Source organism: Streptomyces sp. CB02980 (genome assembly GCF_014451325.2).
Classification (GTDB): Bacteria; Actinomycetota; Actinomycetes; order Streptomycetales; family Streptomycetaceae; genus Streptomyces.
Genome location: NZ_JACSCH020000003.1, coordinates 452,168 through 509,170, shown reverse-complemented (window position 1 = coordinate 509,170; position 57,003 = coordinate 452,168). Strand labels below are relative to the sequence as shown.

Genomic DNA, 57,003 nt, shown 5'->3' with positions numbered 1-57,003 from the left:
GGCCTACGGAGCATCGGGGGATGCACATGAACGTGGCTCCGCACCTGCTGACCGAGGACCGCGCCGAGTACGAGCGGGTCCTCGACGACGCACTGAGCACCGCCCACGCACGTCCGGATCTCGCCGGAGCGGGAACCCGGCTCACGCTCGCCCAGCTGCGCTCCCTGACCCTGAACGCGACAACTCTGGTCACCAGCGCCGCGGCGAGCGAGTACGACCACTTCGTGAAGGTCCGCGAGCAGCACCGCGCGGCCCTCGGGACCAGGACACCGGCGTCCCCGGACCGCCCGGGCCCGGGCCCCGGCGTCGTCGCGATCCTCACCGTCATGGTGCCCGTCCTCGCGGGCGCGGCCGCCGTCATCTTCCTGCTGGTCGGCGCGGTCCTGCACGCCGTCGCCCCCACCGTGGCGTTCGGGGCGACACTGCTCACGGCCGGCCTGGTCTTCGGTGCGGTGGCGGCAGCCGGACTGCTCGGCGCGGCCGCCGGGCTCCTCGTGACGGCCCTGCGCAACAGCCCGGCCGAGGTGAGCAGGGGCGGTCCGCCCGCGGCCGCACCGGACGACGAACTGTCCCGCGCCCGCGAGGCCTGGCGTCGCGCCCTCCTGGAGCGGGGCATCCTGCCCTTCCTCCGCGACGTCCTCGCCGCCACCACCCCACCCACCGGCCCACCCGGCACCTGACACACCACCGGCCCGCGACTCCCCCGGGGTCGCGGGCCGGCACGGTCTCCGGGCGGGGGGTCAGTCCGCCAGCGGCAGGTACACGCGGTTGCCGGTCGCCGCGAACTCGGCCGACTTCGCGGCCATGCCGGCCTCGATCTCGTCCGCCTTCAGGTCGCCGCCGTGCTCGCGCCGGATGTCCTGCGAGATCTTCATCGAGCAGAACTTCGGACCGCACATCGAGCAGAAGTGCGCGGTCTTCGCGGGCTCCGCCGGCAGCGTCTCGTCGTGGAACTCGCGCGCGGTGTCCGGGTCGAGCGCCAGGTTGAACTGGTCCTCCCAGCGGAACTCGAACCGCGCGTCCGAGAGCGCGTCGTCCCATTCCTGCGCGCCCGGGTGCCCCTTGGCGAGGTCCGCCGCGTGGGCCGCGATCTTGTACGTGATGACACCGGTCTTCACGTCGTCGCGGTTGGGCAGGCCCAGGTGCTCCTTGGGCGTGACGTAGCAGAGCATCGCCGTGCCCCACCAGGCGATCATCGCAGCGCCGATGCCGGAGGTGATGTGGTCGTACGCGGGCGCGACGTCCGTGGTCAGCGGGCCGAGCGTGTAGAACGGCGCCTCCTCGCAGATCTCCTGCTGGAGGTCGATGTTCTCCTTGATCTTGTGCATCGGGACGTGCCCGGGGCCCTCGATCATCGTCTGCACGTTGTGCCGCTTGGCGATCGTGTTCAGCTCACCGAGCGTGCGCAGCTCCGCGAACTGGGCCGCGTCGTTGGCGTCCGCGATCGAGCCCGGGCGCAGCCCGTCGCCGAGCGAGTACGTGACGTCGTACGTCGCGAGGATCTCGCAGAGCTCCTCGAAGTGCGTGTAGAGGAAGTTCTCCTTGTGGTGCGCGAGACACCAGGCGGCCATGATCGAGCCGCCGCGCGAGACGATGCCGGTCTTGCGGCGCGCGGTGAGGGGCACGTACGGCAGGAGTACGCCGGCGTGCACCGTCATGTAGTCCACGCCCTGCTCGGCCTGCTCGATGACCGTGTCCTTGTAGATCTCCCAGGTCAGGTCCTCGGCGCGGCCGTCGACCTTCTCCAGCGCCTGGTAGAGCGGCACGGTGCCGATGGGCACGGGGGAGTTGCGCAGGACCCACTCGCGGGTGGTGTGGATGTTGCGGCCGGTGGACAGGTCCATGACCGTGTCGGCGCCCCACTTGGTCGCCCAGGTCATCTTCTCCACCTCCTCCTCGATGGAGGAGGTGACGGCGGAGTTGCCGATGTTGGCGTTGACCTTCACCAGGAACCGCTTGCCGATGATCATCGGCTCGATCTCGGGGTGGTTGACGTTCGCCGGGAGCACCGCGCGGCCCGCCGCGATCTCCTCCCGTACGACCTCGGGGGAGACGTTCTCCCGGATCGCCACGTACTCCATCTCCGGGGTGATCTCCCCCCGGCGGGCGTATGCGAGCTGGGTCACGGCCTGGCCGTCGCGGCCGCGGCGCGGCACACGCGGCCGGCCGGGGAAGACCGCGTCGAGGTTCTTCAGGCCCCCGCCGCGCGGCGAGGTGTGCTTGATGCCGTCGTCCTCGGGGCGGGCCGGGCGGCCCGCGTACTCCTCGGTGTCGCCGCGCGTGATGATCCAGTTCTCGCGCAGCGGCGGAAGGCCCCGCCGTACGTCGGTGTCGACGGTGGGGTCGGTGTACGGGCCGGACGTGTCGTACAGCGTGACGTCCTTGCCGTTGGTGAGGTGCACCTGACGGACCGGCACCCTGAGGTCGGGGCGCGAGCCCTGGACGTACCCCTTGTGCCAGCCCGGCGTGCGGGCGCCGTCGGCAGAGGTGTCGTCCTGCTCGGAGGCAGGCGTGCGTGCATCCTGAATGGTCATGAGACCGATCTCCCTACGCCGGCATTACCCGGTAACAGGTTCGGCGGTCGGCGCAGCCTCCTCCCGTACGTACATCAGTACGCGCGTACGGTGATCAGCGCCCTCTCAGCCCGGTGCTCCGAGCTCCCGCGTGTGCAAAGGTGCCACCACGCTAGCGTCATCCCTGGCGTGCTGAACAGTGGGCCCCCGCCGTTCTTGCGATGATCGGTCGGTGACTTCCCCCCGACAGACTCCCGAGCCGCACGGCCACGACCAGGATCAGAGCCCCCACGAGCATGCTCAGCCACACGGCTCTCACGGGCACGGTTCCGCGCACGGATCACATGGATCGCACGGATCCCATGGATCGCACGGGCAGGTTCCGGCGCACGGATCCCACGGGCACAGCCACAGCCACGGGCCCGCCACCCCGGTGTCCCGGCATCTGCGCAGGGTCATCGCCGCGATCCTGATCCCCTTCGCCACGGCGGTCGTGGTCGGGCTCGTGGTCCTGTGGCCCGGTGGCACCCCGCCGCACGAGCGCACCGGCGTCGGCTTCGACCGGCAGACCGAGCAGGGCAAGGTCGTCGCCGTCCAGCAGGTGGACTGCGCCTCCGTGAACGCGGGGCAGGTCCCGCCGACCGGTGACACCTCGACCCCGGCGGGACGCGAGGCGGTCAACGCGCAGCAGGGGGAGTGCGAGAAGGCGACGATCGAGGTCACCAGCGGCCCGGAGAAGGGGCGTACGTTCATCGAGATCGTGCAGCCGGACGCACCGCGCCAACTCCACGAGGGTCAGGGCGTGGTGGTGGCGTACGCCCCCGACGCCCCGCGCGATCTGCAGTACTCGGTCACCGATGTGAACCGGAAGCTCCCGCTGGCGGTGCTCGCCGGGATCTTCGCCGTCGCGGTCGTGGCCGTCGGCCGGATGAAGGGCGTGATGGCCCTCGTCGCGCTGGTCGTGAGCTTCCTGATCCTGACGTTCTTCATCCTGCCGGCGATCCTGGAGGGGTCGAATCCGCTGGTCGTGGCGGTGGTCGGATCGAGCGCGATCATGCTGATCGCGCTCTACATGTGCCACGGACTCTCGGCCCGCACCTCGGTCGCGGTGCTCGGGACGCTGATCTCCCTGCTGCTGACCGGTCTGCTCGGCTCGGTGTTCATCGGCTGGGCCTCGCTGAGCGGCAACACCGACGACAACACCGGTCTGATCCACGGCCTGTACCCGGAGATCGACATGTCCGGCCTGCTCCTGGCCGGGGTGATCATCGGTTCGCTCGGTGTGCTCGACGACGTCACGGTCACCCAGACGTCGGCGGTCTGGGAGCTGAACCAGGCCGACCCGGGCATGGGGCCGCGCGCGCTGTACCGGGCCGGGATCCGGATCGGCCGCGACCACATCGCCTCGGTCGTGAACACTCTGATGCTCGCCTACGCGGGTGCCGCCCTCCCGCTGCTGCTGCTCTTCTCCATCGCGCAGAGCAGCATGGGGACGGTGGCCAACAGCGAGCTGGTCGCCGAGGAGATCGTCCGGACGCTCGTCGGGTCGATCGGTCTGGTCGCCGCCGTGCCGCTCACCACCGTGCTCGCGGCCCTGGTGGTCTCCGCCGACCGCAAGGACGCCGGGGGCCGGCCGGGCACCGACATCCGGAAGCCCGCGGCGGTACGAGGCGGACGGCGCCGCCGCGCGAAGTGAGGTACACCGGTCGACGGGCGTCGAGACGGTACGTCGTGGGGGCGCGCGCAGAGCCGGTACGCGCTGACGCTCGGCCGGGCCGGTACGCGGACGGGCGCCGGGCCGGTACGCGGACGGGCGCCGGGCCGGTACGCGGACGGGCGCCGACTCAGGCGGCCGGGCCCGCGCTCTCCTCGGCCAGAATCCGGCCCAGTGCGGCTTCCAGGTTGTCCTCGAAGTCGCCGAGTGTCCGTTCCTGACCGAGTGGAACCAGTTTGTCCGTGCGGTCGAGGAAGGCGACCAACGGCGGCGCGCTCGCCCGGAACAGGGCGCGATCGCCGCCTACCTGGAGCCGGATGGAGACGTCCGAGAGGCCTTCGGGCTCCGTCGGGGCGATGTGCACATCACCGTCCCCGCTCGGCCGGTTGATCCCGTCGAGCAGCAGCTCCCTGCCGAACGCCCAGGTCACCGGCGCGTCCCCGGGGAGGTGGAAGGTCATCCGCACCGCATAGGGATCGCGGGTCTCGTATCGGAGTTCCACCGGGATCTTGAAGGAGAGCTCCTCCGAGACGAGGAAGCTCATCAGGACCTCGGCCTGAACCGACTCTCGCATCATGTACCCCGCAGTAGATGAAGCAGTTGTGTAAACACAGCTGCTGAAAGCTGTGACCGAAACGGCCAGGAATGATCCCCCGTGGCCCTCTTGACGCAATCGTGCTGTAAGCACTAGCAGATCACAAGGAGTGATTTTTCAGATACTGATAGAGAAAGCGAGCGAACTGAAGAGCCTCCCGATCTCCGTGCGTAGCCGCTCGACTGCTGGGAGCAACCGTTCTTCCTGGTGAAGGGGGAGGGAAATGGCCATTGCGGCCGCCGTGGAGCCCGCAGTGATGGGGATTGCGGCGCAGACAGTGCCGAGCGCATATTCCTGACGCTCTACCAGAGGCTCCATTCGCCCCAAACCGCCCAAACGCTCCAAAAGCGCACGGTGGTTACGCACCGTGTACGGAGTGATCGCTTCCACCGGGTGGCGGTCAAGGTGGTCTTGACGAGATTTCAGATCGAGTTGACTCAACAGGCACTGCCCGATCGCATGGGCGTGCCCGGTCTCGCGAAAGTCGGCCCATTCCTCCACCGCGGGAGCGGAGGGGGTGTCGGCCACAGCGACGAGCTCGATCTCCCCCTCGCGGTAGAGGGCGAAGTAGACCGGCACACCGATCGCGTCCCGCCAGCGGGCAAGGGAGTCTTCGATCTTGATGCGACGATTCTGCACATCTCCGCCGCCGGCCAGTCGGACCGCGGCGTCGCCCAGGACGAACACACCCTTCTCGCGGACCAGATAGCCCTCGTGCGTCAGGGTGCGGAGCAGGTGGTACGTGGTGGGCAGCGGAAGGCCCGTCTCACGGGCGAGTTGCTTGGCCGGGGCGCCTTCCGCATGGGAGGACACGGCCTCCAGAAGTCTCAGTGCGCGCTGCACCGAGCCGATCAGGGTAGGCGCAGCCGTCTGCGTAGCCATGGCCAAAGGTCACCCCCAGGCGTGACGACGGATGCATTGCACCCGCCCGCGGGGGCCGCCCCCGCGCGCCCGCCGGGCCTGGGAAACCGCTGGTCAGTACGGAGGTCTACGCCTGTAGTCCCCAACGCGGCGGAGGGATTCCACTCTAGTGGCAGCTCCTGGGCCCGCGCCCTGATTCGACCAGCGCGTTCCCCCGGCCGGGCTAATACCCTCCGTCGCCTTCATACCGATCGGTAGCTTGTGCTACCACTCCTCGCGCGACCGGTCGGAGGAGCTGAACTTCCGTACGACGTAGATCAGTCCGGCGACGAGGGCCACGAAGAGCAGCACCTTGAAGAGCAGTCCGACCACGAAGGCCAGGACGCTGGTGATCAGTCCGCCGAAGACGAGCAGTGCGAGCACGGGTATGGCGACCCACTTGACCCACCACGGCATCCCCGCGAGAACCTCCTGTACGGCCATCGTCCTCTCCCTCGCTCTCGAAGATCTGTTCCGCACACTCCGCGCCGAACACCCTCAAGGCTAGGGTCCGGATGAGGCGCACGGGGGCCCCGCGGCCCCCGCTCTCCCCTGATCCGCCCCCTAGGGGCTCCGCCCGCTCGACCCTCAGGCCTCCGGCGGGGAGAAGACCACCATCACCCGCAGGTCCTCGCTGATGTGGTGGAACTTGTGCTCCACCCCGGCCGGCACATAGACCACGCTGCCGCGCGCCACCTGGGTCGTCTCCGTCCCCACCGTGATCGCCGCCCGGCCGCTCACCACGAAGTACACCTCGTCCTGGCGGTGCGGCTGCTGCGGGTCGAGCTCCCCGGCGTCCAGCGCGTACAGGCCCACCGACATGTTCCGCTCCCGCAGGAACTGGAGGTACGCGCCCTTGTTCGCGGCACGCTCCGCCTCCAGTTCATCCAGTCGGAATGCCTTCATCGCCTGTCAGCCCCTGCCCTTGGCCCGATCGTGTCTGCCACGATCAGACACATGATGAATTTTGTAGTCAAGACGCTCGCCAACGCGGGCGCCCTGGGAGTGGCCATCTGGCTGCTCCAGGACATCACCCTGACCGGTGAGAGCACCGGCAAGAAGGCCCTGACCCTCATTCTCGTCGCCCTGGTCTTCGGGCTCGTGAACTTCTTGGTCAAGCCGATCGTCAAACTGCTGACGCTCCCGCTCTTCATTCTGACCCTCGGCCTGATCACCCTCGTGGTCAACGCCCTGATGCTGCTCCTTACCTCCTGGCTGGCCGAGCAGTTCGACCTCAGCTTCCACGTGGAGGGCTTCTGGACCGCCGTCCTCGGCGGCCTGATCATCTCCGTCGTCTCGTGGGCGCTGAACATCGTGCTCCCCGACGGCGACTGAGGGGAGACCATGACCTACCGCGTCTGCTTCGTCTGCACCGGCAACATCTGCCGCTCGCCGATGGCCGAGCACGTCTTCCGCAGACATGTGGAGGACGCCGGCCTCGGCATACTGGTGGAGGTCGACAGCGCCGGAACCGGAGGCTGGCACGAGGGCGACGGCGCCGACCCGCGCACGGTCGCCGTTCTCGAGGAGAACGGCTACACCTCGGCGCACACGGCCCGCCAGTTCCGCGCCTCCTGGTTCCCCGCCCTCGACCTGGTGATCGCGCTGGACGAAGGGCATCTACGAGAGCTCCGCGAACTCGCCCGGACGCCCGAAGAGGCGGCGCGGATACGACTGCTGCGCTCCTACGACCCGGCCGCCGGCGACGGACTCGACGTCCCCGACCCGTACTACGGGGGCCACGAGGGCTTCGAGGGGTGCCTGGAGATGGTGGAGGCCGCGAGCGAGGGACTGCTCGCGGCCGTACGCCGTGAACTGGAGGAACGGACACCGTGACCGACAAGCACTACGGCGACGGCACACGCGCCGTCCGGGCAGGGCTGCCCGAACCCGTGAAGTACGAGCCGACCCTGCCGGGGCCGGTCTTCGCCGCGCACTTCCATCTGCCGGGCGAGCCGACCGGCGGATACGGGTACGGCCGCGACGAGAACCCGACGTGGACCCATCTGGAGCGGGCGATCGGCGAGCTGGAGGCGCCGGGGGAGCAGGGCGTCGAGACGCTGGTCTTCGCGTCGGGCATGGCCGCGATCTCCGCCGTCCTCCTCTCGCAGCTGAAGACGGGCGACATCGTGGTGGTGCCGAGCGACGGCTACCAGGCGCTGCCCCTGCTGCACGAGCAGCTGAGGGCGTACGGCATCGAGGTCCGCACCGCGCCCACCGGCGGCGACGGCCAGCTCGCCGTCCTCGAAGGGGCCCGGCTGCTGTGGATCGAGACGCCGTCCAACCCCGGGCTCGACGTCTGCGACATCCGGCGACTGGTGCGCGAGGCGCATGCCGCGGGGGCGCTCGTGGCCGTCGACAACACGCTCGCCACCCCCCTCGGCCAGCGCCCGCTCGAACTGGGCGCGGACTTCTCCGTCGCCAGCGACACCAAGGGCATGACCGGACACGGCGACATCCTGCTCGGCCATGTCAGCTGCCGTGATCCCGAGCGGGCGGCGGAGGTACGGCGCTGGCGCAAGGTCGTCGGCGCCATCCCCGGCCCCATGGAGGCCTGGCTCGCCCACCGTTCGCTCGCCACGCTGCAGCTGCGGATCGACCGCCAGTGCTCCACCGCGCTCGCGCTCGCGCAGACGCTCGCGGGGCGCGCGGACGTGACCGGGCTGCGCTACCCGGGGCTGCCCGACGATCCCTCGCACGCGGTGGCCGCCCGGCAGATGCGGCGCTTCGGGTCCGTGGTCTCCTTCGAACTGGCGGACCGGAAGCGGGCCGATCGGTTCCTCGAGGGGCTGCGGATCGTGGACGACGCGACCAGCTTCGGCGGCGTGCGCTCCACGGCGGAGCGGCGCGGGCGCTGGGGCGGGGACGCGGTCGCGGAGGGCTTCATCCGGTTCTCGGTCGGCGCCGAGGACCCGGAGGACCTGATCGCCGACGTGCTGCGGGCTCTCGACGAGGCCGCGGCCTAGACCCTCGTCCGGCACACGGCCGAAGCCGGTCCTGGACACGGTTCTCACGGGCCTGGACACGGTCCCCGGGCGGCCTTGGGCACGGCCCGCGTGGCACGGTCCCCGGGGGCCCGGACACGGCCCGCGCCGGTCCCGGGCGCACGGAACGAGACGCTCCGAGCCTCCCCCCTCGTGGCTCGGAACGCCTCGGTTCCACGCGCGGAGACCGCCTGAACAAGGCTAGTTGACTGTGCGTCAGTGTCCAATCACGGTAGCGACAGAGACCTATCGACTTATTTATAGTTGGACGGTCCTGAGGCGCAGTCAGCCGACCGCCTGAGTCGAACGGCCGCACGGCCGGGAGGGGGCGGACATGGATCTGGCCCTGCTGCGCACATTCGTCACGGTGCACCGGGCCGGCTCCTTCACCCGCGCCGCCGCGCTCCTCGGACTCTCCCAGCCGGCCGTCACCAGCCAGATCCGGACGCTCGAACGACAGCTCGGGCGCCCCCTCTTCCTCAGACAGGCCCGCGGCGTCACGCCGACCACCATCGGCGACGAGCTCGCCCACCGCGCCGCTCCCCATCTGGACGCCCTCGTCGAGATCGCCGAGACCGGCCTCGACGAGGAGAGCGGCGTCCGTACCCTCCATGTCGCCGGTCCCCCGGAGTTCACCGCGCTGCGTGTCCTGCCGGCCCTCACCCCGCTGGTCGGCCAGGGTCTCGCCATACGGGCGTCGTTCCTCGGCAACACCGAGGAGATCCTCGACGGGCTCGCCGCGGGCCACCACGATCTGGCCGTCGCCACCGCGCGGCCCCGGGGCGGCCTGATCGTCTCCACCCCGCTCTGCGACGAGGAGTACGTGCTGGTCGCGGCCCCGCGCTGGGCGGCCCGACTCTCCCCCGACGTCCTCCTCCGCAGGGGTGCGGTGGTCCTGGAGCAGCTGCCGGTGGTCGAGGTGCACGAGTCGCTGCCGTTCGTGGCCCGCTACTGGGCGAGCGTCTTCGAGACCAAGCCGGCGGTCGCCGCCACCGTGATCGCCCCCGATCTCCGTGCCGTCCGGGAGTCCGCGGCCTCCGGCGCCGGGCTCGCCGTCCTGCCCCGCTACCTGTGCGAGGAGGCCCTGGAGCAGGGCCGGCTCGTGGCGCTGCTCGATCCTCCGGTCCCTCCGCTGCGGACCTACTTCCTGGTCGTACGGACGGGGACGCTCGCGCTGTCGCCCATCGCCCGCGCGCACGAGGAACTGCTGCGGGCCGCGGGGGACTGGTGAGTCTCCGTGGGGGAGCCTCGACCTTTCGAGGGGACTGATGAGTTTCCGCCGGGGACGGCGAGTTTCAGGACACCCCGGACGGGCCATTTTCTTCCCATGAACGAACGGCCCATGAACGAACGGCCCGTGATCAAGCGCACCGCACGCGCCATCCTGCTCGACGGGGACGACCTCATCCTCATCAAGCGCACCAAGCCGGGGATGGATCCCTACTGGGTCACGCCCGGTGGCGGCGTGGAACCCACCGACGCCACCGTCGTCGAGGCCCTCCACCGCGAGGTCCACGAGGAACTCGGCGCCAAGATCGTCGATGTGGTGCCCTGCTTCGTCGACACCATCGAGCACATCGTCGACGGCGGGGTCTCCGGGGTGAAGGTCCAGCACTTCTTCGTGTGCCGCCTCGACTCCATGGACACCGCGCTGCGGCACGGCCCCGAGATGGACGAACCCGTCGGCGAGTACGAGATCGTCCGGGTGCCCTTCAGCCGGGTCGGCATCGCCGTCGTGCACCTCGTCCCGCTCTCGCTGCGTCACTACCTCGACGGCAACATCGAGGGCGTCCGCGCGATGCACGCCCCCGACCTGGGCTGATCGTCGGCGGCCGGGGCCAGTTCGGCGAGGAAGTCGTGCCGGATGCGCTCCGCGGGGACCCCCGCTCCCCGCAACGCGTCCACCCCGCGACGGACCATGCCGAGCGGCCCGGAGAGATAGGCGTCGCGTTCGCTCCAGGAGCCGTAGCGGCAGACGGCCTCCGGGAGCCGTCCCTGCTCCTCGGTGACCGCATGGACGGAGAGCCAGGGGAAGGTCTTCTGGAGCCGCAGCATCGTGTCGATGTCGTAGAGGTCGTGACCGTTGCGGGCCCCGTAGAAGACATCGACCGGACGCCGGTCCCCGTGCTCGGCGACGTCCTCCACCAGGGCCTTGATGGGAGCTATCCCGGTGCCGCCGCCCACACAGAGCAGGCCCGTGTCCGTGTCGTGGTCGACGGTCATGGAACCGGCCGGCGGGCCGAGGCGCAGGACGTCCCCGGGGCGCGCCCTGTGGACCAGCGCGTTGGACACCCAGCCCGCCGGAACCGCCTTCACGTGCAGGGAGAGCAGTCCGTCGGGCCAGGGCGCCGAGGCGAAGGAGTAGTGACGCCATATCCGCGGCCACCACGGGGTCTCCAGCGTCGTGTACTGCCCCGCGAGGAAGGGGTACGGCTGGTCGGGCCGGAGCGTGACGACGGCGATGTCCGGGGTCCGCAGATCGTGGGAGACCACCTCGGCCTGCCACCAGGCGGGCGCCGAGCGCTCGTCCTCCGCCGCCGCGTCGATCATGATCTGGGAGATCGCCGTGTACGTACGGACCCAGGCCGCCTGGGTCTCCTCGTCCCAGGTCGTCGTCGCGTACCGCGTGAGCGCGCCGATGAGGGCCTCGCCGACGGCCGGGTAGTGGGCGGAGTGGGTGCCGTACTTACGGTGGCCCCTGCCGAGGTTCTGCAGATACGCGGTGAGCACCGGGGTGTTGTCCATATGCTCCGCCGCGGTGAGCAGGGCCTTCAGGAGCCGGTCCCGCTGGGTGTCCATGGCCGCGGGGAACATCTCGCGCAGCCCCGGGTTCCCGATGAAGAGCAGGGCGTAGAAGTACGAGGTCACCCGGTCGGCGACCGGCGCGATCTCCGCGAGGGTGCGGCGGACGAGTACCGCGTCGGCGGAGGCTCCCGCGGGTATTCGGGGCTCGTTCCCGTCATCCGCCGGGCGGTGGGGCTCGTTGCCGCCCCCCGCCGGGCGCTCCGGCCCGTCCCCGTCCTCCGCTGCCCTCGTGGTGGTCGGAGCATCCATCATGTGCCTCGCCTATCGCTGGCCGGCTTCCGTGGACGCAGCATGACCCCTCCGAACACCGCTTCGGAGGGAAAGCGGCGTTCTCGGGCCAAAGGGCAGGGTTTCTGACTAAGCTGCGCTGTTTCGGACGAGGGCGTAGGCCTCGCGCAGATCCCCTCCGGTGTAACTGTGGCGGGCCAGCCCGGCGAGATGGTGGTCCGCGTTCACCGCCACGGTGTCCGGCACGATCGTGAAGAGCTCCGCGTCGGACATCGAGTCGCCGTAAGCGACACAGTGGGCGGGGTCCACCCCGTACTCCGCGCAGAGTTCCCGTGCGATCCGCACCTTCGCCCGCGCGTCGAGGATGCCGGGCCGGTGGATCGGCTCGGTGAAGGGGACGGTCGGCCAGTGCGACCCGTGCACCGTGTCGACACCCCAGTCGAGAAGCCGCTCGACGAAGAAGTCGGGAGAGAGCGAGATGACCGCACAGCGGTCGCCCCGGTCCCGGATCTCGGCCCAGACCTCGCGAATGCCCAGCAGCCAGGGCGCCCCTTCGAAGGCCGCCGCGACCTGGTCCACGGTGAGCGCGGACCACAGCTCGCGGGCCCGGACGGCGAACTCGTCCGGGGTGAGCCCCTGCAGAAGAAAGCTCTTCTCCAGGGCGGCGATCTCCTCGTCGACGCCCAGCTGCCGGGAGATCTCCACCGCCGCGGCGGACCCGCGGATCAGGGTGCCGTCGAGGTCGAAGAAGTGCAGTCGCCGCTGTCGTGGTTTCACGTGAAACATCGTCTCCGTCCCACGACGTGGAATCAACGCCCTCTTCCGGCTGACCGCCTACCCGGCACCGGCTCCACGCCTGCACCGCGCCGCGCACACGTATCGGCCAGATCCGCTAAACCGGTGGACGGAAGATCACCGCGTCGGCCAGCCTGACACCATGCCGATTTCCCCCTCCTCGCTCGCAGAGCTCCCCATCCGGCGCCTCACCGTGGACGACCTCCTCGCCTGCGCCGACCTCTCCGAGAACCGGGGCTGGCCCCGCGAGGAACACAAGTGGGGCCTCCTGCTCGCCGCGGGCACCGGCTACGGCATCGACGACCCCTCCGGAGCCGGGCTGATCACCTGCTCCGTGGTCACGTCGTACGGCCCCGGGCTCGCCGCGATCGGCATGGTGCTCGTCGCCGAGCAGTACGCACGTCAAGGCGTGGGACGCCGGCTCATGGAGCACGTCCTGGCGGAAGCCGGGGACACCCCGCTCACCCTGCACGCCACGCCGTACGGGCAGCCCCTCTACGAGCAGCTGGGCTTCACGGAGACGGGCCGCGCGGAGATGGTGTGCGGGCGCTTCACGTTCACCGCACCCGCCCCGGCCGTTCCCGTCCGCCCGGCGACAGCGGAGGACCTCCAGGCGATCCTGCGCCTGGACCACGAGGTCTTCGGCCTCGACCGCACCCATGTGATCACCCGGCTGCCCGCGTTCGCCGACCATCTCCGGGTCGCGGAGGAGGACGGCGAGATCACCGGCTTCGCGGCAGCCTGGCCCAACATGGACACCCATGTCGTCGGACCGCTGATCGCCCGGGACCCCGCCACGGCCCAGGCCCTGATCGCCTCCCTCGCGGCCGCCACCGACCGCCCTCTGCGCACGGACATCGACGTGCGGCACTCGGCCCTGCTGAGCTGGGTGAAGGAGAACGGCCTCGACCCGATCGCCTTCAACGCGGTGATGGTCCGCTCCCTCCCCGACCTCCCCGGTGACTGGCGCCGCCGCTTCGCTCCCCTGACCGTCGCGGCCGGGTAGCGCAGAGCGCGGTCCACCCGCCCCGGCCGGGCGGGGCTCGGCCCACCCGCCTTATGGCGGCGTGCGGTCCACTCCCCTCGATTTACTTGCACACGCGCATTATTGCGCCGCTTCGTCTACCCTGGATCGAGAACCACTCCGGTGCCGAGGAGAGACCGAGGAGAGACCATGACCGCGACGGACCCCGCACTCACCGCGCTCTCCCAGCGCTGGTGCGCCCTCTCCCTGCTGCACGGCAGGATCGAGTCGCACATCGAGCGCGCCCTGGAGACACGGCACGGTCTGAGCGTGCGGGAGTATTCGCTCCTCGACGTCCTCAGCCGCCAGCACAGCGGACCGGGCGGGCACCTCCAGATGAAGCAGGTCGCCGACGCGGTCGTCCTCAGCCAGAGCGCCACCACCCGGCTGGTCACCCGGCTCGAGGACCGGGGTCTGCTCACCCGGTACCTCTGCGCCACCGACCGGCGCGGCATCTACACCGATGTCACCGAGGCCGGCCAGAAGCTCCTGGCAGAGGCCCGCCCCACCAACGACAGCGCTCTGCGCGAGGCGCTCGACGAGGCCGCCGAGAACCCGGAGCTGGCCCCGCTGGTCCAGGTCGTGGAAGGCGTGGGCGTTCCCGCCTGAGGCACCGACCGCCCGACCCGCACGGCACGCCGTCAGCGATGCGCCGGCATCCCCCGGCGTACCCTGCGGGGCATGAGCGATCTTGAGATACGTCCCGCGACCGCGGAGGACCTCGAAGCCATCGTCGCGATGCTCGCCGACGACCCGCTGGGCGTGCAGCGCGAATCCCCGGACGACCTCGGCCCGTACCTCGTGGCCTTCGAGCTCCTGGCGAACGACCCCCAGCAGCACCTCGTCGTGGCCGTCCGCGAGGGCAAGGTCGTCGGCACCCTCCAGTTGACGATCATCCCTGGCCTCTCCCGCCGGGGCGCCACCCGCTCGATCATCGAGGGCGTCCGCATCCACGCCGAGGAGCGCGGCAGCGGCCTGGGCACCCTGCTCATCGAGTGGGCCGTCGAGGAGTCCGGGCGCCAGGGCTGCCGACTCGTCCAGCTGACCTCCGACGTCACCCGCACCGATGCCCACCGCTTCTACGAGCGGCTCGGCTTCGAGGCCTCCCACCTGGGCTTCAAGAAGAACCTCTGAGCCAGAGGAGCACTCCGTCGGCGTGCCGGGCCCGGCCCCGGCACGCCGATCGGGCTTGTTTCACGTGAAACACCGCAGAACGGCTCAGAGACCGCGCCAGCCCGCCTCGTCCACACCACCCGGCACCACGTCCGCCGGCGCGTACGGCTCCCGCGTGAAGACGAAGGAGCCGAGGTCGAGATGGCTCACACTGCCGTCGGCGCGCCGCACCGCCCGGAGCGTCTCCCCCTCGTAGTAGCCGTTCAGCCCGACCCAGCCACCCTCGGGGAGCGCCCGGAAGCGGGCCCGCCGCCCGGCTCCCCGCAGGGGTTCGAGCACCACACTCCGCTCGGGGCCGATCCGGAGCCCGTAGGCGTACGTGCCCCAGTACCAGGGACCCGTCAGGGCCAGCAGCTCCTCGTCGGCCTCGGCCTCCGGAAGCGGGCGCCAGGGCTCCGGGAACCTGGGTTCCGCCTCCGCCACGATCCGTACGAGATCGGCGGCCACGGCCCCCGTCAGCGGCCCCGAGGTGGCATTGGAGAGGGCGATCGCCGCCAGCCCGTCCTCCACGCTCACCCAGAGGGCGGCGACGAAACCGGGGAGCGATCCGGTGTGGCCGATCAGGGTCCGGCCGTCGTTGCGGACCAGCTGGAGACCGAGCCCGTACCCTCCCTCCCAGTCCCCCTCACCGGCCGCGGCCGCAGGGGCCCGCATCTCCGCCACGGAGGACGCGCCCAGCACCCGCTCGTCGCCTGCCGCGAGGAAGGCGGCGAAGCGGGCGAGATCCCCCGCCGTCGACCAGAGCTGCCCGGCCGGCGCCATCAGCCCGAGGTCCTCGGACGGTTCCGGCAGCATCACATCGGCCCAGGGGTGCACCGCCCAGCCGCCCGCGTGCGGGGCGACCGGATCGAGCGTCGTACGGCTCAGCCCGAGCGGCTCCAGGATCTCGCGCCGCAGCGCCTCCTCCCAGGAGGCTCCCCGCACGGCCTCGACCAGTGAACCGAGCAGCGTGTACCCGGGGTTGGAGTAGTGGTGGCGGCGCCCCGGCGTCTGGAGGAAGGGCTGCTCCCCCAGGACGTCGGAGAGCTCCGGCCGCAGCGCTGCAGCCGAGCGCTCCCACCACTGACCGGGCGTCTCGGCCGCGAGACCGCCACTGTGCCCGAGGAGCTGAGCGATCGTCACGTCCCCGACGCCCGTGCCCTTGAGGTGCCGCTCCAGCGGATCTTCGAGACCGAGGAGCCCCTCGTCCCGCAGCCGCATCACCAGCACTGCGGTGAACACCTTGGTGATCGACCCGATCCTGAACTGGGTGTCGGCGTCCGGCGCGTGCCCGTCCACGCAACTGCGCGAACCGCTCCACACCAGCGCTCCGTCGCGCACCACGGCCCCCACGAAGGAGGGCGCCCGCCCCTCGGACTGGGCGACCGCGACGCGATGCAGCAGAGCCCGCTCGGTACCGGGCAACAGGGATTCGAAAGTTGTCGTCATGGGCCCCATCCAACGTGATCTCCCCCACGACAGCCTCCGGATCGGCAGTGCGCCGTGGTGACGGTCTCCTCGATGCCGGTCAGGACGGCGAGCTGTTCCGGGGACAGCAGCGCGGCGAAGTACCCGCTGGACGGATGCCTGGTAGACCGGCGTCGCCGCGTCCTGCTCCAGATCGCGGGCGACGTCCGCGTCGATGAGCAGGGTCAGTGCGCGATACGCGTGCCAGGCGGCCGGCATCGTCGTTGCAGGTAGCGAAAAAGACGGGAAGGCACCCCATGCGAGGCACCGAGCACGTCATCCGGACCAACGGCGTCGAACAGAACGCGGAGACCTTCGGCGACCCCGCCGACACGCCCCTCCTCCTCATCCACGGCGCGGGCCACTCGATGCTCGCGTGGGACGAGGAGTTCGTCCGTCGCCTCGTCGCCGGCGACAGGTACGTGATCCGCTACGACAGCCGGGACGCGGGCCGCTCCACCGTGTTCCCCACGGGCGAGCCGCCGTACGACCTGCGCGACCTGGTCACCGATGCCGCCGGGCTGCTCGACGCGCTCCACCTGCCGTCCGCGGAGATCGTCGGCATGTCCCAGGGCGCCGCCGTCGCCCAGCTGCTCGCCCTCGACCACCCGGACCGGGTCGCCACGCTCGCCCTCGCGTCCTCCACCCCCGGAGGACCGGGACACGACCAGCCCGATCTGCCGCCGATCACCGAGGCCCTGCAGGCGGTCTTCGCCGAGGAAGCCCCGGTGCCCGACTGGAACGACCGGACCGCCGTCGTCGACTGGCTCGTCGAGGGCGAGCGCCCCTTCGCCGCTCGCTCACGCCCGTTCGACACCGACACCATGCGCGCCTGGGCGACGCGGGTCGTCGACCACGCGCGCGACATCGCCGCGCAGGTCACCAACCCCTTCCTGATCGACGCCGGAGCACCCTGGCGGGACCGCCTCGGTGCGATCACGGCTCCGACGCTCGTCCTCCACGGCACCGAGGACCCGCTGTTCCCCCTGGAGCACGGCCGCGCCCTCGCCGCCGAGATCCCCGGAGCGCGATTCCTCGCCATGGAGCGGACCGGCCACGAGGTGTTCCCCCGCGAGGTCTGGAACGAGGTCGTTCCCGCGCTCCTCGGGCGACGTCAGGTCTGAGCCATGTCCACGAAGCGGGAGTAGTGGCCCTGGAAGGCCACGGTGATCGTGGCCGTCGGGCCGTTACGGTGCTTGCCGACGATGATGTCGGCCTCGCCCGCTCGCGGTGACTCCTTCTCGTACGCGTCCTCGCGGTGCAGCAGGATGACCATGTCCGCGTCCTGCTCGATCGAGCCGGACTCACGCAGGTCGGAGACCATCGGCTTCTTGTCGGTTCGCTGCTCGGGGCCACGGTTCAGCTGGGAGAGCGCGATCACCGGCAGCTCCAGCTCCTTGGCGAGGAGCTTCAGGTTTCGCGACATGTCGGAGACCTCTTGCTGACGGCTCTCCTGCCGCTTCGAACCACCGGACTGCATCAGCTGCAGATAGTCGATGATGACGAGCTTGAGCCCGTTGCGCTGCTTGAGCCGGCGGCACTTCGCCCGGATCTCCATCATCGACAGGTTCGGGGAGTCGTCGATGAAGAGCGGGGCCTGGGAGACGTCCGGCATCCGGCGGGCGAGCCGGGTCCAGTCCTCGTCGGTCATCGTGCCGGAGCGCATGTGGTGCAGCGCGACCCGGGCCTCCGCCGAGAGCAGACGCATCGCGATCTCGTTGCGGCCCATTTCGAGGGAGAAGATGACGCTGGGCAGGTTGTGCTTGATGGACGCCGCCCGCGCGAAGTCCAGGGCGAGGGTCGACTTACCCATGGCGGGACGCGCCGCGATGATGATCATCTGACCGGGGTGCAGACCGTTGGTGAGCGAGTCCAGGTCGGTGAAGCCGGTGGGCACACCGGTCATCTCACCGCTGCGGGAGCCGATCGCCTCGATCTCGTCGAGGGCCCCCTCCATGATGTCGCCGAGCGGCAGATAGTCCTCGGTGGTCCGCTGCTCGGTGACCGCGTAGATCTCGGCCTGGGCCGAGTTCACGATCTCGTCGACGTCCCCGTCGGCCGCGTAGCCCATCTGCGTGATCTTGGTGCCGGCCTCGACGAGGCGGCGCAGGACGGCCCGCTCGTGGACGATCTCCGCGTAGTACGAGGCGTTGGCCGCCGTCGGTACCGACTGGACCAGGGTGTGCAGGTAGGAGGCACCGCCGACGCGGGTGATCTCGCCGCGCTTGGTGAGCTCGGCGCCGACCGTGATCGGGTCGGCCGGCTCGCCCTTGGCGTAGAGGTCGAGGATCGCCGCGTAGACGGTCTCGTGGGCGGGCTTGTAGAAGTCGTTGCCCTTGATGATCTCCACGACGTCCGCGATGGCGTCCTTGGAGAGCAGCATGCCGCCGAGGACGGACTGCTCGGCGTCGAGGTCCTGCGGGGGAACCCGCTCGAAACCGGAGAGCCCGCCGTCCCAGGGCCCGCCTTCGCCGCCCCGCTCGTGCTGGTCGTCCCGCCCGCGGCCGCGACCGCGCCCCTCGCCGCGGGTGCGGGTGGGCAGTCGGTCACTCGGTCCGCTGTCGGCCCAAGGGTCGTCCATGGGCTCGGGAACGCTCACCAAGCACCTCCTCCGTCCGCTCCGCGGACCTCGCCATGCCACTCTTTCTTACGCCACGGGCTTGATCAACGAGTGGCTTTGCGACCGCTTCTGGCGCGTCGGGCGCCGGACCACGGTAGGCCCGCGAGAGGCGTCAGCCAATCTGGTTATCCACAGGCCCTGTGGGTGAAGGGCCTCAGCCTGTGGAGAACTCGCCGGAACCTGTGCACGGACCGGGGGACAGCCATGTGGACAAACTCATAGACCCCCCAGCCTCACCGACCTGACCTGCACTTTTCCCATCCACCGACTGTGGGGGAGAAAAACTTTTCCCCCTGGACCAAGATCAGAACAAACGACCCACACCCGAAGCGCCTTGCCCTCGACAAGTAAGGATCACAGATGCATTGCATCTCTTACCTGTGGAAGATTAGATTGACCCCATGACCCAGGCCCCCGCGACGCCCAAGGCCGTCCGCCGACAGCACGACCGCGAGATCGTCTCCCTCGCCCTGCCGGCCTTCGGCGCTCTTGTCGCCGAGCCGCTCTTCCTCATGGTCGACAGCGCCATCGTCGGCCATCTCGGTACCCCCCAGCTCGCGGGTCTCGCGATCGCCGCCGCCCTGCTGTCCACCGCCGTCAGCGTCTTCGTCTTCCTGGCCTACGCCACCACGGCCGCCGTCTCCCGCCGGGTCGGCGCCGGGGACGTCCAGGCCGCGATCCGGCAGGGCATGGACGGCATCTGGCTCGCCCTCCTCCTCGGCGCCGCCGTCGTCGCACTGACCCTGCCCGCGGCGCCCTGGCTCATCGACCTCTTCGGGGCCTCCGACACCGCCGCACCCTACGCCGTCACGTACCTCAGGATCTCCAGCCTCGGCATCCCGGCCATGCTGGTGGTCCTGGCCGCGACCGGCGTCCTGCGCGGCCTCCAGGACACCCGTACACCGCTCTACGTGGCCATCGGCGGCTTCGCGGCCAACGGCGTGCTCAACGTCGGCCTTGTCTACGGTGCCGGTCTGGGGATCGCGGGCTCGGCCTGGGGCACCGTGATCGCGCAGTTCGGCATGGCCATCGCCTACCTCGTCGTGGTCGTACGGGGCGCCCGGCGCCACGGAGCCTCCCTCCGCCCCGACGCGGCCGGCATACGAGCCTCCGCACAGGCCGGAGTCCCGCTCCTCGTCCGTACGCTCTCGCTGCGCGCGGTCCTGATGATCGCCACGGCGGTCGCGGCCCGGATGGGCGATGCGGAGGTCGCGGCCCACCAGATCATCCTGTCCCTGTGGAGCCTGATGGCCTTCGCCCTCGACGCGATCGCGATCGCGGGCCAGGCCATCATCGGCCGCTATCTCGGCGCGAACGACGCCGAGGGCGCCCGTCAGGTCTGCCGCCGCATGGTCCAGTGGGGCGTGGTCTCCGGTGTGGTGCTCGGCGCGCTGCTCATCGTCGCCCGCCCCCTGTTCATCCCGCTCTTCACCGGCGACACAGTCGTCCAGGACACCCTGCTCCCAGCCCTGCTCGTGGTCGCGATCTCGCAGCCGGTCTCCGGGGTGGTCTTCGTTCTCGACGGCGTCCTGATGGGCGCGGGGGACGGCCCCTACCTGGCCTGGGCCATGCTGCTGACGCTCGCCGTCTTCGCCCCGGTGGCCCTGCTGGTCCCGGCGCTCGGCGGCGGTCTGACGGCGCTCTGGTGGGCGATGACGCTGATGATGTCCGTCCGGATGGCCACGCTCTGGTTCCGCTCCCGCTCGGGCCGCTGGATCGTCACCGGCGCCACGCGTTGAATGTTTCACGTGAAACGCCCTGTTTCACGTGAAACAGCGGAAGGGCCGCACCCCGAGGGGTGCGGCCCTTCCTCACTGCTCAGCGCAGAGCGCCGGCGGCAGCGTTACGCGGCGACGATCTCGACGCCGAGCTTCGCGGCAACGTCGGCGTGCAGGCGCACGGACACCTGGTGCGAGCCCAGGGTCTTGATCGGCGAACCGAGCTCGACGCGACGCTTGTCGACGTCGGGGCCACCCGCAGCCTTGATCGCCGAGGCGATGTCGGCCGGGGTCACGGAGCCGAAGAGACGGCCGGCGTCGCCGGAGCGAACGGCCAGGCGCACCTTCGTGCCCTCGAGCTTGGCCTTGATCTCGTTGGCCTGCTCGATGGTCGCGATCTCGTGGATCTTGCGGGCGCGGCGGATCTGCGCCACGTCCTGCTCGCCACCCTTGGTCCAGCGGATGGCGAAGCCACGCGGGACCAGGTAGTTGCGGGCGTAGCCGTCCTTGACGTCGACGACGTCGCCGGCGGTGCCGAGGCCGGAGACCTCGTGGGTCAGGATGATCTTCATTATTCGGTCACCCTTTCCTTATCGCGCGGTGGACGTGTAGGGCAGCAGCGCCATCTCACGGCTGTTCTTGACGGCCGTGGCGACGTCACGCTGGTGCTGCGTGCAGTTGCCGGTCACGCGGCGGGCACGGATCTTGCCGCGGTCGGAAATGAACTTCCGCAGCATGTTCGTGTCCTTGTAGTCCACGTACTGGGTCTTGTCCTTGCAGAACGCGCAGACCTTCTTCTTAGGCTTGCGCACAGGCGGCTTCGCCATGGTGTTTCTCCTGTGTGATCAAGAATGGGGGTACGAGCTGCTTCGAGGGCGTGCCCTAGAAGGGGGGCTCGTCCGAGTAGCCGCCGCCGGAGTTTCCACCCCAGCCGCCTCCGCCGCCCTGCTGCTGGCCGCTGCCGGAGGAGGAGGTACCGCCGCCGGTCGCCCACGGGTCGTCGGCGGGAGCACCGCCACCACCCTGCTGGCCACCGCCGGAGTTTCCACCCCAGCTGCCACCGCCGCCGGCCTGCTGGCCGCCGCCGCCCCCGCCGAAACCACCCTGGCCGCCTCGACCGGTGGTCTTGGTGACCTTGGCCGTGGCGTTCTTGAGGCTGGGGCCGACTTCCTCGACATCCAGCTCGTAGACCGTGCGCTTGACGCCCTCACGGTCCTCGTAGGACCGCTGCTTCAGCCGGCCCTGCACGACGACGCGCATGCCTCGCTGAAGCGACTCGGCGACGTTCTCCGCCGCCTGACGCCAGACCGAGCAGGTGAGGAAGAGGCTTTCGCCGTCCTTCCACTCATTGGTCTGACGGTCGAAGGTGCGGGGGGTGGACGCGATACGGAACTTCGCGACCGCCGCACCGGACGGGGTGAAGCGCAGCTCGGGGTCGTCGACAAGATTGCCGACGACCGTGATGACGGTCTCGCCTGCCATGGGGGAACCTCTCGGCGGGATTGCTTCTGGCTGCTTTGCTGCTACTCGGATCCGAAGACCACTGAGCTAGTCGCTCAGTGGGTCTCGGGACGGAGGACCTTGGTCCGGAGGACCGACTCGTTCAGGTTGAGCTGTCGGTCGAGCTCCTTGACGACCGCAGGCTCGGCCTGCAGGTCGATGACCGAGTAGATGCCCTCGGGCTTCTTCTTGATCTCGTAGGCGAGACGACGACGGCCCCAGGTGTCGACCTTCTCGACCTTTCCGTTGCCCTCACGGACGACAGAAAGGAAGTTCTCGATCAGCGGGGAGACAGCGCGCTCCTCGAGATCGGGGTCGAGGATGACCATCAGTTCGTAGTGACGCATGTGGAACCCACCTCCTTTGGACTCAGCGGCCACGGTCGTTCCGTGGCAGGAGGGTCGTGATGCGTAAGCAACGGTATCCGCCACCACTGACAGTCCCCCTCGGAGAACGAGGAGCACTGCCGGGATCCAGACAGACCAAGGCAGACACCGGTGCAGACCGTACAGAGTACCCGCTCATCGCCCTGCGGTTGAAATTCACCGGTGAGGGGACGCAATCTGTACACAACGGATGTCGGCGGCGCTACGATGCGCCGCCTTCCGGCAGCTACGCCAGGAGGTGCCCCATGGCACAGGCAATGCGACCCGACCCCGGCCACTCCCTCTTCGCCACCGACGGCAAACCGCACCCCATCCAGGACGCCCTGGTCGGAGTGACACTGCTCCTCGGCGTCCTCGCCTTCGTCACGGCGCAGTTCCACAGCCTGCACCTGCTGAGCTCCTGGTCGGGCCTGATCGGCATCCTGACCGGTGCCTACGGACAGTTCATCTCCGTGACGACACGCGAGCGCTTCCTGCTGATCCTCGGACTCGGCGCCTCGGCGTTCGGCTTCTACCTCGGCATGGCGCACGGCGGGCTCTTCGGCGGCGTCATCAGCTGAGCCCAGCGGCACGTCAGGGCGTACACGCCCATCCGGGGCGCTCCCCGGTCACAGTAGGCTTCGGCGCGAGAGCCGGAGCCCCTGACCGATGGGGACACACCTGCCGAGGAGCGCCCCGCATGAGCCTGACCCTGAGGACCATCAGCCGTGAGCAGCATCTGGCGTACATCCAGAGCCAGCCCGCGGCGAGCCACTGCCAGGTCCCGGCGTGGGCTGATGTGAAGACCGAGTGGCGCTCGGAGAACCTCGGCTGGTTCGACAAGAGCGGCGAGCTCGTCGGCGTCGGCCTGGTGCTCTACCGCCAGCTCCCGAAGATCAAGCGCTACCTGGCCTATCTGCCCGAGGGCCCGGTCATCAACTGGCACGCGCCCAACCTCGACGACTGGCTGACGCCGATGCTGGCGCACCTCAAGCAGCAGGGCGCCTTCTCGGTGAAGATGGGCCCGCCGGTCGTCATCCGGCGCTGGGACTCGGCCGCCATCAAGTCCGGCATCCAGGACCCGGACGTCAAGCGCCTCAAGGACGTCGAGGCCACCCACATCGAGCCGCGTGCCTTCGAAGTCGCGGACCGGCTGCGGAAGATGGGCTGGCAGCAGGCAGAGGACGGCGGCGCCGGCTTCGGCGACGTGCAGCCCCGCTACGTCTTCCAGGTCCCGCTCGCGAACCGCTCGCTCGACGATGTCCTCAAGGGCTTCAACCAGCTGTGGCGCCGCAACATCAAGAAGGCCGAGAAGGCCGGTGTCGAGGTCGTCCAGGGCGGCTACGAGGACCTGGCCGAGTGGCAGCGGCTGTACGAGATCACAGCCGTCCGTGACCACTTCCGGCCGCGCCCGCTCTCGTACTTCCAGCGCATGTGGACCGTCCTCAACAGCGAGGACCCCAACCGCATGCGGCTCTACTTCGCCCGCCACGACGGCGTGAACCTCTCCGCGGCGACGATGCTCGTCGTCGGCGGCCACGTCTGGTACTCCTACGGCGCCTCCGACAACATCGGCCGTGAGGTCCGGCCCTCGAACGCGATGCAGTGGCGCATGCTGCGCGACGCCTACGCGATGGGCGCGACCGTCTACGACCTGCGGGGCATCTCGGACTCGCTCGACGAGACCGACCACCTCTTCGGGCTCATCCAGTTCAAGGTGGGCACGGGCGGCGAGGCCGTCGAGTACGTCGGCGAGTGGGACTTCCCGCTGAACAAGCTGCTGCACAAGGCACTCGACATCTACATGTCGCGCCGCTGACCCGTGCCGTGCCGCTGACGTTTCCGTAGTCTCGTACATACCTTTGATACACCGCTGCCATCAGAAAGGTTCCGGGCCGGCCATGGCGCTCTCCCTCTACGTCGACACCGCTCGCTGGCGCGCGCACCAGAAGACCGTCATCGATCAGTTCCCCGGTGTCATCCCGGTCTGCAAGGGCAACGGTTACGGCTTCGGCCACGAACGCCTCGCGGACGAGGCGGCCCGGTTCGGCGCCGACATGCTCGCCGTGGGCACCACGTACGAGGCCGCGCGGATCAAGGACTGGTTCAGCGGCGACCTGCTGGTCCTCACCCCCTTCCGCCGGGGTGAAGAACCGGTTCCGCTGCCCGACCGGGTGATCCGTTCCGTGTCGTCCGTGGACGGCGTCCACGCCCTGGTGGGGGCCCGGGTCGTCATCGAGTGCATGAGCTCGATGAAGCGGCACGGCGTCCGTGAGGAGGAGCTCCAGCAGCTCCACTCCGCCATCGAGGACGTACGCCTGGAGGGCTTCGCGCTCCACCTCCCGCTGGACCGCCCGGACGGCACCGACGCCGTCGAGGAGGTCATCGGCTGGATGGACCGGCTGCGGGCCGCCCGGCTTCCGCTGCACACCATGTTCGTCAGCCATCTGCGCGCCGCGGAACAGGCACGGCTCCAGCAGCAGTTCCCGCAGACCCGCTTCCGCGCCCGCATCGGCACCCGGCTCTGGCTGGGCGACCACGAGGCCACGGAGTACCGGGGCGCGGTCCTCGACGTGACCCGGGTCTCCAAGGGCGACCGGTTCGGCTACCGCCAGCAGAAGGCCGCGTCGGACGGCTGGCTGGTGGTCGTCGCCGGCGGTACCTCGCACGGTGTGGGCCTGGAGGCCCCCAAGGCCATGCACGGCGTCATGCCGCGCGCCAAGGGCGTCGCACGGGCCGGTCTCGCCACCGTCAACCGGAACCTTTCGCCCTTCGTCTGGGCCGGGAAGCAGCGCTGGTTCGCCGAGCCGCCGCACATGCAGGTGTCGATCCTGTTCGTGCCGGCCGACGCCCAGGAGCCGCGGGTCGGCGACGAGCTGGTGGCCCATCTGCGCCACACCACGACGCAGTTCGACCGGCTCGTCGAGCGCTGAGCCGGCCGGTCGCCCCGCACCCCCGGGAGCTCAGCTCCTGGGGGTTCCCCATTCCACCAGCAGCGCGTCCTCGGCGACCGGGGCCGCGTGCCGGGCGGGATGGGCGGCCCTGCCCGCCACGAAGACGTCCTCCGCGCCGTCCAGGACGCCTCCGGAGGGGTCGTCCGCGCCGTCCTGCCGGACCGGGTCCTTCTCGGGCGTGAGGATGTCGCGTACGACCATCACGCACAGGTACAGGGTGCCGAGCAGGTGCAGCACGATCGCGAACTGGTAGCCGTCCACCGGCAGGCCCTGCTTGTTGCCGCTGGTCGTGAACGCCAGGTACATCCAGACGCCGACGAAGTACATGACCTCGCACGCCTGCCAGATCAGGAAGTCGCGCCAGCGCGGCCGGGCGAGCGCCGCCAGCGGCACCAGCCACAGCACGTACTGCGGTGAGTAGACCTTGTTGGTCAGGACGAACGCGGCGACGATCAGGAACGCCAGCTGGACGAAGCGGGGCCTGCGGGGCGCCGTGAACGCCAGGTAGGCGAGCCCGCCGAGCGCCGCCAGCATCAGCAGCAGCGCGTACAGGTTGGCCTGGCCCGGCGTTATCGCGTCGCCCGTCCGCTGGCTGACCAGCAGCCAGATCGAACCGAAGTCGACGTTCCGGTCCCGGCTGAAGAGGTAGAACTGCTTCCAGCCCTCGGGTGCGAGCAGCATCACGGGCAGGTTCACCACCAGCCACGCGCCGCCCGCGGCCAGCACCGCCGTCCCGTACTCCCGCCACTTCCCGGCCCGCCAGCAGAGCAGCAGCAGCGGGCAGAGGAGCAGTATCGGGTAGAACTTGGCGGCGGTGGCCAGGCCGAGCAGGATGCCGAAGGCCAGCGGCCGTTCGCGCGACCACATCAGGATGGCGGCGGCCGTCAGCGCGACGGCCAGTATGTCCCAGTTGATCGTCGCGGTCAGCGCGATCGAGGGCGCCAGGGCGACGAGCAGTCCGTCCCAGGGCCGCAGCCGGTGCGTCCGGGCCACACAGACCGCCAGGACGGCCGCACAGACCATCAGAAGACCCGCGTTGGCCAGCCAGTACGACTGCTCGCGCTGCATCGTGTCGCCGCCGCCCGGCGTCAGCCAGGCCGCGACCTCCATGAAGAGCCCGGTCAGGACCGGGTACTCGAGGAACGGTATGTCGCCGCCCAGCCGGTCGAAGTAGGGCACCAGGCCCTCGGCGAAGCCCCGCCCCGTGAAGAGGTGCGGGATGTCCGAGTAGCAGGCGTGGGTGTACTGGGAGGTCGTGCCCCGGAACCAGGCCCAGTTGTAGCAGGGCAGCTTCTGCACCATGCCGAGGGCGAACATGCCGATGGCCACGAGGGCGATCACCCGCACCGGCGTGAACTGGCCGGTGCCGGTCTTCGCCCGGCGGCCGTAGGGGCCGCCGATCAGTTCGCTGCCCGCGGCGGCCACCTTGTCCCGGTGGGTGGGGATGACCGTCTGCGAGCGGCCCTGGGGCCGGTCCTGCGGCGCGCTCGTCTTCTGGAGGCTCGGCATGGGGGACATCCTGCCGTACGGCTCCGGGAAAACGGCGAGGGCCGCCGCGGCCGGCCCGTACGGGAAGGTACGGATCGGACGCGGCGGCCCTCGTTCCAGGCGTCGTCGGGGACCGGGGAGTGCCCCGGCGGTGGATCAGGGGACGAGGTTCCCGTTGCCGGGTTTGCCGTTCCCGCCGCCCGGACCGTTTCCGTCGTCCGTCGGTGTGCCGGTCCCCGTCGGCGTGTCGGTGGTGGGCGGCGTGGTGGTGGGCTCCCCGGTGTTGCCGCCCGGATCGCCCGGATCCTCCGTGCAGCCCCAGCCCCAGACGCCACAGGTCGTCTTGCCCGGCTTCGGCGTCCGCGTCGTCGGCGGGGGAGTCGTCGTGGGCGGCGGCGTGGTGGTCGGGGCGGCCGTCGTCGGCGTGGCCGAGGTCTCGGTCGGCGTCGGGGTGGCCGTCGGGGTCGGCGTCGGGCTGGCGGCGCCACCGCCGAAGACGGCTTCGGCACCTTCCAGCTTGTCCGGCTCCGGGAAGGACTTGACCGGGTAGCTCTCCACGGCATCGGTCATGTAGTCCTGCCAGATCCGCGACGGGAACGACGAACCGTGGATCTGCGGCTGGTCACCCGTGCCGTACATCTTCTGGAACTCGCGGTTCTTCTTCGTCTCGTCGTCGTCGAACCGGTACATGTCGATCGCGGTCGACAGCTGCGGGGTGTATCCCACGAACCAGGCCGACTTGTTGCCGTCGGTGGTACCGGTCTTGCCGGCCACCTCGCGGCCCGGGATCCGGGCCTTCCGGCCGGTGCCCTCGTCGTCGTCCACGACGGAACGCAGGACGTCGGTGACGTTGTTGGCGACGGCCGGGCTGAAGGGGTTCTTGGTCTCCGTCTTGTGCTGATGGATGACGACGCCCTCCTTCTTCACGGCCTCGACCGAGTAGGGGTCGTTCTGCTTGCCCTCGTTGGCGAAGGTCGCGTAGGCGCCGGCCATGCGGATGGCGCTCGGGCTGGAGATGCCGAGCGAGAACGAGGGCACCTCGCCCCCGACGAGCGAGTCGGGGCGCAGGCCCGCGTCGATGGCGGCCTTGCGGACCTTGTCGATGCCGATGTCCATGCCGAGCTGCACGTACGGCGAGTTCGCCGACTTGACCATGGCGCGACGCAGGGTCATGTCCTTGTAGCTCGCGTCGTCGTCATTGGTCTGGAGCCACTCCTCGCCCTTCTCGTTGTGCCAGATCTCGCCGTTGTACTTGCGGATCTTCAGCTCGTTCTTGCCGGAGTAGCGGCTCTTGTCCGGGTCCACGAGCGTGCGGCTGGAGGCGTCCTGGACCTCGCCCAGGGACTTGTCCCGGACGCCGTCCCGCATCGCGGAGGCGAGGACGAACGGCTTGAACGTCGATCCGACCTGGGCGCCGGTGTTGTCGGCGTTGCTCCGGAAGTGCTTGGTCGCGTCGACACCGCCGTAGAGCGCGACGATCTTTCCGGTCGCCGTGTCGACGGAGGCGCCGCCGAACTGCACGTTCGTGTCCGTCTCGGGGCGCTTCTTCGGGTCGATGTACTCCTTGAGGATCTTCGTGACCGAGTCCTCGAGAGCGTCCACCTTCTTCTTCTCGAAGGTGGTGTAGATCTCGTAGCCGCCACGCTCCAGATCCTGCTCGGTGATACCGAACTGGGCCTTGATGTTGGCCTTCGCGGTGGTGACCAGATAGCCGATCTGACCGCTGAGATTGGCGCTCTTCCGGGGCTTCTCGACCTTGGGGAACGTCGTGTACTTCGCGCGCTCCGCGGCCGGGAGGTGCCCGTCCTTCTGCATCTCGTCGAGGATCCACGACCACCGCTCGGTGGCCCGCACGGTGTTCTTCTCGGGCGTGGCCTCGGAGTCGATCTCGGGGTAGCCGGCGGGGTCGTAGTACGTCGCGCCCTTGAGCACCGCGGCGAGCAGCGCCGACTGGCTGGGGTTGAGCTTCTCGGCGTCGACGTTGAAGTACGCGCGGGCCGCCGCCTGGACACCGTAGGCACCACGTCCGTAGTACGCGGTGTTCAGATAGCCGGCGAGGATCTCCGGCTTGTCGACCTCGCCGCCGACCTTCATGGAGATGAAGAGTTCCTTCACCTTCCGGCTGAGGGTCTGCGACTGGTCGTCAAGACGGTTGTTCTTCACGTACTGCTGGGTGATCGTCGAACCACCCTGGGTCTCGCCGCCCTTGGCCATGTTCCACACGGCACGGCCGATACCCATGGGGTCGATTCCGGAGTCGTCCCAGAAGGTCTTGTTCTCCGCCGAGATCACGGCGTTCTGCATGGACTTCGGGATCTTCTCGAACGGCACGATCTGGCGGTTCGTACCGCTGCCCGTCGCGACCATCCGGGTCTTGTCCGACCAGTAGTAGATGTTGTTCTGCGACTTCGCGGTCAGCGCCTCGTTGGGGATGTCCACCTGCGAATACGCGATCGCGGCCGCGCCCATCAGGCTGGCCGTGAAGAACAGGAACGTACCCGTCACGAGCTTCCACGACGGCATCCAGCGACGCCAGCCGTACTTTCCGTAGCGGGGGTAGTCGATGATCCGCTTCTTGCCCGGCGGACGTCCGCCGGAGCCACGGCCGGGACCGCTGCCGCGGCCGCCACCGCCGCCACGCCGTCCGCCCCCGGGATCACCAGGACCTCCGGGGCCGGCCTCGGCTCCCCTCCGGCGGGTGCCGCGCTGGGCGGCCCTGCGGGCCTCCGCGCGACCCCCGTAGGGCCGCTGCTCCTCCCCGGGGGAGGAAGCGGGCCCGTACGAGGCCGACGGGGCCCCCGTACCGACGTCATGGGCCGGGGCCGACCTGCGGCCCACCGGCTGCTGGGCAGCGCGCCGTGCCGCCGCGCGACCGCCCGTCGGCGGCTGCTGCGGCGGCATTTTGCGACGATGCTCGCTCATCGAACGACTACTCCTCGGGCAGGCGTGAACGCCTGGAAGCGGCAGTTGAGTTCCGGTCCCCCCGAAATGCGTACGGCCGGAACCCCATCGGAGGCCCCTCCGTATCGCAGCCGGTCACCCGGAGCACTGACGCCCCTCGGCAGCGCTCGGTTCCCGGTGTTCTGCATGCCGCACAGCCTACGCACGGCCAAAACCCACCTAGGGCCGGACTTCACCCCAAATCAGGCAAGTCGAACGCTGTGAATTGACGATGTGACGCCGGTCACGGCGGGCCCACTTGTCGAGACCTTCGGACCGTTCTATCGTGCTGATGTATCGAGTCGATACATCAGCACGGCATAAGGGCCCCGAAGGCGGAGGAGGAGGCGACGAATGAGCAGACGCTCCGGCATCCTCGAGTTCGCCGTCCTCGGCCTGCTGCGCGAGGCTCCGATGCACGGGTACGAGCTGCGGAAGCGCCTCAACACCTCGCTGGGCGTCTTCCGGGCCTTCAGCTACGGAACGCTGTATCCCTGCCTCAAGACGCTGGTCGCCAACGGCTGGTTGATCGAGGAACCGGGCAGCGCTCCCGAGGACGCCCTCGCCGCTTCACTCGCAGGACGCCGAGCCAAGATCGTCTACCGGTTGACGGCCGCGGGGAAGGAGCACTTCGAGGAGCTCCTGTCCCACACCGGCCCGGACGCCTGGGAGGACGAGCACTTCGCCGCACGCTTCGCCTTCTTCGGGCAGACCGAGCGCGAGGTGCGGATGCGGGTCCTCGAAGGCCGCCGCAGCCGGCTGGAGGAGCGCCTGGAGAAGATGCGCGCCTCTCTGGCCCGGACCCGGGAGCGCCTCGACGACTACACGCTTGAGCTGCAGCGCCACGGCATGGAGTCCGTGGAGCGCGAAGTGCGCTGGCTGAACGAGCTCATCGAGAGCGAGCGGGCAGGGCGGGATCAGCGATCCGGCCCCGACGCCCCCGCTCTGCACGACAACGATTCTGGAGAAACGGGCGGCCTGCCCCGGCACGGGGGCAGTACCCGGCCGGATCCGTCCGACGACACCGCCAAGTGAAACCCTGCGCACAGCAGGGCTTCCACGATCACACAGGGAGCAACCGGAATGGGTTCGGTTCGCGTAGCCATCGTCGGCGTGGGCAACTGCGCCGCCTCGCTGGTTCAGGGCGTCGAGTACTACAAGGACGCCGACCCGGCGGCCAAGGTCCCCGGCCTGATGCACGTTCAGTTCGGCGACTACCACGTCCGTGACATCGAGTTCGTCGCGGCCTTCGACGTCGACGCGAAGAAGGTCGGCCTCGACCTCTCGGACGCCATCGGCGCCAGCGAGAACAACACCATCAAGATCTGCGACGTCCCGAACAAGGGCATCACGGTCCAGCGTGGTCACACCCTCGACGGTCTCGGCAAGTACTACCGCCTGACCATCGAGGAGTCCGCCGAGGAGCCGGTGGACGTCGTCCAGATCCTCAAGGACCGCGAGGTCGACGTTCTCATCTGCTACCTGCCGGTGGGTTCCGAGGCCGCCGCGAAGTTCTACGCCCAGTGCGCCATCGACGCCAAGGTCGCCTTCGTCAACGCCCTTCCGGTCTTCATCGCCGGCACCAAGGAGTGGGCTGACAAGTTCACCGAGGCGGGCGTCCCGATCGTCGGCGACGACATCAAGTCGCAGGTCGGCGCGACCATCACGCACCGCGTGATGGCGAAGCTGTTCGAGGACCGCGGTGTCCGTCTTGAGCGCACGATGCAGCTCAACGTCGGCGGCAACATGGACTTCAAGAACATGCTCGAGCGCGACCGCCTCGAGTCCAAGAAGATCTCCAAGACCCAGGCCGTCACCTCGCAGATCCCCGACCGCGAGCTGGGCGAGAAGAACGTCCACATCGGTCCCTCGGACTACGTGGCCTGGCTGGACGACCGCAAGTGGGCGTACGTGCGCCTTGAGGGCCGCGCCTTCGGCGACGTTCCGCTGAACCTCGAGTACAAGCTCGAGGTGTGGGACTCCCCGAACTCGGCGGGTGTCATCATCGACGCCCTGCGCGCCGCGAAGATCGCCAAGGACCGCGGCATCGGCGGCCCCATCCTCTCCGCGTCGAGCTACTTCATGAAGAGCCCGCCGGTGCAGTACTTCGACGACGAGGCCCTGGCCAACGTCGAGAAGTTCATCAAGGGTGAGGTCGAGCGCTAAGCGCCGCACGCTTGTCGATCGAGGGTCCCCGCGGCACTGCCCGGGGGCCCTCTTCGTATGTGAGTCTTGCTGCCATGTCCGTCGTACGTGATCTGCGCGTACTCCTGCGCCTGACGAACTTCCGCCGCCTGCTCGCCGTCCGGCTGCTCTCCCAGTGCGCCGACGGCGTCTACCAGGTGGCCCTGGCCACGTACGTCGTGTTCTCCCCCGAGAGGCAGACCTCCCCCGCCGCGATCGCCTCCGCCATGGCGGTCCTCCTGCTGCCGTACTCGCTCGTCGGGCCCTTCGCGGGTGTGCTCCTCGACCGCTGGCAGCGCCGCCAGGTCTTCCTGTACGGCAACCTCCTGCGGGCCCTCCTCGCCGGCGGGACGGCCGTGCTCGTCCTCGCCTCCGTCCCCGAGTGGCTCTTCTACGCCTCCGCGCTCTCCGTCACGGCCGTCAACCGCTTCGTCCTCGCGGGGCTCTCGGCCTCGCTCCCGCGTGTCGTCGACGACGAACGGCTCGTCGTGGCGAACTCGCTCTCCCCCACCGCCGGCACCCTCGCCGCGACCGTGGGCGGCGGCCTCGCGTTCGGCATCCAGCTGATCGCCGACAAGTCCGACGCGTCCGTGGTGGCCTTCGGCGCCTTCCTCTACCTCTGCGCCGCCCTCGCCTCGCTACGGATGTCCCGGGAGCTCCTGGGCCCCGATCCGGCCCTCGTGCCCCAGCGGCTCAGCTCCGCCCTGGCCTCCACGACCCGAGGACTGGGCGAGGGGCTGCGGCATCTCTCGGAGCGACGGCCCGCCGCTCGCGCCCTCATCGCCGTGGGCCTCATGCGCTTCTGTTACGGCGCCCTGCTCGTCACCGTGCTCATGCTCTGCCGCTACGAGTGGAGCTCCACGGAGTCCGATGGACTCGGGCTCCTCGGCATCGCCGTCGGCACCTCGGGCGCGGGATTCTTCGCGGCGGCCCTGCTCTCCCCCTGGGCGGTGGGACGACTCGGGCCCTTCGGCTGGATGACGGTGTGCGCGGCGACGGCCGCCGTGCTCGAACCGGTGCTGGGCCTGACCTTCGCCCCGGTGCCCTTCTTCGTCGCCGCCTTCGTCCTCGGGCTCACCACCCAGGGGTCCAAGATCGCGACGGACACAGTGGTGCAGACCTCCGTGGACGATGCCTACCGAGGCCGGGTCTTCGCGCTGTACGACGTGCTGTTCAACGTGGCCTTCGTGGCCGCGGCAGGGGTCGCGGCGCTGATGCTGCCGCCCGACGGCCGTTCCGCGCTGCTGGTCGTGCTGGTGGCCGCGATCTACGCGGTGATCGCACTGGCCTTGCGGGGGGAACGCACGGAGGGGTGATGTTTCACGTGAAACATCACCCCTCACTGCTGTCGCGTGCGCCGGCGTTTCACGTGAAACATCGGCGCGCGCGGACGGGACTCAGCCCTGCGTGGCCCACCACTCCTTGAGCGCGGCCACGGCCTGGTCGTGCTCCATCGGCCCGTTCTCCAGCCGCAGCTCCAGCAGGAACTTGTACGCCTGCCCGATGGCGGGACCGGGACCGATGCCCAGGATCTCCTGGATCTGGTTGCCGTCGAGGTCGGGACGGATCGCGTCGAGCTCCTCCTGCTCCTGGAGCTGGGCGATGCGGTCCTCCAGGCCGTCGTAGGCACGGGAGAGCGCACCCGCCTTGCGCTTGTTGCGGGTGGTGCAGTCCGAGCGGGTCAGCTTGTGCAGACGCGAGAGCATCGGACCGGCGTCCCGGACGTAGCGGCGCACGGCCGAGTCGGTCCACTCGCCGGTCCCGTAGCCGTGGAAGCGGAGATGCAGCTCCACGAGCCGCGAGACGTCCTTGATCATCTCGTTGGAGTACTTGAGCGCGGTCATGCGCTTCTTGGTCATCTTCGCGCCCACCACCTCGTGGTGGTGGAAGGAGACCCGGCCGTCCTTCTCGAAGCGGCGGGTGCGCGGCTTGCCGATGTCGTGGAGCAGGGCCGCGATGCGCAGCACCAGGTCGGGTCCGTCCTCCTCCAGGTCGATGGCCTGGTCGAGCACGGTCAGCGAGTGCTCGTAGACGTCCTTGTGACGGTGGTGCTCATCGCTCTCCAGACGCAGCGCCGGCAGCTCGGGGAGCACGTGGTCGGCGAGACCCGTGTCCACGAGGAGCCCGAGGCCCTTCTTGGGGTGGGAGGAGAGCAGCAGCTTGTTGAGCTCGTCACGGACCCGCTCGGCGGAGACGATCTCGATCCGGCCGGACATCTCCTTCATCGCCGTGACGACCTCGGGGGCCACCTCGAAGTCCAGCTGAGCGGCGAACCGCGCGGCCCGCATCATGCGCAGCGGGTCGTCGGAGAAGGACGCCTCCGGCGTACCGGGCGTGCGCAGCACGCGGGCGGCGAGGTCCTCGAGGCCGCCGTACGGGTCGATGAACTCCTTCGCCGGGAGCGCCACGGCCATGGCGTTGACGGTGAAGTCACGCCGGACGAGGTCCTCGTCGATGGAGTCGCCGTAGGAGACCTCGGGCTTGCGCGAGGTCCGGTCGTACGCCTCCGAGCGGTACGTGGTGACCTCGATCTGATAGCTCTGATCGACGTCTCCGACGCGGGCCTCCTTCTGGCAGCCGACGGTCCCGAAGGCGATGCCGACCTCCCACACCGCGTCGGCCCACGGACGGACGATCTTCAGTACGTCCTCGGGGCGGGCGTCGGTGGTGAAGTCCAGGTCGTTGCCGAGCCGGCCGAGCAACGCGTCCCGTACCGAGCCACCGACCAGCGCGAGGCTGAACCCGGCCTCCTGGAAGCGGCGGGCGAGGTCGTCGGCGACAGGGGACACACGGAGCAGTTCACTGACCGCGCGGCGTTGCACCTGGCTCAGTGCAGTCGGGGTGTCTTCGTTGGCGTTCGGCACAACAGAAAAGGGTACGTGCCCCGGCCCGCGCCGACGTCCTCGTTTTCCTGTGGCCGGTGCACCGGGAGCCATCGGACGGGCCCCGTCGAAGATCGCCTGGAGCAGTCCCCGGCACTTGCTCCCAGCGTGCCTCGTTACCATGCCTGGACACAGCAACCGGGAACCACCTACACCACTGACACCAGAGACAACGACGAGGACGGGCGAACGCGTGGCCGAGGCGGCAGACATCCAGGGGACCGGTCCCTCACCTGCCCGCCGATGGCTGCGGCGCACGATCACCGTCGCCTTCGGGGCGCCGCTCCTCGCGGGCCTCCTCCAGGCCCCGGCCACGTCCTCCCCGGCATTCGCCGCCGAGGACGCCACCGTCTCGAAGACCGTCGATGTGTCTCTCGACACGCTGGCGCCGAGCGCGCCCGTCGAGGGGGACACGGTCACGATCACCGGCACGGTGACCAACCGGGGCAAGAAGACGGTGACCGACGCGACCGTGGACCTGCGTGTCGGGCCGCAGATGACGAGCCGCAGCGAGATCGAGCAGGTGACGGGACGCACCGGCTACCGGCCCTACAGCGACCCCGCCCCCCTCGACGACGCTCCCACGGTCAAGATCCCCCGGCTGAGCCCCGGCCTCAGCGCGGACTTCTCCCTCTCCGTGCCGGTCTCCGACCTCGGACTCGACGAGGCGGGCGTCTACCAGCTGGGCGTCTCGCTCACCGGGCAGACCTCGGACCACCGCTACGACCGGGTGCTCGGCATCGAGCGGACCTTCGTCCCGTACCAGCCCGAGGCCACCGAGAAGAGGACCCAGCTCACCTACCTCTGGCCGCTGATCTCCTCGGCCCACGTGTCGGCCGAGACGGCCACCGACGACCAGCAGACCCCGGTGTTCGAGGACGACACCCTGGCGGCCGAGCTGAAGCCGGGCGGGCGGCTCGACGAGCTCGTCTCGCTGGGCAAGGACCTCCCGGTGACCTGGGTGGTCGACCCGGACCTCCTGGCCTCCATCGACGCCATGGCGAACGGCTACCGCGTCAAGGACGGCACCCTGCACGTCCCCGGCAAGCACCAGGCCGTCGCCGAGCGGTGGCTGGACTCGCTGGAGAAGGCCGTCCAGGGCCACAAGGTCGTGGCACTGCCCTTCGCCGACCCCGACCTCGCCTCCCTCGCCCACCGCGGCAAGGACGTCCCCGGCTCGCTGGGGCACCTCCAGTCGGCGACCGCCCTCGCCGGGACGACGGTCGAGACGATCCTCCACGTCCAGCCCGCCACCGACTTCGCCTGGCCCGTCGACGGGGCCGTCGATCCGTCCATCGTGGCGGTGGCGACCTCGGCCGGCGCCGACAAGGTGATCGCCCGCAGCGACAGCGTCCGCGACGACCTCCCCTACACGCCCACCGCGGCCCGCCCCTTCAGCAACGGCACCACCGCCGTGGTGAGCGACGCGCTCCTGTCCACGACCTTCGAGGGGGACATGGTCCGGACGGAGAACTCGACGCTCGCCGTCCAGAAGTTCCTCGCCCAGTCCCTCGCGATCACCCTGGAACAGCCGGAGGACCAGCGCAGCGTCGTGGTCGCCCCGCAGCGGGTGCCGACCGTCGCTCAGGCGCAGACCATGGCGACCGCCCTGCGCGGGCTCTCCGCCAAGCGGTGGAGCCAGCCCAGCGACCTCCTGGCGGCCGCTGCGGCCAAGCCGGACCCCGACGCCTCCACCGCGGTGCCCGCCGGCTCCCGGTACCCGAAGAAGCTGCGCGACCGGGAGCTTCCGGTCCAGGCCTTCCGCGACATGAAGACCACGCGCGACGAGCTGGACGACTTCAAGGTCATCCTCACCGCCCAGTACCGCGTCGTGCCCCCCTTCACCAACGCGATCAACCGCGAGATGTCGACCTCGTGGCGGGGGCAGGCCCGAGCCGCCGCGCTCTACCGGATCAACGTCCTGGAGTATCTGCAGACCCTCACCGAGGGGGTCCAGCTGGTCGACAAGTCCGACCTCACCCTCTCCGGCCGCAGCGCGACGATCCCCGTGACCGTCCAGAACAAGCTGCTGCAGGACGTGCATCTCGTGCTGCGGCTCACCTCCGGCAGCAAGAACCGCCTCAACCTGAACGGCGAGCGGTACAAAGAGCTGCCCGTGAAGATCAGCGGCGGCCACAGCCAGTCGGTGAAGTTCTCCGCCTCCGCCAACGTCAACGGCCAGGTGCCGATGACGGCCCAGCTCTACACCGAGGACGGCACCCCCTACGGGCAGCCGATGACGTTCACCGTGAAGGTCTCCGAGATCACCGCCACGGTGATGCTGGTGATCGCCGGTGGCGTGCTCCTCCTCGTCCTGGCCGGCGTGCGGATGTACAGCCAGCGCAAGCGGGTGGCCGCGCGGAACGCCGAAGCCGAGGCGGCGGAGACGGACGCCGCCCCGGAGGAGCCGGAGCCGCAGCCGGAATCCGGGACGGAACCCGGGGCAGAGGCCGAGGCGGACACGCCACGGGAACCGGAAGCCCCTTCGAAGGAGCACGACGCGGACGAACCCGAGCAGCCGAGTGACCCGACACCGGACACCGGGCCCGAAAGCGGCGACCCGTCGGGCACGGGTGAGAAAGTGGACCGTTGAGCGATGTCGTGGCCGGTCGGCCGGGGACGATGAGGTGGGGTAACCATGAACGCGCCGTACGACGGTGACCGCGGCCAGGGCGCGGGCGGCACCCCGCCGTCCGGTGGGACGCCCGCGGCACCCCCCGGCTCCGGCCACCCGCCGGTGCCGCCCCCGCCGCCCGGTGGCCCCGGCACGCAGGGGCACACCCCCTACGCGCCGGACGGCTACGCGCAGGACGGCTACCAGCAGAACCCGTACGCCCAGGACCCCTACGTCCAGGACGCCTTCACCCACGACCCGTACCGGGCCCAGGACCTGTCCGCGCAGGACCCGGTGACCGAGGCGCTCTACGACCGCGCCGCGCATCCGCCGCCCCCGCCCGGCACCTACCCGGAGCCGCAGCCGCTCTACCAGCAGCCGGCCGCGCCCCACCACGCTCCCGACCCCCGGGTGTGGGCCCACACCCCGGCACCGGAGCCCGAGGGCCCCTCCCGCCACCTGCCGTACGGCGACGACGCGCGGACCGTCCAGTTCACCGGCGTCGACGACCTGGTGACCCGGGCCGGCGAGGAGGAGCCCGAGCCGGACGCCTTCGCGCACCTCTACCGGGACCAGCAGACGCCCGGCCAGGTGCCCCCGCCCGCCCCGGAGCCGGATCCCATGCCCGCCCCCGCCCCCAAGAAGTCCGGCCGCGCCTCGGGGCTGCTCAAGTCGAGCGCGGTGATGGCCGCCGGCACCCTGGTCTCCCGGCTCACCGGCTTCGTCCGCAGCCTGGTGATCACCGGTGCGCTCGGCGCCGCCCTGCTCGGTGACACCTTCACCATCGCCTACACCCTGCCGACGATGATCTACATCCTCACCGTCGGCGGCGGCCTCAACTCGGTCTTCGTCCCGCAGCTCGTCCGCTCGATGAAGAACGACGAGGACGGCGGCGAGGCCTACGCCAACCGCCTGCTCACCCTGGTGATGGTGGCGCTCGGCGCGATCGTGGTCCTGGCCGTCTTCGCGGCGCCGCTGCTCATCCGGCTGATGTCGAACACCATCGCCGACGACGCCGCGGCCAACAGCGTGGCCGTGACCTTCGCCCGCTACTGCCTGCCCACGATCTTCTTCATGGGCGTGCATGTGGTGATGGGTCAGATCCTCAACGCCCGCGGCAAGTTCGGCGCGATGATGTGGACCCCGGTCCTCAACAACATCGTCATGATCGTCACCTTCGGCCTGTTCATCTGGGTCTACGGCACCTCCGCCGAGTCCCACATGGGTGTGCAGACCATCCCCGACGACGGCATCCGCCTGCTCGGCATCGGCACCCTGCTCGGACTCGTCGTCCAGGCCCTGGCGATGATCCCGTACCTCCGGGAGACCGGCTTCCGCTTCCGTCCCCGCTTCGACTGGAAGGGCCACGGGCTCGGCAAGACGGTCAAGCTCGCCAAGTGGACCGTGCTCTTCGTCCTCGCCAACCAGGCGGGCGTCCTGGTCGTCACCCAGCTCGCCACGGCGGCCGGTGAGGAGTCCGGGAAGAACGGTGCCGGCTTCCTCGCCTACTCCAACGCCCAGCTGATCTGGGGCATGCCGCAAGCCATCATCACGGTCTCCGTCATGGCCGCGCTGCTGCCGCGGATCTCCCGCGCCGCCCACGACAACGACCCGGGCGCCGTCCGGGACGACATCTCGCAGGGGCTGCGCAACTCGGCCGTCGCGATCGTCCCGGTCTCCTTCGCCTTCCTGGCGCTCGGCGTCCCGATGTGCACCCTGCTCTACGCCTCCAGCGGCGCCGAGGCGGCCCAGGGCATGGGCTTCATCCTGATGGCCTTCGGCCTCGGCCTGATCCCCTACTCCGTCCAGTACGTCGTGCTCCGCGGCTTCTACGCCTACGAGGACACCCGGACGCCCTTCTACAACACGGTCATCGTCGCCGCCGTCAACGCGGCCGCCTCCGCGATCTGTTACGTCGTCCTGCCCGCCCAGTGGGCCGTCGTCGGCATGGCCGCCTCGTACGGCCTGGCCTACGCCGTCGGTGTCGGCATCGCCTGGCGCCGCCTCCGCAAGCGGCTGGGCGGCGACCTGGACGGCACCCACGTGCTGCGGACCTACGCCCGCCTGTGCATGGCCTCCGTGCCCGCCGCCATCGTCTCCGGCGCCGTCGGCTTCGGCCTGCTGAAGCTCCTCGGCGAGGGGGCGTTGGGCTCGCTCGTCGCCCTGATCGTCGGCGGAGCGGTGCTCCTCGGTGTCTTCTTCGTCGCGGCCAAGCGCATGCGGATCGCGGAGCTGAACACCCTGGTCGGTATGGTGCGCGGACGTCTGGGACGCTGAGCCGGCAACTCCCGCACAACCATCGGGGGGAACCGCGTGTCGTGCATAGCGTCCGACTGTGGGCACAATTGGCTTGGCTGTTGGATGTGGCGCAACGGATGGGGAGGCAGGAACGACGGTGGCGGAACGTAGCACGGCTGCCGTCGACGTGGCCGACAACAGCGGTGACGACCCGCTGACCGCCAAGGCGGACACGGCCGCGACCGACGGGGTGGCGGACAAGAAGAAGACGGCGGAACAGCCCGCCGAGGCCACGGACAAGAAGGCGGTCGAACGACAGAGCGGCGAACAGCCCTCCATCACGGCTCCGGAACTGCACAGCGGCCACAAACTGGCCCGACGCTACCGGCTGGAGGAGTGCGTCACCCGTCTGGACGGCTTCAGCAGCTGGCGTGCCGTCGACGAGAAACTACGGCGTGCCGTCGGGGTCCACCTGCTGCCCGCCGACCACCCCCGGGCCCGTTCGGTCCTGGCCGCGGCCCGCTCCTCGGCCCTCCTCGGCGACCCCCGCTTCGTGCAGGTCCTCGACGCCGTCGAGGAGAACGACCTCGTGTACGTCGTGCACGAGTGGCTGCCCGACTCCACCGAGCTGACCACGCTGCTCGCGGCCGGCCCCCTGGAGCCCCACGACGCCTACCAGCTCGTCAGCCAGGTCTCCCAGGCCATGGCCGCCGCCCACCGCGAAGGCCTCGCGCACCTCCGGCTCACGCCGAGCGCCGTCCTGCGCAGCTCCACCGGTCAGTACCGGATCCGCGGCCTGGCCGTGAACGCCGCCCTGCGCGGCATCACCGCCGAACGTCCGCAGCGCAGCGACACCGAGGCCATCGGCGCGCTCCTGTACGCCGCGCTCACCCAGCGCTGGCCGTACGACAGCGACGCCTACGGACTCTCCGGCCTGCCCAAGGGCGTCGGCCTGCTCCCGCCCGACCAGGTCCGCGCCGGTGTCCACCGGGGTCTCTCCGAGATCGCCATGCGCGCCCTGGCCAACGACGGGGCCACCGCCTCGCGCCAGGAGCCGCCCTGCACCACTCCGGACGAGCTGGCCAAGGCCGTGGCCGCCATGCCCCGCGTGAAGCCCCCGGAGCCCGAGTTCACCGCCCCGCCCGAGTACCAGCGCACCACGTACCAGCAGGGCACGTACGGACGTCCCCAGGCGCGTCCGGCGATCACCCAGCCGGTGGTCGTCCCGCCGCCCCCGCTGCAGAGCCGTACCGGCAGGGCCCTGAAGTGGGCCGTCTCCGCCCTCCTGATCGCCGCCCTGGGCCTCGGCAGCTGGCAGATCGCGGACCGGCTCCTCGCGCCGGACTCCGAACAGAAGGAGGCTCCGGTCCCGACGCCGACGGCCGACGAGAAGCCCGCGCCTCCCAAGCCGGTCACCATCGTGTCGGCCCACGACTTCGACCCGCTGGGGAACGGCTCCGAGAAGCCCCAGGCCATAGACCTCGCCTACGACGGCGACCCCAGCACGTTCTGGTACACCGAGAACTACTACGGCTCCGACTTCGCCAATCTGAAGACCGGCGTGGGCCTCGTGCTCGACCTGGGCAAGGCACAGAAGATCAGCGCGGTCGACCTGTCGTTCATGGGCCACACCTCGGTGGAATTGCGCACGGCGCCCTCCGACGCGACGTCGGAGCCGACCCAGCCCGACGCGTACACGACGCAGGCGGCCGGCGACGGCAGCCAGGTGGCCCTGAAGCTCACCAAGCCCGTCACGACCCGCTACGTTCTCGTGTGGCTGACGGAACTGCCCTCCAACGACGGGGGCTACCGAGGCAAGCTGAGCGAAGTCAAGATCATGGGCTGACGACCGCAGGGGAGGGGGCTCACCGTTGGACCGACCGATAGACGACGCCACGGACGACCAGGAACTCCTGGCTCGCCATGTCGCCGGCGATCCCGACGCCTTCGGTGAGCTCGTACGGCGCCACCGCGATCGGCTCTGGGCGGTGGCCCTGCGAACCCTGGGGGACCGCGAGGAGGCCGCTGACGCCGTCCAGGACGCCCTGCTGTCGGCGTTCCGGGCCGCCCACACCTTCCGCGGCCAGTCGGCCGTCACAACGTGGCTCCACCGCATCACGGTGAACGCCTGCCTCGACCGTCTCCGCAAGACGGCCTCGCGCAGGACCTCACCCGTCGACGACAACGACCGCTTCGAGCAGCTCCTCGAACCCCACGAGTCCGCCGAGGCTCCCGTGGAGCGACAGGACGTCCACCGTGAGGTCCTCGCCGCACTGGCTTCGATCCCCGCCGATCAGCGCGCCGCCCTCGTCCTGGTCGACATGCAGGGATACCCGGTCGCGGAGGCGGCCCGTATCCTCGGCGTTCCCACCGGCACGGTGAAGAGCCGCTGTGCGCGCGGGCGGGCACGACTGCTTCCGATGGTCACTCATCTGCGCGCCGACACCGTGGGTAACGAAGCCCCCGATGGGGGAAGGAACCGGACGCCGGGGACATCCGTCCCACCGGTGCCGGGGCCGACGGACACCGGACCGACTGATCCAGCTGCTGTGAAGGGCGGAGGTGGGCGCACGTGACTTCCACGGCCGGCAGGGCCAACACCACACAGCACCCGGACGTCTCGGAAATCTCCGATCTGACCGAGGGGCTCCTCTCACCGACCCGTTCGGCCGCCGTCCGCCGGCACCTGGACGACTGTCCCCTCTGCGCGGATGTACGGACCTCCCTGGAGGAGATCCGAGGACTGCTCGGCACCCTTCCCGGGCCGCCCCGCATGCCTGCGGAGATCGCCGGACGGATCGATGCCGCCCTCGCCGCAGAAGCCCTCCTCAACGCCACCACGCCGGAGAGCGACTCCCCCGTTTCACGTGAAACATCGCCCGCCACCGCCGCAGCGGCTCCCGCGGACTCTCCTGCCCCTGTCACGGACCGCCCCGCAGGCCGCAGCACGGATCGCCCTGCCGGGCGCTCCGGTGCCGCCACCGGCCCCGGGCGCGCCGGGAAGCCCCGCCGCCGGCGCATCGCCCTGCTCTCGACGCTCGGTGCCGCCTTCGGCGCCGTGGTCCTCGGCACGAGCCTCTATCTCAGCCAGGCGGGCAACATCACCGCCGGTGGTGAGACAGGGGACACCAAGAAGGCCGACACCGTCGCCGGGGCGGCCCTGAACCCCTTCTCCGGCTCCCCGGTCGAGGACCGGGTCCGCGCGCTCCTCACCGAGGACCAGCCCGCCGGGACACCCCGTGGAATCGGACCGGAGTCGATGTCCGCCGAGGCCGAGCCCAGGGCCTCCGAGCGGAACAGGGACACCGCCGTCCCCGGCTGTGTCCTGGCCGGCATCGGCCGGTCCGACGCGGTCCTGGAACACGAGCAGGGCGAATACCAGGGGAAGCCCGCCTACCTGCTGGTGCTCACCGATCCCGCGGACAGCAACCGGGTCCAGGCCTATGTGGTCGACGCCACCTGTGCGGAGCGGACCACCGGGAGCGGAAGCGCGGACGCTGATCTGCTGTTCAGCGGCACGTACCCGCGCTCCTGACCTCTCTCCCCGTCCAGCGACGGTGCCGCGCGGCGGTTTCGGGAATGTACGCCCCTTAGGATCCGTTGGGTGGGGTGAGAGTGACCGAGACAACCGCCCCCGTAGGCAGTGCCAGTCTGCAGAGACGAGGAAGAAACCCGTGAGCGACGTCCGTAACGTGATCATTATCGGCTCCGGGCCCGCGGGTTACACCGCTGCGCTCTACACCGCCCGAGCGTCGCTGAACCCCCTGGTCTTCGAAGGTGCCGTCACCGCCGGTGGCGCGCTCATGAACACGACCGAGGTCGAGAACTTCCCCGGCTTCCGCGACGGCATCATGGGCCCGGACCTGATGGACAACATGCGGGCCCAGGCCGAGCGCTTCGGCGCCGAGCTCGTCCCCGACGACATCATCGCCGTGGACCTGTCGGGTGAGATCAAGACCGTCACCGACACCGCCGGCACCGTGCACCGCGCCAAGGCCGTCATCGTCACCACCGGCTCGCAGCACCGCAAGCTCGGCCTCCCGAACGAGGACGCTCTCTCCGGCCGCGGCGTCTCCTGGTGCGCGACCTGCGACGGGTTCTTCTTCAAGGACCAGGACATCGCCGTCGTCGGCGGCGGCGACACCGCGATCGAGGAGGCGACCTTCCTCTCGCGCTTCGCCAAGACGGTCACCATCGTCCACCGCCGAGACACCCTCCGTGCCTCGAAGGCCATGCAGGAGCGCGCCTTCGCCGACCCGAAGATCTCCTTCGCCTGGGACAGCGAGGTCACCGAGATCCACGGTGAGCAGAAGCTCAGCGGCCTGACCCTGCGCGACACCAAGACCGGCGAGACCCGCCGGCTGCCCGTCACCGGCCTCTTCATCGCCGTGGGCCACGACCCGCGGACCGAGCTCTTCAAGGGCCAGCTGGACCTCGACGAGGAGGGCTACCTCAAGGTCGCCGCCCCGTCGACGCGCACCAACCTCCCGGGTGTCTTCGGCGCCGGCGACGTCGTCGACCACACCTACCGTCAGGCCATCACGGCCGCCGGCACCGGCTGCTCCGCCGCGCTGGACGCCGAGCGCTTCCTGGCCGCCCTCGCCGACAGCGAGAAGCTGGCCGAGACCCCCGCGGTCTGACCCCGTCTCTCCTCACCCCACACCCCGCGAGATCAAGGAGGCCGCTGTGGCCCTGAAGACTGTGACCGACGCTTCCTTCGAAGAGGACGTCCTCAAGAGCAACAAGCCCGTCCTGGTGGACTTCTGGGCCGAGTGGTGCGGCCCGTGCCGCCAGATCGCCCCGTCGCTGGAGGCCATCGCCGCCGAGCACGGTGAGATCGAGATCGTGAAGCTCAACATCGACCAGAACCCGGCCACGGCTGCCAAGTACGGCGTCATGTCCATCCCGACGCTGAACGTCTACCAGGGCGGCGAGGTCGTGAAGACGATCGTCGGTGCCAAGCCGAAGGCCGCCATCCTGCGCGACCTCGAGGCCTTCGTCGAGCCGACCAAGGCCTGATGCTCCCGCTCTGTTTCACGTGAAACCGTGAAACAGAAGCAGCGTTTCACGTGAAACGTGAGAACGGCCCGCCCCGGAAGGGGGCGGGCCGTTCTCGTGTCCCGGGCGGGCCGTCCTCGTGTCCCGACGCTACAGCGGCCGCAGGACGGGTTCCTTCTGGACCGCGCCGAGGAGCCGGTCGAGCGCCATCTCTACGTCCTCCTTCCAGGAGAGCGTCGTCCGAAGTTCCAGCCGCAGCCTCGGGAAAGCCGGATGCGGCCGCACGGTCTTGAAGCCCACCGCCAGCAGATGATCGGCCGGCAGTACGCAGGCCGGCTCCTTCCACCGGGCGTCCCCGAACGCCTCGATGGCCTTGAAGCCCCTTCGCAGCAGATCCTTGGCCACGGTCTGTACGACCATCCGGCCGAGCCCCTGTCCCTGATAGCCGGGCATGATCCAGGCCGTCATCAACTGCGCGGCATCGGCCGCCACAGGGCTCGTGGGGAAGGCGATGGAACGCGGCACATAGGCCGGGGGAGCGTAGAGGACGTAGCCGACCGGCACCTCGTCGACATAGACCACCCGGCCGCAGGAGCCCCACTCCAGGAGAACCCCCGAGATCCAGGCCTCCTTCTCCTGCTCCGGACGACCCGCCTTCACCGCGGCTTCTCCGCTGACAGGGTCGAGCTCCCAGAAGACACAGGAGCGACAACGCTTGGGCAGATCCGGAAGGTTGTCCAGCGTGAGCGGTACGAGCCGACGCCCCACGGCCGCGCCTCACTTCCCTCGCGATCGAGCACGGATACGCCTCCTGGAATCGTATCGATCGGCTGATCGGGACGACACCGCTCACAGGCAAAGGGCGGGCCGTGTTCCGGTGAAACCGGAGCACGGCCCGCCCTCAGCGGCCTTGGACAGCGGAAGGCGTCAGCCCTCCGCCCCCTTCTCGGCGTTCTTCTGGTCCATGACCCGTCCCTCGCCGGGAGCCAGGGTCGCCAGGATCCGGTCCAGATCCTCCACCGAGGCGAACTCGACGACGATCTTTCCCTTCTTCTGACCGAGGTCGACCTTCACCCGGGTCTCGAAGCGGTCCGAAAGACGGGAGGCGAGGTCCGTGAGCGCGGGCGAGACCCGGCCCCCGGCTCGCGGCTTCGTCGGCTTGACCGCGCCGCCGGGCTCCTCGGAGCCCATGAGGCTCACCATCTCCTCGACGGTACGCACCGAGAGGCCTTCGGAGACGATCCGGTACGCCAGCTTGTCCTGGGCCTCCGGGTCATCCACACCGAGCAGCGCACGCGCGTGGCCGGCGGAGAGCACTCCGGCGGCGACCCGGCGCTGCACCGGCGGGGAGAGACGCAGCAGTCGCAGCGTGTTGGAGATCTGCGGGCGGGAGCGCCCGATCCGCTCCGCGAGCTGGTCGTGCGTGCAGCCGAAGTCCTTGAGCAGCTGCTCGTAGGCGTGAGCCTCTTCGATCGCGTTCAGCTGGGCGCGGTGGAGGTTCTCCAGGAGCGCGTCCAGGAGCATCTTCTCGTCATCGGTGTCCCGGACGATCGCCGGGATCCGCTCAAGACCCGCTTCCTTGGACGCCCGAAGACGCCGCTCACCCATGACCAGCTCGTAGCCCTCGTCATCGGTCTTGCGCACGACCACGGGCTGGAGGAGGCCGACCTCCTTGATGGAGACGACGAGCTCCGCCAGGGCGTCCTCGTCGAAGACCTCACGCGGCTGGTGCCGGTTGGGAACGATGGAGTCGAGCGGAAGCTCGGTGAAGTAGGCACCCGCCGGAGACTCCGGCCGGACCACCGGCTCGGCGTCGTTCCACGACGGAGCCGACTCCGGGGGCTGCGCGCTCTGCGGGAGGGACGCCAGCTTCGCGGCCGCCACCCCCCGGCTCGACGCCATGGCGGGGGCCGCACCCGGCGAGGCCACGCCCACGCCATTCGACGGCGACTGCCGTTCCTGGGGAGCAGCGGGGATCAGCGCACCGAGCCCACGCCCCAATCCCCTACGTCGCTCACTCACTGGATCCCCTCCGACATGCTGCGCTGGTGGTTCTGGTGCCCGACATGGGCGTGCTGCGGGTCATAGTGCACGGCGGCCCCCCGCAGGGCGATCTCACGGGCCGCTTCGAGGTACGACAGGGCACCGCTGGAGCCCGGGTCGTAGGTGAGGACCGTCTGCCCGTAGCTCGGTGCCTCCGAGATGCGGACGGACCTCGGGATGCTGGTCCGCAGCACCTCCTCGGCGAAGTGGGTGCGCACCTCGTCGGCGACCTGGGAGGCGAGCCTCGTCCGGCCGTCGTACATGGTGAGCAGGATCGTCGAGACATGGAGCGCCGGGTTGAGGTGCCCCCGGACCAGGTCGACGTTCCTCAGGAGCTGGCCGAGCCCCTCCAGTGCGTAGTACTCGCACTGGATCGGGATCAGCACCTCGGCTCCGGCCACCATGGCGTTGACCGTGAGCAGACCGAGCGAGGGCGGGCAGTCGATCAGGATGTAGTCGAGCGGCTGCTCGTAGGCCTGGATCGCCCGCTGCAGGCGGCTCTCCCGGGCGACGAGTGACACCAGCTCGATCTCCGCGCCGGCCAGGTCGATGGTCGCGGGGGCGCAGAACAGGCCCTCGACATCCATGACCGGCTGCACGACTTCGGAGAGCGGCCTGCTGTCCACGAGAACGTCGTAGATCGAGGGGACCTCGGCATGGTGGTCGATGCCGAGCGCCGTGGAGGCGTTGCCCTGTGGGTCGAGGTCGATGACCAGGACCCGGGCCCCGTGCAGGGCGAGGGACGCGGCAAGGTTGACCGTCGTGGTCGTCTTGCCCACGCCGCCCTTCTGATTGGCGACCACCATCACGCGAGTCTGCGCCGGGCGGGGAAGTCCCTCACCGGCACGACCCAGGGCCTCTACTGCCAGCTGGGCAGCACGACCAATGGGGGTGTCGTCCATCGGGGGCGGTGTTTCACGTGAAACATCCTCCCCCACCGATTCGGTTCGGGGACCGGGGACCGGATCGGTCATCGGTCCCGCGATGTTGGCGTCGGACCGCAAGGATTCACTCTCCTCGGCTTCAGGCTCGCGATGGGGAGAGCCTGCCATGCTTTCGGGGTCGTGAACCAGCGAGGCCGGTGGTTCTGTGGGTGAATCCACCTCTGTGGACATCTCCGTAACCCTCGCGGGTGGGTTCACGCGGGGTCTACGGTCCCGGGGCGTGGCAGCCGCGCGACCGCGGCTGATGATCCCCTGCAGCAGTGAGCGATGTTTCACGTGAAACACCATGCCCCTGCTGCCCGGCCGGGACCGTTCGACACTCCGAAATGGTACGAATGCGACGCTCAGCGGCGTCGACGGGTCTTGCTCGTCCGGGCGGCCTTGGCGCGCTTGGCCGCGAACCGCACACCACCCGGGCTCTCGCCGACCTCCACGCGAACGACCGTGGACAGCGGATCGACGATCCCCTCGCCCACCTGCAGCACAGAGGTCGCCACCACGCCGAGACGGGAGAGCGCGGCACGTGCCCCGTTGATCTCCTCCTCGGCGGTGTCGCCCTTGAGCGCCAGCATCTCCCCGTACGGACGCAGCAGGGGAACTCCCCAGCCGGCCAGCCGGTCGAGCGGCGCCACCGCGCGGGCCGTCACCACATGCACCGGCGTGATCTTGCCGAGCATCTCCTCCGCGCGCCCCCGGACCACGGTCACATGGTCGAGGCCGAGCAGCTCGACGACCTCCTGGAGGAAGTTCGTCCGGCGGAGAAGCGGCTCCAGGAGCGTGATCTTCAGGTCGCGCCGGACCAGCGCCAGAGGGATACCGGGAAGCCCGGCGCCCGAGCCCACGTCGCAGACGGTGACGCCCTCGGGGACGACCTCGGAGAGAACGGCACAGTTCAGCAGGTGCCGCTCCCACAGCCGCGGGACCTCACGCGGGCCGATCAGACCGCGCTTCACACCCGCGTCCGCGAGGAGCTCCGCGTACCGCACGGCCTCCGGGAAGTACTCACCGAAGACTGTCCGCGCCTGCTCCGGAGCCTCGGGGAGCTCCGCTTCCTCCGTCACGGGAACCGTCCTTCCGTACCGCACGCATCAGGTGCGGGCGCACTGTGGTGGCTGACTATCAAGGCTGACAAAGATCGGCCCCGCCTGCGAACAGACGGGGCCGACACTACGTGAGGGTTCAGGCCGGGAGAACAACGACGAAGCGCTGCGGCTCCTCGCCCTCGGACTCGCTGCGCAGACCGGCGGCGGCGATCGCGTCGTGCACGACCTTGCGCTCGAACGGCGTCATCGGGTCCAGCTTGACCGGCTGGCCGGTGGACTTGACCTCGCCCGCGGCCTTGGCGCCCAGCTCGGCGAGCTCGGCACGCTTCTTGGCGCGGAATCCGGCGATGTCGAGCATCAGACGGCTGCGGTCACCGGTCTCCCGGTGCACGGCCAGCCGGGTCAGCTCCTGGAGCGCCTCCAGGACCTCGCCGTCGCGGCCCACGAGCTTCTGCAGCTCACGAGCCGAGTCGCTGATGATCGAGACCGCGGCCCGGTCCGCCTCGACGTCCATGTCGATGTCGCCGTCGAGGTCGGCGATGTCGAGCAGGCCCTCGAGGTAGTCGGCCGCGATCTCACCCTCCTGCTCCAGGCGGGTCAGGGTGTCGCCACCCTCGGCGGCGGCGGAGGTGGTGCCTTCCGTCACGGATGGACTCCTTCTTGCTTCGGCGAGGCTTACTTCTTGGAGGACGGGTGCTTGGGCCGCTGCTGGCCCTTGCGCTGACCGGACTTGCCCTGCTGGCGGGATCCTCCGGAGTTGGCACGGGGACGCGCGGGCTTGTCGCCCTGCGCCTCGCTCTGGGCCTCGCCCTTCGGCTCTTCCTCGGCGGCGGCCTTGGCCGAACCCTGGGGCTTCTTCTCGAGCGAGGTGGTCGGCGCCTCTTCGGCGGCCGGCTCGGAATCTTCCTCGGTGTCCTTCGCCGTGGCGTGCTGGGCCGCGGCGGCCTGGCGCTGGGCCTTGGTCTGGCGCTTGGGCTGCTGGCGCTTGGCGGCGGGTCCGCCCTCGGCGTCGGCCACGATCGTGTCGCTCTTGATCACGGTGCCGTCGGCCTGGGCGGCGAAGCCGGCCTTGGTCAGACCCGCGAAGAAGCGGCGCTCGTTCTCGTTGCGGTCGCTGCCCTTGGCCACGATGACCTTGACGATGGTCTTCCGGCGACGGCCGCGGACCTCTTCGTGCTGCGAGATGCTCTTCAGCAGTCGCTGGAGGTAGGAGTCCTGCGCCTTGCTGCCCGGGGTCGGGTTCTGGTTGATCACGTACATCTGCTGACCCATGGTCCACACGTTGGTGGTCAGCCAGTAGACGAGGACACCGACGGGGAAGTTGATGCCCATGACGGCGAAGATCACCGGGAAGATGTACATGAGCATCTTCTGCTGCTGCATGTACGGGGTCTTCACGGAGAGGTCGACGTTCTTCATCATCAGCTGGCGCTGGGTGAAGAACTGCGAGGCCGACATCATGACGATCATGATCGCGGTGACGATGCGGACCGAGGTCAGCGAGGCGTCGAGAGCGGCGACCTCGGCGGCGGAGTCCGTGAACTTCGACGCGAGCGGGGCACCGAAGATGTGGGCCTGACGGGCGCTGGCGAGCAGCGGGCCGTCGATGACGCCGATCTCCTTGCCCGAGGCGATCGAGGAGAGCACGTGGTACAGGGCGAAGAAGAACGGCGACTGCGCCAGGATGGGAAGGCACGAGGAGAGCGGGTTGGTACCCGTCTCCTTGTACAGCTTCATCATCTCTTCGGACTGACGCTGCTTGTCGCTCTTGTAGCGCTCCTGGATCGCCTTCATCTTCGGCTGGAGCGCCTGCATGTTCCGGGTCGACTTGATCTGCTTGACGAACAGCGGGATCAGACAGATCCGGATCAGCACCACCAGGGACACGATCGACAGGCCCCAGGCCCAGCCGGTGTCAGGGCCGAAGATCGCCCCGTACACCTTGTGGAACTGGACGATGACCCAGGAAACGGGCCAGGTGATGAAGCTGAACAGACTGGCAATCGTGTCCACTAATCAGGCTCCTTGAGCATTGGGCGAGGTCTCTGCGGCCGGGCTCGTCTCGGCGGTGGACCCGCCCTTGTCGCCGCGCAGCGCGTTCCTCAGCATTTCGTGCCAGCGGGGGCGCTTACGCGGGGGGACATGGTCCACACCGCCGGGCGACCACGGGTTGCACCGCAGGATGCGCCAGGCGGTCAGGGCCGTGCCCTTGATCGCGCCATGCCGGTCGATGGCCGTGAATCCGTAGTGGGAACACGACGGGTAGTACCGGCAGACGGGCCCGAGAAGCGGGCTGATCGTCCACTGGTACAGCTTGATGAGAGCCAGCAGCGGGTACTTCATCGCGCGCCCCCTCCCAGCAGCCGCTGAAGAGCGGCGTCCAGGTCTCGGGACAGCTGTGCGTATTCGGCGTCGCCGGCTCCGGGCAACGCCCGTACGACCACCAGGCTACCGGGGGGCAGCTCGGCGAGCCGGTCGCGGACGAGGTGGCGCAGACGACGCTTCACTTGGTTGCGTACGACCGCACCGCCCACGGCCTTGCTCACGACGAAACCCGCACGTGCCGGGGGAGCGCTCTCCCCAGGCGCGTGCGGGTTCGATGCACCGCTGCGTAGGTGGACGACGAGGAGCGGGCGACCGGCCCGGCGACCTCGGCGTACCGCGGTTGCGAAGTCCTCGCGCCGCCTCAGCCGATTCTCGGTAGGCAGCACGTCATGACCTGTTAAGCAGATCAGGCGGACAGCTCAGAGCGACCCTTGGAACGGCGGTTCGCAAGGATGGCTCGACCGGCACGCGTACGCATCCGCAGGCGGAAGCCGTGGGTCTTGGCGCGACGACGGTTGTTCGGCTGGAAGGTGCGCTTGCTCACTCGGGGGCTCCAGAAATGATTCGTTGATGGCGGGACATCGCCTGGCTGTCACCGTGCGCCCACGAGTAGCTCGCAATACGCCCGAGTGCACCGCTACACGTTCACAACCGTGATCTTTGCCCATCGGAGGCAGGCGGCAGCAGCCATCGACAACTCGACCTGGTCACGGTACGCGCGGCTACGCCATCCGGTCAAACCGACCTGTCGCCACCTCCCATTGTGCACAGGCTGTGGACAACAACTTGAACCACGTCAGCCGCCGCGACTACCGTGGTTGGACTCCACAGTCTTTTCCGTTCTGTCCTTACCTGTCCTCACGGATCTGTCCTCACGGACATCGACCCACCCGTCCCCCGAGAACCACACCATCGTGGGACCTGCGAGAAAGCGTGCCCCGTGGCTGACGTTCCTGCTGATCTTGCCGCAGTGTGGCCACGCGTCCTCGAGCATCTCCTCGCAGAGGGCCAGCAAGGCATCGAGCCCAAGGACAAGCAGTGGATCGAGCGCTGCCAGCCCCTCGCCCTGGTCGCCGACACGGCGCTCCTCGCCGTACCCAACGAGTGGGGCAAGCGCGTCCTGGAGGGCCGGCTCGCCCCGCTGATCAGCGAGACCCTGAGCCGTGAGTGCGGCCGCCCGATCCGGATCGCGATCACCGTCGACGACTCCGTCGGCGAGCCGACCCCGCCGGCGCCCCCGCTCCAGCAGTCGCAGCAGCCTCGCTACGACGAGCGCCGGCAGCCCGAGCCGTACGAGAAGTACGACGGCGGCTACGGCCACCGGCCGATGCCCGACGACGGTCTGCCCACCGCCCGCCCGGCCTACCCGGACTACTCGCAGCAGCGCCCCGACCCCGGCGCCTGGCCGCGCACCCAGGAGGACCTGTCCTGGCAGCAGCCCCGGCTGGGCGGCTACCAGGAGCGGGCTCCGTACACCGGCCCGACCGGCCCCGAGCAGTCCCGGCCGTCGCGGTACGACGAGCCGCCCCGGGGCTACGAGCAGCAGCGGCCCGAGCGCGCCGAGCTGCCCGACCCGCAGAACCACGGCGCCCGTCCCGGTCCCAGGCCCGGCGGTCCGGGGGGTGGCGGCCCGGGCGGCGGCCACGGTTCCTCCTCCGCGCAGGGCTCCGGCGCGCCCGGTGAGCAGCACGCGCGGCTGAACCCCAAGTACCTCTTCGACACCTTCGTCATCGGTTCCTCGAACCGCTTCGCGCACGCGGCCGCGGTCGCGGTGGCCGAGGCGCCGGCGAAGGCGTACAACCCGCTCTTCATCTACGGGGAGTCGGGCCTCGGCAAGACCCACCTGCTGCACGCGATCGGACACTACGCGCGGAGCCTCTACCCGGGCACCCGCGTGCGGTACGTGAGCTCCGAGGAGTTCACGAACGAGTTCATCAACTCGATCCGCGACGGCAAGGGCGACGCCTTCCGCAAGCGCTACCGCGATGTGGACATCCTGCTCGTCGACGACATCCAGTTCCTCGCGAGCAAGGAGTCGACGCAGGAGGAGTTCTTCCACACCTTCAACACCCTCCACAACGCGAACAAGCAGATCGTGCTCTCCTCGGACCGGCCGCCCAAGCAGCTGGTGACCCTGGAGGACCGGCTCCGCAACCGTTTCGAGTGGGGCCTCACCACCGATGTGCAGCCGCCGGAGCTGGAGACGCGCATCGCGATCCTCCGCAAGAAGGCGGTGCAGGAGCAGCTCAACGCCCCGCCGGAGGTACTGGAGTTCATCGCGTCCCGGATCTCGCGGAACATCCGTGAGCTGGAGGGCGCGCTGATCCGGGTGACGGCCTTCGCGAGCCTCAACCGCCAGCCGGTGGACCTCGGGCTCACCGAGATCGTCCTCAAGGACCTGATCCCGGGCGGCGAGGACTCGTCGCCGGAGATCACGGCACCGGCCATCATGGCGGCCACCGCCGACTACTTCGGTCTGACGGTGGAGGACCTCTGCGGATCCTCGCGCAGCCGCGTCCTGGTGACGGCCCGGCAGATCGCCATGTATCTGTGCCGCGAGCTCACGGACCTGTCGCTGCCGAAGATCGGCGCGCAGTTCGGCGGCCGTGACCATACGACGGTGATGCACGCGGACCGGAAGATCCGCGCGCTGATGGCGGAGCGACGCTCCATCTACAACCAGGTCACCGAGCTCACCAACCGCATCAAGAACGGCTGACGGCCGGCTGCGGCCGGCCTCCGAAGGGCGCCCCGGGACACCTCCCGGGGCGCCCTTCGGCATTCCCCGGCATTCCCCGGCATTCCCCGGGACTCCCGGAGGCGGTCCTGGGTCGGTCCGGAGGCGGTCCTGGGTCGGTCCGGAGGCGGTCCTGGGTCGGTCCGGAGGCGGTCCGGAGGCGGTCCGGAGGCGGTCCTGAGGCGGTCCCGGGTCGGCCCTGAGGGCGGTTCTGAGGCGGTCTTCCTGCTCCAGCGAAGTTCTCCTGGAGCCGTCGTAAGGCCGTCCCCAGGACCTTCCGGAACCGCTCCCGAGCCCTCCGGGAGACGCCGAAGAGCCCTCCCGAAGCCCTCCCGGAGCGCTCGCGACCGCCGGCCGGGACCCCGTCCGGGGGTCGGGCTGTTCGATTACTCCGTTCCGGTGGCGGGTTCTCCACAGATTGCGGGATGATCTCCCGTCCACAGGGTGGGGACTGTCGAGTTATCCGGATTGTGTCCACAGGCTGAACTGCTGACAGATCATCATCCCAGGTCAGACCCTTGTGGAATTGTTGGTAAAAGATCTCCACAGGCTGTGGACAGAACTTTCGTCCACAGGAGCTCCCGAAGGTTGTCCACTGGCTGCCCACAGGGAGAGGTCCGTTGCCCACAGCTTCTCCACACCCCTGTCCACTGTTCGGCAACGAATCGCCCCCTCTCACCGCGTCGAGTGAAAGCCGTCACACCAAGGGGGACGGTTGGGCTGTGGGGAACGTGGGTAAAGCTGGGGACAGCGCTGGGGAGAACTCCCCGTGGCCTGTGTACCGGGTGTGCAGAACTTTTGGGTGTCCACAGAGAACCCCAGTTGTCCACCGGCTCCACCCACAGGCGCAGTGGACAAAAAACCGGGCCTGACCTGCGAAAACGACGTTATCCACCGTTTCCACAGGCCCTACTACTACTCCCACTTAGAGTTAGCTAGGAATCCGCTTCGAAGTGGGGCCTGTGCACAACTCGGCGCCGGAGCTCCGACGCGCTCTTGTCGCGACTTGACCCCGAGCAGCACCGAGTGTCGGCGGCGTACGTCAGACTGGTTCCCGCAGTCGACGAAGAGCCAGCAACAAGCAGGAGGCGGTTCCGGTGAAGATCCGGGTGGAGCGCGACGTACTTGCCGAGGCGGTGGCCTGGGTGGCCCGCAGCCTCCCGGCCCGTCCGCCGGCGCCCGTTCTCGCGGGCCTTCTGCTGAAGGCCGAGGACGGCGCGCTGAGCTTCTCGAGCTTCGACTACGAGGTCTCGGCCCGTGTCTCCGTCGAGGCTGAGGTCGAGGAGGACGGCACCGTCCTGGTCTCCGGCCGACTGCTCGCCGACATCTGCCGCGCTCTCCCCAACCGACCGGTGGAGATTTCCACAGACGGTGTACGGGCGACCGTGGTCTGCGGCTCCTCCCGCTTCACCCTCCACACCCTGCCTGTGGAGGAGTACCCGGCGCTGCCGGAGATGCCCACCGCGACCGGCACCGTCCCCGGTGAGGTCTTCGCCTCCGCCGCCGCGCAGGTGGCCATCGCCGCCGGCCGTGACGACACGCTGCCCGTGCTCACCGGTGTGCGCATCGAGATCGAGGGCGACACGGTCACCCTGGCCTCCACCGACCGCTACCGCTTCGCGGTCCGCGAGTTCCTGTGGAAGCCGGAGTCCCCGGACGCCTCCGCGGTCGCCCTGGTGCCCGCGAAGACCCTCCTGGACACCGCCAAGGCGCTCACGAGCGGTGACACGGTCACCCTGGCGCTCTCGGGCTCCGGCAAGGGCGAGGGCCTCATCGGCTTCGAGGGCGCGGGCCGCCGCACCACCACCCGTCTCCTCGAGGGCGACCTGCCGAAGTACCGGACGCTCTTCCCCACCGAGTTCAACTCGGTCGCGGTGATCGAGACCGCGCCGTTCGTCGAGGCCGTCAAGCGTGTGGCCCTGGTGGCCGAGCGCAACACCCCGGTCCGGCTGAGCTTCGAGCAGGGCGTGCTGATCCTGGAGGCCGGCTCCAGCGACGACGCACAGGCTGTGGAGCGCGTCGACGCGCAGCTCGAGGGCGACGACATCTCGATCGCCTTCAACCCGACCTTCCTGCTGGACGGCCTGAGCGCGATCGACTCCCCGGTCGCCCAGCTCTCCTTCACGACCTCCACCAAGCCGGCGCTGCTGAGCGGCAAGCCGGCCGTGGACGCCGAGGCGGACGAGGCGTACAAGTACCTGATCATGCCGGTGCGCCTCAGCGGCTGAGCCGGCTGACGTCGGTCTTTTCGGGGAATCGCCTGAGCGGCTGACCCCACAGGTGTGCACCCGGGTCCGGGCGTAGGCTCGGATCCGGGTAAACCGCACACGACGCTTAAGGAATCTCTGATGGAGCTCGGTCTCGTCGGTCTCGGCAAGATGGGCGGCAACATGCGTGAGCGCATCCGCCGCGCAGGCCACACCGTCATCGGATACGACCGCAATCCGGACCTCGCCGATGTCCACAGCCTCGAGGAGCTTGTGGGCAAGCTCAAGGGGCCCCGCGTCGTGTGGGTCATGGTTCCGGCCGGTGCCGCGACCCAGTCCACCATCGACGAGCTGGCCGACCTGCTCTCCCCCGGCGACATCGTCGTGGACGGCGGCAACTCCCGCTGGACGGACGACGAGAAGCACGCCGAGGAGCTGGCGGCCAAGGGCATCGGCTTCGTCGACTGCGGCGTCTCCGGTGGTGTCTGGGGCCTGGAGAACGGCTACGCGCTGATGTACGGCGGCTCCGCCGAGGACGTCGCGAAGGTCCAGCCGATCTTCGACGCGCTCAAGCCCGAGGGCGAGTTCGGCTCCGTGCACGCCGGCAAGGTCGGCGCCGGCCACTTCGCGAAGATGGTCCACAACGGCATCGAGTACGCGATGATGCAGGCCTACGCCGAGGGCTGGGAGCTCCTGGAGAAGGTCGACTCCGTCACCGACGTGCGCGAGGTCTTCCGCTCCTGGCAGGAGGGCACGGTCATCCGTTCCTGGCTGCTGGACCTCGCGGTCAACGCCCTCGACGAGGACGAGCACCTGGGCAAGCTGCGCGGCTACGCGTCGGACTCCGGCGAGGGCCGGTGGACGGTCGAGGCCGCCATCGACAACGCCGTACCGCTGCCGGCGATCACCGCCTCGCTGTTCGCGCGGTTCGCCTCCCGTCAGGACGACTCCCCGCAGATGAAGATGATCGCCGCGCTGCGCAACCAGTTCGGTGGCCACGCGGTCGAGACGAAGAAGTAATCCACA

At 69.6% G+C, this 57,003-nt stretch carries 53 protein-coding genes and 1 riboswitch; of the genes, 28 read left to right on the top strand and 25 right to left on the bottom strand.

Annotated features, from left to right (window positions below; genetic code table 11):
* The first annotated feature begins 20 nt into the window (after positions 1-20).
* On the top strand, positions 21-680 hold the full coding sequence (locus E0F75_RS09265; protein WP_187621996.1) for a hypothetical protein: 660 nt from the start codon (positions 21-23) through the stop codon (positions 678-680).
* A 60-nt stretch (positions 681-740) separates the two neighbouring features.
* Here E0F75_RS09265 and thiC read toward each other — a convergent pair whose 3' ends face one another.
* Positions 741-2,534 carry a phosphomethylpyrimidine synthase ThiC gene (gene thiC / locus E0F75_RS09260; RefSeq protein ID WP_187621995.1) on the bottom strand — a complete coding sequence of 598 codons (1,794 nt, stop codon included), beginning with the start codon at positions 2,532-2,534 and terminating at the stop codon, positions 741-743.
* Positions 2,528-2,674, bottom strand: a riboswitch (TPP riboswitch). It overlaps the preceding gene by 7 nt.
* 71 nt (positions 2,675-2,745) lie before the next feature.
* Here thiC and E0F75_RS09255 point away from each other — a divergent pair.
* Entirely contained in the window at positions 2,746-4,209 is a 1,464-nt protein-coding gene (locus tag E0F75_RS09255) for a YibE/F family protein (RefSeq protein WP_187621994.1), read from the top strand.
* Positions 4,210-4,357: 148 nt separating this feature from the next.
* Here the strand turns inward: E0F75_RS09255 and E0F75_RS09250 are convergent, their stop codons facing one another.
* The 4 genes from E0F75_RS09250 to E0F75_RS09235 form a co-directional block, all read right to left on the bottom strand.
* Positions 4,358-4,801 (bottom strand): SsgA family sporulation/cell division regulator, encoded by a 444-nt coding sequence (locus E0F75_RS09250; RefSeq protein WP_030317990.1) that lies wholly within the window; start codon positions 4,799-4,801, stop codon positions 4,358-4,360.
* A gap of 138 nt (positions 4,802-4,939) precedes the next feature.
* Entirely contained in the window at positions 4,940-5,704 is a 765-nt protein-coding gene (locus E0F75_RS09245) for an IclR family transcriptional regulator (protein WP_187621993.1), read from the bottom strand.
* 243 nt (positions 5,705-5,947) lie between these two features.
* Positions 5,948-6,166: a DUF5326 family protein gene (locus tag E0F75_RS09240; protein WP_187621992.1), complete on the bottom strand. Its 219-nt coding sequence runs from the start codon at positions 6,164-6,166 to the stop codon at positions 5,948-5,950.
* Between the two features lie 144 nt (positions 6,167-6,310).
* On the bottom strand, positions 6,311-6,628 hold the full coding sequence (locus E0F75_RS09235; protein ID WP_030317985.1) for a cupin domain-containing protein: 318 nt from the start codon (positions 6,626-6,628) through the stop codon (positions 6,311-6,313).
* A 51-nt stretch (positions 6,629-6,679) separates the two neighbouring features.
* Between E0F75_RS09235 and E0F75_RS09230 the strand changes: the two genes are divergently transcribed.
* From E0F75_RS09230 to E0F75_RS09210, 5 genes are all read left to right on the top strand, one after another.
* Complete coding sequence (locus tag E0F75_RS09230) at positions 6,680-7,057, top strand: phage holin family protein (RefSeq protein ID WP_187621991.1); 378 nt, start codon at positions 6,680-6,682, stop codon at positions 7,055-7,057.
* A gap of 9 nt (positions 7,058-7,066) precedes the next feature.
* Complete coding sequence (locus E0F75_RS09225) at positions 7,067-7,558, top strand: low molecular weight protein-tyrosine-phosphatase (protein WP_187621990.1); 492 nt, start codon at positions 7,067-7,069, stop codon at positions 7,556-7,558.
* Positions 7,555-8,688 (top strand): cystathionine gamma-lyase, encoded by a 1,134-nt coding sequence (locus tag E0F75_RS09220; RefSeq protein ID WP_187621989.1) that lies wholly within the window; start codon positions 7,555-7,557, stop codon positions 8,686-8,688. Before E0F75_RS09225 ends, E0F75_RS09220 begins: the two co-directional genes overlap by 4 nt.
* A gap of 352 nt (positions 8,689-9,040) precedes the next feature.
* Positions 9,041-9,937, top strand: coding sequence for a LysR family transcriptional regulator (locus tag E0F75_RS09215; RefSeq protein WP_187621988.1), 897 nt, complete (start codon positions 9,041-9,043; stop codon positions 9,935-9,937).
* 111 nt (positions 9,938-10,048) lie between these two features.
* The gene (locus E0F75_RS09210; protein ID WP_187622172.1) at positions 10,049-10,528 is read left to right on the top strand and encodes an NUDIX domain-containing protein; all 480 of its coding nucleotides are present in this window, start codon (positions 10,049-10,051) and stop codon (positions 10,526-10,528) included.
* Here E0F75_RS09210 and E0F75_RS09205 read toward each other — a convergent pair.
* Together E0F75_RS09205 and E0F75_RS09200 are read right to left on the bottom strand one after the other, a co-directional pair.
* Positions 10,471-11,763 (bottom strand): globin domain-containing protein, encoded by a 1,293-nt coding sequence (locus tag E0F75_RS09205; RefSeq protein WP_374115385.1) that lies wholly within the window; start codon positions 11,761-11,763, stop codon positions 10,471-10,473. The two genes, E0F75_RS09210 and E0F75_RS09205, sit on opposite strands and share 58 nt — an antisense overlap.
* Positions 11,764-11,868: 105 nt before the next feature.
* Entirely contained in the window at positions 11,869-12,525 is a 657-nt protein-coding gene (locus E0F75_RS09200) for an HAD family phosphatase (protein ID WP_187621987.1), read from the bottom strand.
* A 151-nt stretch (positions 12,526-12,676) separates the two neighbouring features.
* Here E0F75_RS09200 and E0F75_RS09195 point away from each other — a divergent pair, with 151 nt between their 5' ends.
* The 3 genes from E0F75_RS09195 to E0F75_RS09185 all read left to right on the top strand — a co-directional run bounded on the left by E0F75_RS09195 (position 12,677) and on the right by E0F75_RS09185 (position 14,692).
* The gene (locus E0F75_RS09195; RefSeq protein WP_187621986.1) at positions 12,677-13,540 is read left to right on the top strand and encodes a GNAT family N-acetyltransferase; all 864 of its coding nucleotides are present in this window, start codon (positions 12,677-12,679) and stop codon (positions 13,538-13,540) included.
* Between the two features lie 168 nt (positions 13,541-13,708).
* On the top strand, positions 13,709-14,167 hold the full coding sequence (locus E0F75_RS09190) for a MarR family winged helix-turn-helix transcriptional regulator (RefSeq protein ID WP_187621985.1): 459 nt from the start codon (positions 13,709-13,711) through the stop codon (positions 14,165-14,167).
* A gap of 72 nt (positions 14,168-14,239) precedes the next feature.
* On the top strand, positions 14,240-14,692 hold the full coding sequence (locus E0F75_RS09185; RefSeq protein WP_187621984.1) for a GNAT family N-acetyltransferase: 453 nt from the start codon (positions 14,240-14,242) through the stop codon (positions 14,690-14,692).
* Positions 14,693-14,776: 84 nt separating this feature from the next.
* Here E0F75_RS09185 and E0F75_RS09180 read toward each other — a convergent pair whose 3' ends face one another.
* A complete protein-coding gene (locus tag E0F75_RS09180; RefSeq protein WP_187621983.1) occupies positions 14,777-16,159 on the bottom strand; it encodes a serine hydrolase in 1,383 nt (460 codons plus the stop codon).
* A 275-nt stretch (positions 16,160-16,434) separates the two neighbouring features.
* On the opposite strand from E0F75_RS09180, the gene E0F75_RS09175 reads away from it, so the two are divergent.
* Positions 16,435-17,301, top strand: a complete 867-nt coding sequence (locus tag E0F75_RS09175) for an alpha/beta fold hydrolase (protein WP_187621982.1) — start codon at positions 16,435-16,437, stop codon at positions 17,299-17,301.
* On the opposite strand, the gene dnaB is transcribed toward E0F75_RS09175, so the two are convergent.
* On the bottom strand, positions 17,292-18,776 hold the full coding sequence (gene dnaB / locus E0F75_RS09170; RefSeq protein WP_187621981.1) for a replicative DNA helicase: 1,485 nt from the start codon (positions 18,774-18,776) through the stop codon (positions 17,292-17,294). The genes E0F75_RS09175 and dnaB overlap by 10 nt on opposite strands.
* 422 nt (positions 18,777-19,198) lie before the next feature.
* On the opposite strand from dnaB, the gene E0F75_RS09165 reads away from it, so the two are divergent.
* On the top strand, positions 19,199-20,536 hold the full coding sequence (locus E0F75_RS09165; RefSeq protein ID WP_187621980.1) for an MATE family efflux transporter: 1,338 nt from the start codon (positions 19,199-19,201) through the stop codon (positions 20,534-20,536).
* Between the two features lie 104 nt (positions 20,537-20,640).
* On the opposite strand, the gene rplI is transcribed toward E0F75_RS09165, so the two are convergent.
* The 4 genes from rplI to rpsF all read right to left on the bottom strand — a co-directional run bounded on the left by rplI (position 20,641) and on the right by rpsF (position 22,362).
* Positions 20,641-21,087, bottom strand: a complete 447-nt coding sequence (gene rplI / locus E0F75_RS09160) for a 50S ribosomal protein L9 (protein ID WP_030317964.1) — start codon at positions 21,085-21,087, stop codon at positions 20,641-20,643.
* An 18-nt stretch (positions 21,088-21,105) separates the two neighbouring features.
* Positions 21,106-21,342 carry a 30S ribosomal protein S18 gene (gene rpsR / locus E0F75_RS09155; RefSeq protein ID WP_003967857.1) on the bottom strand — a complete coding sequence of 79 codons (237 nt, stop codon included), beginning with the start codon at positions 21,340-21,342 and terminating at the stop codon, positions 21,106-21,108.
* Positions 21,343-21,397: 55 nt separating this feature from the next.
* Complete coding sequence (locus E0F75_RS09150; RefSeq protein WP_187621979.1) at positions 21,398-21,997, bottom strand: single-stranded DNA-binding protein; 600 nt, start codon at positions 21,995-21,997, stop codon at positions 21,398-21,400.
* A 74-nt stretch (positions 21,998-22,071) separates the two neighbouring features.
* Positions 22,072-22,362: a 30S ribosomal protein S6 gene (gene rpsF, locus E0F75_RS09145; protein WP_187621978.1), complete on the bottom strand. Its 291-nt coding sequence runs from the start codon at positions 22,360-22,362 to the stop codon at positions 22,072-22,074.
* A gap of 284 nt (positions 22,363-22,646) precedes the next feature.
* Between rpsF and E0F75_RS09140 the strand changes: the two genes are divergently transcribed.
* From E0F75_RS09140 to E0F75_RS09130, 3 genes are all read left to right on the top strand, one after another.
* Positions 22,647-22,961, top strand: a complete 315-nt coding sequence (locus tag E0F75_RS09140; protein WP_187621977.1) for a hypothetical protein — start codon at positions 22,647-22,649, stop codon at positions 22,959-22,961.
* Positions 22,962-23,080: 119 nt separating this feature from the next.
* Positions 23,081-24,199 carry a peptidoglycan bridge formation glycyltransferase FemA/FemB family protein gene (locus E0F75_RS09135; RefSeq protein ID WP_187621976.1) on the top strand — a complete coding sequence of 373 codons (1,119 nt, stop codon included), beginning with the start codon at positions 23,081-23,083 and terminating at the stop codon, positions 24,197-24,199.
* A gap of 82 nt (positions 24,200-24,281) precedes the next feature.
* Positions 24,282-25,313 carry an alanine racemase gene (locus tag E0F75_RS09130; RefSeq protein WP_187621975.1) on the top strand — a complete coding sequence of 344 codons (1,032 nt, stop codon included), beginning with the start codon at positions 24,282-24,284 and terminating at the stop codon, positions 25,311-25,313.
* A gap of 30 nt (positions 25,314-25,343) precedes the next feature.
* On the opposite strand, the gene E0F75_RS09125 is transcribed toward E0F75_RS09130, so the two are convergent.
* Together E0F75_RS09125 and E0F75_RS09120 are read right to left on the bottom strand one after the other, a co-directional pair.
* Positions 25,344-26,843 (bottom strand): glycosyltransferase family 87 protein, encoded by a 1,500-nt coding sequence (locus E0F75_RS09125; RefSeq protein WP_187621974.1) that lies wholly within the window; start codon positions 26,841-26,843, stop codon positions 25,344-25,346.
* 135 nt (positions 26,844-26,978) lie between these two features.
* Positions 26,979-29,744: a transglycosylase domain-containing protein gene (locus E0F75_RS09120; RefSeq protein WP_187621973.1), complete on the bottom strand. Its 2,766-nt coding sequence runs from the start codon at positions 29,742-29,744 to the stop codon at positions 26,979-26,981.
* 372 nt (positions 29,745-30,116) lie between these two features.
* Between E0F75_RS09120 and E0F75_RS09115 the strand changes: the two genes are divergently transcribed.
* From E0F75_RS09115 to E0F75_RS09105, 3 genes are all read left to right on the top strand, one after another.
* A complete protein-coding gene (locus E0F75_RS09115; protein ID WP_187621972.1) occupies positions 30,117-30,797 on the top strand; it encodes a PadR family transcriptional regulator in 681 nt (226 codons plus the stop codon).
* 48 nt (positions 30,798-30,845) lie between these two features.
* A complete protein-coding gene (locus tag E0F75_RS09110) occupies positions 30,846-31,928 on the top strand; it encodes an inositol-3-phosphate synthase (RefSeq protein WP_187621971.1) in 1,083 nt (360 codons plus the stop codon).
* Positions 31,929-32,002: 74 nt separating this feature from the next.
* Positions 32,003-33,262 carry an MFS transporter gene (locus E0F75_RS09105; protein WP_187621970.1) on the top strand — a complete coding sequence of 420 codons (1,260 nt, stop codon included), beginning with the start codon at positions 32,003-32,005 and terminating at the stop codon, positions 33,260-33,262.
* 81 nt (positions 33,263-33,343) lie between these two features.
* Here the strand turns inward: E0F75_RS09105 and E0F75_RS09100 are convergent, their stop codons facing one another.
* Positions 33,344-34,810 (bottom strand): CCA tRNA nucleotidyltransferase, encoded by a 1,467-nt coding sequence (locus E0F75_RS09100; RefSeq protein WP_187621969.1) that lies wholly within the window; start codon positions 34,808-34,810, stop codon positions 33,344-33,346.
* Between the two features lie 211 nt (positions 34,811-35,021).
* Here E0F75_RS09100 and E0F75_RS09095 point away from each other — a divergent pair, with 211 nt between their 5' ends.
* The 7 genes from E0F75_RS09095 (at position 35,022) to trxA (ending at position 44,699) form a co-directional block, all read left to right on the top strand.
* The gene (locus E0F75_RS09095) at positions 35,022-37,421 is read left to right on the top strand and encodes a DUF6049 family protein (RefSeq protein WP_187621968.1); all 2,400 of its coding nucleotides are present in this window, start codon (positions 35,022-35,024) and stop codon (positions 37,419-37,421) included.
* Between the two features lie 45 nt (positions 37,422-37,466).
* Positions 37,467-39,719: a murein biosynthesis integral membrane protein MurJ gene (murJ, locus tag E0F75_RS09090; RefSeq protein ID WP_187621967.1), complete on the top strand. Its 2,253-nt coding sequence runs from the start codon at positions 37,467-37,469 to the stop codon at positions 39,717-39,719.
* A 118-nt stretch (positions 39,720-39,837) separates the two neighbouring features.
* Positions 39,838-41,526 carry a protein kinase family protein gene (locus E0F75_RS09085; protein WP_187621966.1) on the top strand — a complete coding sequence of 563 codons (1,689 nt, stop codon included), beginning with the start codon at positions 39,838-39,840 and terminating at the stop codon, positions 41,524-41,526.
* 25 nt (positions 41,527-41,551) lie between these two features.
* On the top strand, positions 41,552-42,256 hold the full coding sequence (gene sigM, locus E0F75_RS09080) for an RNA polymerase sigma factor SigM (protein WP_194480336.1): 705 nt from the start codon (positions 41,552-41,554) through the stop codon (positions 42,254-42,256).
* Positions 42,253-43,215: a zf-HC2 domain-containing protein gene (locus E0F75_RS09075; RefSeq protein ID WP_187621965.1), complete on the top strand. Its 963-nt coding sequence runs from the start codon at positions 42,253-42,255 to the stop codon at positions 43,213-43,215. The genes sigM and E0F75_RS09075 overlap by 4 nt, the downstream gene beginning before the upstream one ends.
* 139 nt (positions 43,216-43,354) lie before the next feature.
* Entirely contained in the window at positions 43,355-44,320 is a 966-nt protein-coding gene (gene trxB / locus E0F75_RS09070) for a thioredoxin-disulfide reductase (RefSeq protein ID WP_187621964.1), read from the top strand.
* 46 nt (positions 44,321-44,366) lie between these two features.
* Complete coding sequence (gene trxA / locus E0F75_RS09065; protein ID WP_308189561.1) at positions 44,367-44,699, top strand: thioredoxin; 333 nt, start codon at positions 44,367-44,369, stop codon at positions 44,697-44,699.
* Between the two features lie 129 nt (positions 44,700-44,828).
* Here trxA and E0F75_RS09060 read toward each other — a convergent pair whose 3' ends face one another.
* From E0F75_RS09060 to rpmH, 9 genes are all read right to left on the bottom strand, one after another.
* Positions 44,829-45,446, bottom strand: a complete 618-nt coding sequence (locus E0F75_RS09060) for a GNAT family N-acetyltransferase (protein WP_187621963.1) — start codon at positions 45,444-45,446, stop codon at positions 44,829-44,831.
* A 159-nt stretch (positions 45,447-45,605) separates the two neighbouring features.
* Positions 45,606-46,700, bottom strand: a complete 1,095-nt coding sequence (locus tag E0F75_RS09055; protein ID WP_187621962.1) for a ParB/RepB/Spo0J family partition protein — start codon at positions 46,698-46,700, stop codon at positions 45,606-45,608.
* Positions 46,697-47,773 (bottom strand): ParA family protein, encoded by a 1,077-nt coding sequence (locus E0F75_RS09050; RefSeq protein ID WP_078944828.1) that lies wholly within the window; start codon positions 47,771-47,773, stop codon positions 46,697-46,699. The genes E0F75_RS09055 and E0F75_RS09050 overlap by 4 nt, the downstream gene beginning before the upstream one ends.
* 236 nt (positions 47,774-48,009) lie before the next feature.
* Positions 48,010-48,726, bottom strand: coding sequence for a 16S rRNA (guanine(527)-N(7))-methyltransferase RsmG (gene rsmG / locus E0F75_RS09045; protein ID WP_187621961.1), 717 nt, complete (start codon positions 48,724-48,726; stop codon positions 48,010-48,012).
* Between the two features lie 118 nt (positions 48,727-48,844).
* Positions 48,845-49,354 (bottom strand): R3H domain-containing nucleic acid-binding protein, encoded by a 510-nt coding sequence (locus E0F75_RS09040; RefSeq protein WP_030321234.1) that lies wholly within the window; start codon positions 49,352-49,354, stop codon positions 48,845-48,847.
* A gap of 29 nt (positions 49,355-49,383) precedes the next feature.
* Positions 49,384-50,721 (bottom strand): membrane protein insertase YidC, encoded by a 1,338-nt coding sequence (gene yidC / locus E0F75_RS09035; RefSeq protein ID WP_187621960.1) that lies wholly within the window; start codon positions 50,719-50,721, stop codon positions 49,384-49,386.
* A 3-nt stretch (positions 50,722-50,724) separates the two neighbouring features.
* Positions 50,725-51,051 carry a membrane protein insertion efficiency factor YidD gene (yidD, locus tag E0F75_RS09030; RefSeq protein WP_015034858.1) on the bottom strand — a complete coding sequence of 109 codons (327 nt, stop codon included), beginning with the start codon at positions 51,049-51,051 and terminating at the stop codon, positions 50,725-50,727.
* Complete coding sequence (rnpA, locus tag E0F75_RS09025) at positions 51,048-51,419, bottom strand: ribonuclease P protein component (RefSeq protein WP_187621959.1); 372 nt, start codon at positions 51,417-51,419, stop codon at positions 51,048-51,050. The genes yidD and rnpA overlap by 4 nt, the downstream gene beginning before the upstream one ends.
* 20 nt (positions 51,420-51,439) lie before the next feature.
* Entirely contained in the window at positions 51,440-51,577 is a 138-nt protein-coding gene (gene rpmH / locus E0F75_RS09020) for a 50S ribosomal protein L34 (RefSeq protein ID WP_030205020.1), read from the bottom strand.
* Between the two features lie 396 nt (positions 51,578-51,973).
* Here rpmH and dnaA point away from each other — a divergent pair, with 396 nt between their 5' ends.
* From dnaA to gnd, 3 genes are all read left to right on the top strand, one after another.
* Positions 51,974-53,752, top strand: a complete 1,779-nt coding sequence (gene dnaA, locus E0F75_RS09015) for a chromosomal replication initiator protein DnaA (protein WP_187621958.1) — start codon at positions 51,974-51,976, stop codon at positions 53,750-53,752.
* A 1,115-nt stretch (positions 53,753-54,867) separates the two neighbouring features.
* A complete protein-coding gene (dnaN, locus tag E0F75_RS09010; RefSeq protein WP_030205035.1) occupies positions 54,868-55,998 on the top strand; it encodes a DNA polymerase III subunit beta in 1,131 nt (376 codons plus the stop codon).
* A 120-nt stretch (positions 55,999-56,118) separates the two neighbouring features.
* The gene (gnd, locus tag E0F75_RS09005; protein ID WP_187621957.1) at positions 56,119-56,997 is read left to right on the top strand and encodes a phosphogluconate dehydrogenase (NAD(+)-dependent, decarboxylating); all 879 of its coding nucleotides are present in this window, start codon (positions 56,119-56,121) and stop codon (positions 56,995-56,997) included.
* Positions 56,998-57,003 lie beyond the last annotated feature (6 nt).

Excerpts from the sequence above, each read along its gene's own strand:
- murJ (WP_187621967.1), top strand. The coding sequence starts at position 37,467 with ATGAACGCGCCGTACGACGGTGACCGCGGCCAGGGCGCGGGCGGCACC.
- E0F75_RS09195 (WP_187621986.1), top strand. The coding sequence starts at position 12,677 with ATGCCGATTTCCCCCTCCTCGCTCGCAGAGCTCCCCATCCGGCGCCTC.
- E0F75_RS09185 (WP_187621984.1), top strand. The coding sequence starts at position 14,240 with ATGAGCGATCTTGAGATACGTCCCGCGACCGCGGAGGACCTCGAAGCC.
- E0F75_RS09215 (WP_187621988.1), top strand. The coding sequence starts at position 9,041 with ATGGATCTGGCCCTGCTGCGCACATTCGTCACGGTGCACCGGGCCGGC.
- E0F75_RS09140 (WP_187621977.1), top strand. The coding sequence starts at position 22,647 with ATGGCACAGGCAATGCGACCCGACCCCGGCCACTCCCTCTTCGCCACC.
- E0F75_RS09120 (WP_187621973.1), bottom strand. The coding sequence starts at position 29,744 with ATGAGCGAGCATCGTCGCAAAATGCCGCCGCAGCAGCCGCCGACGGGC.
- E0F75_RS09110 (WP_187621971.1), top strand. The coding sequence starts at position 30,846 with ATGGGTTCGGTTCGCGTAGCCATCGTCGGCGTGGGCAACTGCGCCGCC.
- rpsF (WP_187621978.1), bottom strand. The coding sequence starts at position 22,362 with ATGCGTCACTACGAACTGATGGTCATCCTCGACCCCGATCTCGAGGAG.
- E0F75_RS09200 (WP_187621987.1), bottom strand. The coding sequence starts at position 12,525 with ATGTTTCACGTGAAACCACGACAGCGGCGACTGCACTTCTTCGACCTC.
- E0F75_RS09205 (WP_374115385.1), bottom strand. The coding sequence starts at position 11,763 with ATGATGGATGCTCCGACCACCACGAGGGCAGCGGAGGACGGGGACGGG.
- E0F75_RS09180 (WP_187621983.1), bottom strand. The coding sequence starts at position 16,159 with ATGACGACAACTTTCGAATCCCTGTTGCCCGGTACCGAGCGGGCTCTG.
- E0F75_RS09245 (WP_187621993.1), bottom strand. The coding sequence starts at position 5,704 with ATGGCTACGCAGACGGCTGCGCCTACCCTGATCGGCTCGGTGCAGCGC.
- E0F75_RS09130 (WP_187621975.1), top strand. The coding sequence starts at position 24,282 with ATGGCGCTCTCCCTCTACGTCGACACCGCTCGCTGGCGCGCGCACCAG.
- rplI (WP_030317964.1), bottom strand. The coding sequence starts at position 21,087 with ATGAAGATCATCCTGACCCACGAGGTCTCCGGCCTCGGCACCGCCGGC.
- E0F75_RS09225 (WP_187621990.1), top strand. The coding sequence starts at position 7,067 with ATGACCTACCGCGTCTGCTTCGTCTGCACCGGCAACATCTGCCGCTCG.
- E0F75_RS09115 (WP_187621972.1), top strand. The coding sequence starts at position 30,117 with ATGAGCAGACGCTCCGGCATCCTCGAGTTCGCCGTCCTCGGCCTGCTG.
- E0F75_RS09105 (WP_187621970.1), top strand. The coding sequence starts at position 32,003 with ATGTCCGTCGTACGTGATCTGCGCGTACTCCTGCGCCTGACGAACTTC.
- thiC (WP_187621995.1), bottom strand. The coding sequence starts at position 2,534 with ATGACCATTCAGGATGCACGCACGCCTGCCTCCGAGCAGGACGACACC.
- E0F75_RS09165 (WP_187621980.1), top strand. The coding sequence starts at position 19,199 with ATGACCCAGGCCCCCGCGACGCCCAAGGCCGTCCGCCGACAGCACGAC.
- E0F75_RS09125 (WP_187621974.1), bottom strand. The coding sequence starts at position 26,843 with ATGCCGAGCCTCCAGAAGACGAGCGCGCCGCAGGACCGGCCCCAGGGC.
- E0F75_RS09050 (WP_078944828.1), bottom strand. The coding sequence starts at position 47,773 with ATGGCAGGCTCTCCCCATCGCGAGCCTGAAGCCGAGGAGAGTGAATCC.
- E0F75_RS09175 (WP_187621982.1), top strand. The coding sequence starts at position 16,435 with ATGCGAGGCACCGAGCACGTCATCCGGACCAACGGCGTCGAACAGAAC.
- E0F75_RS09240 (WP_187621992.1), bottom strand. The coding sequence starts at position 6,166 with ATGGCCGTACAGGAGGTTCTCGCGGGGATGCCGTGGTGGGTCAAGTGG.
- yidD (WP_015034858.1), bottom strand. The coding sequence starts at position 51,051 with ATGAAGTACCCGCTGCTGGCTCTCATCAAGCTGTACCAGTGGACGATC.
- E0F75_RS09190 (WP_187621985.1), top strand. The coding sequence starts at position 13,709 with ATGACCGCGACGGACCCCGCACTCACCGCGCTCTCCCAGCGCTGGTGC.
- gnd (WP_187621957.1), top strand. The coding sequence starts at position 56,119 with ATGGAGCTCGGTCTCGTCGGTCTCGGCAAGATGGGCGGCAACATGCGT.
- E0F75_RS09230 (WP_187621991.1), top strand. The coding sequence starts at position 6,680 with ATGATGAATTTTGTAGTCAAGACGCTCGCCAACGCGGGCGCCCTGGGA.
- E0F75_RS09150 (WP_187621979.1), bottom strand. The coding sequence starts at position 21,997 with ATGGCAGGCGAGACCGTCATCACGGTCGTCGGCAATCTTGTCGACGAC.
- E0F75_RS09135 (WP_187621976.1), top strand. The coding sequence starts at position 23,081 with ATGAGCCTGACCCTGAGGACCATCAGCCGTGAGCAGCATCTGGCGTAC.
- rpsR (WP_003967857.1), bottom strand. The coding sequence starts at position 21,342 with ATGGCGAAGCCGCCTGTGCGCAAGCCTAAGAAGAAGGTCTGCGCGTTC.
- E0F75_RS09210 (WP_187622172.1), top strand. The coding sequence starts at position 10,049 with ATGAACGAACGGCCCGTGATCAAGCGCACCGCACGCGCCATCCTGCTC.
- E0F75_RS09265 (WP_187621996.1), top strand. The coding sequence starts at position 21 with ATGCACATGAACGTGGCTCCGCACCTGCTGACCGAGGACCGCGCCGAG.
- E0F75_RS09235 (WP_030317985.1), bottom strand. The coding sequence starts at position 6,628 with ATGAAGGCATTCCGACTGGATGAACTGGAGGCGGAGCGTGCCGCGAAC.
- E0F75_RS09250 (WP_030317990.1), bottom strand. The coding sequence starts at position 4,801 with ATGCGAGAGTCGGTTCAGGCCGAGGTCCTGATGAGCTTCCTCGTCTCG.